General features: G+C 39.1%; 54 protein-coding genes (1 of these 54 running past the window's edge). 37 read left to right on the top strand and 17 right to left on the bottom strand.

Translation table 11 applies throughout. The features are described 5' to 3' along the window. The 5 genes from AC27JP_RS00270 to kdsB all read left to right on the top strand — a co-directional run. On the top strand, nt 1-275 hold the final stretch of the coding sequence (locus AC27JP_RS00270) for a DNA internalization-related competence protein ComEC/Rec2 (protein ID WP_487111415.1). 2,173 nt of this gene lie to the left of the window's left edge; the window shows 275 of its 2,448 coding nt (coding positions 2,174-2,448); its start codon lies beyond the left edge, outside the window; it ends in the stop codon at nt 273-275. 138 nt (nt 276-413) lie between these two features. Beyond that, on the top strand, nt 414-2,174 hold the full coding sequence (gene msbA / locus AC27JP_RS00265; protein ID WP_487111413.1) for a lipid A export permease/ATP-binding protein MsbA: 1,761 nt from the start codon (nt 414-416) through the stop codon (nt 2,172-2,174). A 55-nt stretch (nt 2,175-2,229) separates the two neighbouring features. After that, nucleotides 2,230-3,279, top strand: coding sequence for a tetraacyldisaccharide 4'-kinase (gene lpxK / locus AC27JP_RS00260; RefSeq protein WP_487111411.1), 1,050 nt, complete (start codon nt 2,230-2,232; stop codon nt 3,277-3,279). A 121-nt stretch (nt 3,280-3,400) separates the two neighbouring features. After that, nucleotides 3,401-3,583 (top strand): Trm112 family protein, encoded by a 183-nt coding sequence (locus AC27JP_RS00255; RefSeq protein ID WP_487111410.1) that lies wholly within the window; start codon nt 3,401-3,403, stop codon nt 3,581-3,583. Between the two features lie 40 nt (nt 3,584-3,623). After that, nucleotides 3,624-4,388, top strand: a complete 765-nt coding sequence (gene kdsB / locus AC27JP_RS00250) for a 3-deoxy-manno-octulosonate cytidylyltransferase (protein WP_487111408.1) — start codon at nt 3,624-3,626, stop codon at nt 4,386-4,388. A gap of 179 nt (nt 4,389-4,567) precedes the next feature. On the opposite strand, the gene AC27JP_RS00245 is transcribed toward kdsB, so the two are convergent. Next, a complete protein-coding gene (locus AC27JP_RS00245; protein ID WP_487111407.1) occupies nt 4,568-5,131 on the bottom strand; it encodes a hypothetical protein in 564 nt (187 codons plus the stop codon). Nucleotides 5,132-5,270: 139 nt separating this feature from the next. Here AC27JP_RS00245 and AC27JP_RS00240 point away from each other — a divergent pair, with 139 nt between their 5' ends. From AC27JP_RS00240 to AC27JP_RS00230, 3 genes are all read left to right on the top strand, one after another. Continuing rightward, complete coding sequence (locus AC27JP_RS00240; protein WP_487111405.1) at nt 5,271-6,056, top strand: AzlC family ABC transporter permease; 786 nt, start codon at nt 5,271-5,273, stop codon at nt 6,054-6,056. Then, nucleotides 6,056-6,370 (top strand): AzlD domain-containing protein, encoded by a 315-nt coding sequence (locus AC27JP_RS00235; protein WP_487113389.1) that lies wholly within the window; start codon nt 6,056-6,058, stop codon nt 6,368-6,370. Before AC27JP_RS00240 ends, AC27JP_RS00235 begins: the two co-directional genes overlap by 1 nt. Before the next feature lie 174 nt (nt 6,371-6,544). Beyond that, on the top strand, nt 6,545-7,981 hold the full coding sequence (locus tag AC27JP_RS00230) for a zinc-binding metallopeptidase family protein (protein WP_487111403.1): 1,437 nt from the start codon (nt 6,545-6,547) through the stop codon (nt 7,979-7,981). 77 nt (nt 7,982-8,058) lie between these two features. Here the strand turns inward: AC27JP_RS00230 and AC27JP_RS00225 are convergent, their stop codons facing one another. After that, nucleotides 8,059-9,156, bottom strand: coding sequence for a 1-acyl-sn-glycerol-3-phosphate acyltransferase (locus tag AC27JP_RS00225; RefSeq protein WP_487111401.1), 1,098 nt, complete (start codon nt 9,154-9,156; stop codon nt 8,059-8,061). 519 nt (nt 9,157-9,675) lie between these two features. Here AC27JP_RS00225 and hpf point away from each other — a divergent pair. From hpf to nudC, 4 genes are all read left to right on the top strand, one after another. Continuing rightward, entirely contained in the window at nt 9,676-10,032 is a 357-nt protein-coding gene (gene hpf, locus AC27JP_RS00220) for a ribosome hibernation-promoting factor, HPF/YfiA family (protein ID WP_487111399.1), read from the top strand. A gap of 125 nt (nt 10,033-10,157) precedes the next feature. Beyond that, on the top strand, nt 10,158-10,571 hold the full coding sequence (gene arfB, locus AC27JP_RS00215; protein WP_487111397.1) for an alternative ribosome rescue aminoacyl-tRNA hydrolase ArfB: 414 nt from the start codon (nt 10,158-10,160) through the stop codon (nt 10,569-10,571). Between the two features lie 155 nt (nt 10,572-10,726). Then, the gene (locus tag AC27JP_RS00210) at nt 10,727-11,065 is read left to right on the top strand and encodes a winged helix-turn-helix transcriptional regulator (protein WP_487111395.1); all 339 of its coding nucleotides are present in this window, start codon (nt 10,727-10,729) and stop codon (nt 11,063-11,065) included. A 13-nt stretch (nt 11,066-11,078) separates the two neighbouring features. Beyond that, entirely contained in the window at nt 11,079-12,074 is a 996-nt protein-coding gene (gene nudC, locus AC27JP_RS00205) for an NAD(+) diphosphatase (protein ID WP_487111393.1), read from the top strand. Between the two features lie 77 nt (nt 12,075-12,151). On the opposite strand, the gene AC27JP_RS00200 is transcribed toward nudC, so the two are convergent. Next, nucleotides 12,152-12,931: a peptidylprolyl isomerase gene (locus tag AC27JP_RS00200; RefSeq protein ID WP_487111391.1), complete on the bottom strand. Its 780-nt coding sequence runs from the start codon at nt 12,929-12,931 to the stop codon at nt 12,152-12,154. Between the two features lie 273 nt (nt 12,932-13,204). On the opposite strand from AC27JP_RS00200, the gene AC27JP_RS00195 reads away from it, so the two are divergent. Next, nucleotides 13,205-14,986, top strand: a complete 1,782-nt coding sequence (locus AC27JP_RS00195) for a thiamine pyrophosphate-dependent enzyme (protein WP_487111389.1) — start codon at nt 13,205-13,207, stop codon at nt 14,984-14,986. Between the two features lie 134 nt (nt 14,987-15,120). Here the strand turns inward: AC27JP_RS00195 and lepB are convergent, their stop codons facing one another. Together lepB and AC27JP_RS00185 are read right to left on the bottom strand one after the other, a co-directional pair. Beyond that, nucleotides 15,121-15,786, bottom strand: a complete 666-nt coding sequence (gene lepB, locus AC27JP_RS00190; RefSeq protein ID WP_487111387.1) for a signal peptidase I — start codon at nt 15,784-15,786, stop codon at nt 15,121-15,123. Between the two features lie 164 nt (nt 15,787-15,950). Then, nucleotides 15,951-16,565, bottom strand: coding sequence for a hypothetical protein (locus tag AC27JP_RS00185; protein ID WP_487111385.1), 615 nt, complete (start codon nt 16,563-16,565; stop codon nt 15,951-15,953). A 222-nt stretch (nt 16,566-16,787) separates the two neighbouring features. Between AC27JP_RS00185 and AC27JP_RS00180 the strand changes: the two genes are divergently transcribed. The 6 genes from AC27JP_RS00180 (at nt 16,788) to AC27JP_RS00155 (ending at nt 21,809) form a co-directional block, all read left to right on the top strand. Then, on the top strand, nt 16,788-17,297 hold the full coding sequence (locus tag AC27JP_RS00180; RefSeq protein WP_487111383.1) for an RNA methyltransferase: 510 nt from the start codon (nt 16,788-16,790) through the stop codon (nt 17,295-17,297). Nucleotides 17,298-17,600: 303 nt separating this feature from the next. Next, the gene (locus tag AC27JP_RS00175) at nt 17,601-17,810 is read left to right on the top strand and encodes a cold-shock protein (protein ID WP_077287100.1); all 210 of its coding nucleotides are present in this window, start codon (nt 17,601-17,603) and stop codon (nt 17,808-17,810) included. Nucleotides 17,811-17,906: 96 nt separating this feature from the next. After that, the gene (gene zapE, locus AC27JP_RS00170) at nt 17,907-19,061 is read left to right on the top strand and encodes a cell division protein ZapE (RefSeq protein ID WP_487111381.1); all 1,155 of its coding nucleotides are present in this window, start codon (nt 17,907-17,909) and stop codon (nt 19,059-19,061) included. A 469-nt stretch (nt 19,062-19,530) separates the two neighbouring features. After that, nucleotides 19,531-20,334 carry a DUF2884 family protein gene (locus AC27JP_RS00165; protein ID WP_487111379.1) on the top strand — a complete coding sequence of 268 codons (804 nt, stop codon included), beginning with the start codon at nt 19,531-19,533 and terminating at the stop codon, nt 20,332-20,334. Between the two features lie 159 nt (nt 20,335-20,493). Then, nucleotides 20,494-21,261: a tRNA-uridine aminocarboxypropyltransferase gene (locus AC27JP_RS00160; protein ID WP_487111377.1), complete on the top strand. Its 768-nt coding sequence runs from the start codon at nt 20,494-20,496 to the stop codon at nt 21,259-21,261. Between the two features lie 110 nt (nt 21,262-21,371). Further along, nucleotides 21,372-21,809 carry a DUF3010 family protein gene (locus AC27JP_RS00155; protein WP_487111375.1) on the top strand — a complete coding sequence of 146 codons (438 nt, stop codon included), beginning with the start codon at nt 21,372-21,374 and terminating at the stop codon, nt 21,807-21,809. Between the two features lie 72 nt (nt 21,810-21,881). On the opposite strand, the gene AC27JP_RS00150 is transcribed toward AC27JP_RS00155, so the two are convergent. Beyond that, the gene (locus AC27JP_RS00150) at nt 21,882-24,032 is read right to left on the bottom strand and encodes a M3 family metallopeptidase (RefSeq protein ID WP_487111374.1); all 2,151 of its coding nucleotides are present in this window, start codon (nt 24,030-24,032) and stop codon (nt 21,882-21,884) included. Nucleotides 24,033-24,475: 443 nt separating this feature from the next. Here AC27JP_RS00150 and AC27JP_RS00145 point away from each other — a divergent pair, with 443 nt between their 5' ends. Then, on the top strand, nt 24,476-25,630 hold the full coding sequence (locus AC27JP_RS00145) for a tetratricopeptide repeat protein (RefSeq protein WP_487111373.1): 1,155 nt from the start codon (nt 24,476-24,478) through the stop codon (nt 25,628-25,630). Here the strand turns inward: AC27JP_RS00145 and AC27JP_RS00140 are convergent. The 6 genes from AC27JP_RS00140 to rpsT all read right to left on the bottom strand — a co-directional run bounded on the left by AC27JP_RS00140 (nt 25,623) and on the right by rpsT (nt 32,976). Beyond that, complete coding sequence (locus tag AC27JP_RS00140) at nt 25,623-26,159, bottom strand: TlpA family protein disulfide reductase (protein WP_487111371.1); 537 nt, start codon at nt 26,157-26,159, stop codon at nt 25,623-25,625. The genes AC27JP_RS00145 and AC27JP_RS00140 overlap by 8 nt on opposite strands. Nucleotides 26,160-26,250: 91 nt before the next feature. Further along, complete coding sequence (locus AC27JP_RS00135; protein WP_487111369.1) at nt 26,251-27,858, bottom strand: GMC family oxidoreductase; 1,608 nt, start codon at nt 27,856-27,858, stop codon at nt 26,251-26,253. Nucleotides 27,859-27,951: 93 nt separating this feature from the next. Then, nucleotides 27,952-29,298: a M16 family metallopeptidase gene (locus AC27JP_RS00130; RefSeq protein WP_487111368.1), complete on the bottom strand. Its 1,347-nt coding sequence runs from the start codon at nt 29,296-29,298 to the stop codon at nt 27,952-27,954. A 28-nt stretch (nt 29,299-29,326) separates the two neighbouring features. Further along, nucleotides 29,327-30,667, bottom strand: coding sequence for a M16 family metallopeptidase (locus tag AC27JP_RS00125; RefSeq protein ID WP_487113388.1), 1,341 nt, complete (start codon nt 30,665-30,667; stop codon nt 29,327-29,329). Between the two features lie 248 nt (nt 30,668-30,915). Continuing rightward, a complete protein-coding gene (locus AC27JP_RS00120; protein ID WP_487111367.1) occupies nt 30,916-32,571 on the bottom strand; it encodes a dipeptidyl-peptidase 3 family protein in 1,656 nt (551 codons plus the stop codon). Between the two features lie 144 nt (nt 32,572-32,715). Then, nucleotides 32,716-32,976: a 30S ribosomal protein S20 gene (rpsT, locus tag AC27JP_RS00115; protein WP_487111366.1), complete on the bottom strand. Its 261-nt coding sequence runs from the start codon at nt 32,974-32,976 to the stop codon at nt 32,716-32,718. Nucleotides 32,977-33,315: 339 nt separating this feature from the next. On the opposite strand from rpsT, the gene murJ reads away from it, so the two are divergent. The 12 genes from murJ to AC27JP_RS00055 all read left to right on the top strand — a co-directional run bounded on the left by murJ (nt 33,316) and on the right by AC27JP_RS00055 (nt 47,558). Further along, entirely contained in the window at nt 33,316-34,896 is a 1,581-nt protein-coding gene (gene murJ, locus AC27JP_RS00110; RefSeq protein WP_487111365.1) for a murein biosynthesis integral membrane protein MurJ, read from the top strand. Nucleotides 34,897-34,998: 102 nt separating this feature from the next. After that, nucleotides 34,999-35,940: a bifunctional riboflavin kinase/FAD synthetase gene (gene ribF / locus AC27JP_RS00105; RefSeq protein ID WP_487111364.1), complete on the top strand. Its 942-nt coding sequence runs from the start codon at nt 34,999-35,001 to the stop codon at nt 35,938-35,940. Nucleotides 35,941-36,008: 68 nt separating this feature from the next. Further along, nucleotides 36,009-38,846, top strand: coding sequence for an isoleucine--tRNA ligase (ileS, locus tag AC27JP_RS00100; protein WP_487111362.1), 2,838 nt, complete (start codon nt 36,009-36,011; stop codon nt 38,844-38,846). A gap of 128 nt (nt 38,847-38,974) precedes the next feature. Continuing rightward, complete coding sequence (gene lspA, locus AC27JP_RS00095) at nt 38,975-39,487, top strand: signal peptidase II (RefSeq protein WP_487111360.1); 513 nt, start codon at nt 38,975-38,977, stop codon at nt 39,485-39,487. 10 nt (nt 39,488-39,497) lie between these two features. Then, nucleotides 39,498-39,932, top strand: a complete 435-nt coding sequence (fkpB, locus tag AC27JP_RS00090; protein ID WP_487111358.1) for an FKBP-type peptidyl-prolyl cis-trans isomerase — start codon at nt 39,498-39,500, stop codon at nt 39,930-39,932. A gap of 20 nt (nt 39,933-39,952) precedes the next feature. Continuing rightward, nucleotides 39,953-40,882: a 4-hydroxy-3-methylbut-2-enyl diphosphate reductase gene (ispH, locus tag AC27JP_RS00085; RefSeq protein ID WP_487111356.1), complete on the top strand. Its 930-nt coding sequence runs from the start codon at nt 39,953-39,955 to the stop codon at nt 40,880-40,882. A 326-nt stretch (nt 40,883-41,208) separates the two neighbouring features. Next, complete coding sequence (pilV, locus tag AC27JP_RS00080; RefSeq protein WP_487111354.1) at nt 41,209-41,772, top strand: type IV pilus modification protein PilV; 564 nt, start codon at nt 41,209-41,211, stop codon at nt 41,770-41,772. 1 nt (nt 41,773) lies between these two features. Then, entirely contained in the window at nt 41,774-42,730 is a 957-nt protein-coding gene (locus AC27JP_RS00075; RefSeq protein WP_487111352.1) for a PilW family protein, read from the top strand. Next, the gene (locus AC27JP_RS00070; protein WP_487111350.1) at nt 42,724-43,239 is read left to right on the top strand and encodes a pilus assembly PilX family protein; all 516 of its coding nucleotides are present in this window, start codon (nt 42,724-42,726) and stop codon (nt 43,237-43,239) included. Before AC27JP_RS00075 ends, AC27JP_RS00070 begins: the two co-directional genes overlap by 7 nt. Before the next feature lie 35 nt (nt 43,240-43,274). Next, nucleotides 43,275-46,829 (top strand): pilus assembly protein, encoded by a 3,555-nt coding sequence (locus tag AC27JP_RS00065; protein ID WP_487111349.1) that lies wholly within the window; start codon nt 43,275-43,277, stop codon nt 46,827-46,829. 8 nt (nt 46,830-46,837) lie between these two features. Further along, the gene (locus tag AC27JP_RS00060; RefSeq protein WP_487111347.1) at nt 46,838-47,239 is read left to right on the top strand and encodes a type IV pilin protein; all 402 of its coding nucleotides are present in this window, start codon (nt 46,838-46,840) and stop codon (nt 47,237-47,239) included. A 1-nt stretch (nt 47,240) separates the two neighbouring features. Then, entirely contained in the window at nt 47,241-47,558 is a 318-nt protein-coding gene (locus AC27JP_RS00055; protein WP_487111345.1) for a TapY2 family type IVa secretion system protein, read from the top strand. A gap of 57 nt (nt 47,559-47,615) precedes the next feature. Here AC27JP_RS00055 and AC27JP_RS00050 read toward each other — a convergent pair whose 3' ends face one another. The 3 genes from AC27JP_RS00050 to nadE all read right to left on the bottom strand — a co-directional run bounded on the left by AC27JP_RS00050 (nt 47,616) and on the right by nadE (nt 49,780). Beyond that, the gene (locus tag AC27JP_RS00050; protein ID WP_487111344.1) at nt 47,616-48,206 is read right to left on the bottom strand and encodes a GspH/FimT family pseudopilin; all 591 of its coding nucleotides are present in this window, start codon (nt 48,204-48,206) and stop codon (nt 47,616-47,618) included. A gap of 89 nt (nt 48,207-48,295) precedes the next feature. Beyond that, entirely contained in the window at nt 48,296-48,859 is a 564-nt protein-coding gene (locus AC27JP_RS00045; protein ID WP_487111342.1) for a GspH/FimT family pseudopilin, read from the bottom strand. A gap of 78 nt (nt 48,860-48,937) precedes the next feature. Beyond that, entirely contained in the window at nt 48,938-49,780 is an 843-nt protein-coding gene (gene nadE, locus AC27JP_RS00040; RefSeq protein ID WP_487111340.1) for an ammonia-dependent NAD(+) synthetase, read from the bottom strand. A 212-nt stretch (nt 49,781-49,992) separates the two neighbouring features. Between nadE and glnB the strand changes: the two genes are divergently transcribed. Next, nucleotides 49,993-50,331, top strand: a complete 339-nt coding sequence (gene glnB / locus AC27JP_RS00035; protein ID WP_487111339.1) for a nitrogen regulatory protein P-II — start codon at nt 49,993-49,995, stop codon at nt 50,329-50,331. Between the two features lie 73 nt (nt 50,332-50,404). Here the strand turns inward: glnB and AC27JP_RS00030 are convergent, their stop codons facing one another. After that, entirely contained in the window at nt 50,405-51,169 is a 765-nt protein-coding gene (locus tag AC27JP_RS00030; protein WP_487111338.1) for an outer membrane protein assembly factor BamD, read from the bottom strand. 168 nt (nt 51,170-51,337) lie between these two features. On the opposite strand from AC27JP_RS00030, the gene rluD reads away from it, so the two are divergent. The 3 genes from rluD (at nt 51,338) to clpB (ending at nt 55,897) form a co-directional block, all read left to right on the top strand. After that, on the top strand, nt 51,338-52,315 hold the full coding sequence (gene rluD, locus AC27JP_RS00025; protein ID WP_487111336.1) for a 23S rRNA pseudouridine(1911/1915/1917) synthase RluD: 978 nt from the start codon (nt 51,338-51,340) through the stop codon (nt 52,313-52,315). Then, nucleotides 52,305-53,132: a peptidoglycan editing factor PgeF gene (gene pgeF, locus AC27JP_RS00020; protein WP_487111334.1), complete on the top strand. Its 828-nt coding sequence runs from the start codon at nt 52,305-52,307 to the stop codon at nt 53,130-53,132. Before rluD ends, pgeF begins: the two co-directional genes overlap by 11 nt. A gap of 182 nt (nt 53,133-53,314) precedes the next feature. Then, nucleotides 53,315-55,897 (top strand): ATP-dependent chaperone ClpB, encoded by a 2,583-nt coding sequence (clpB, locus tag AC27JP_RS00015; protein ID WP_487111332.1) that lies wholly within the window; start codon nt 53,315-53,317, stop codon nt 55,895-55,897. Nucleotides 55,898-55,948: 51 nt separating this feature from the next. On the opposite strand, the gene AC27JP_RS00010 is transcribed toward clpB, so the two are convergent. Continuing rightward, nucleotides 55,949-56,383, bottom strand: a complete 435-nt coding sequence (locus AC27JP_RS00010) for a DUF4124 domain-containing protein (RefSeq protein WP_487111331.1) — start codon at nt 56,381-56,383, stop codon at nt 55,949-55,951. A gap of 225 nt (nt 56,384-56,608) precedes the next feature. Here AC27JP_RS00010 and pssA point away from each other — a divergent pair, with 225 nt between their 5' ends. Beyond that, nucleotides 56,609-57,448, top strand: a complete 840-nt coding sequence (pssA, locus tag AC27JP_RS00005; RefSeq protein WP_487111329.1) for a CDP-diacylglycerol--serine O-phosphatidyltransferase — start codon at nt 56,609-56,611, stop codon at nt 57,446-57,448. Nucleotides 57,449-57,671 lie beyond the last annotated feature (223 nt).

Here is a 57,671-nt window from a genome sequence, read left to right as displayed (position 1 = left end):
CTAGTGATATTTTGATTGCACCACATCACGGTTCAAAGTCGTCTTCCAATCAGCATTTTCTTACTGCCGTGGCACCGAAATATGCAGTTTTTAGTGCCGGTTACTTAAATCGTTGGCAAATGCCTTCTGAGCAAATACAGCGGCGTTATCAAAAACAAAACATTGTAACCTATAGCACTGCGGAGCATGGCATGGTGAGCTTTATCTTTACGTCATCGGGTATTGAGCCGCTAAGTTATCGGCAAGATCTTGAACCTTATTGGTTTGTTAATTAACTCACTACGATTGATTTTTGCTTAAATGGCGCCATTTTAATGCTTTATAACCGTTTATAAGTTGGTTGATTGGCAAAATAACGCTAAAATACTTTCGCAATTCATCACCAGACCTTTTGATAAGCATTGAGAGCATAAATGTCGACAACATCATCACAAGCGACAACAGAAGAAAAAACTAAACATAATTTTAGGCGCTTATTAGCTTATGCAAAAGCTTATAAGGCTGCAGCGATAGCATCTATTGTTGGCATGCTTGGCTATGCAGCCATTGATAGTTTTGTTTTCTCACAGCTGCAACCTTTAATTGACCATGGTTTAGATGGCCAAGATCCAACATTTATGAAATGGGCACCATTCTTTATTGTCGTGATGTTTATTCTGCGCGGTATTTGTCACTTTGCCGGCAACTATACCTTGGCTTGGTTGGGTAACAATGTTGTCGCTAACATTCGTCAAGAATTGTTTGAACATGTGATGTCGATGCCTGTCGCTTATCATGATAAAGAATCGACCGGCAGCTTGATATCAAAACTAACTTTTGATACTGAACAAGTGCTAAGCGCGGTTTCTAAAGCCCTGTTAACTTTGGTACAACAAGGGGCATTTGTTATCGGCCTTTTGATCGTTATGTTTTATCACAGCTGGCAATTAGCGTCGATTTTCTTACTGATAACTCCGGTTATCGCGGTTATCGTTACTGTGGTTTCACGTCGTTTTCGTCAAGTGAGCAAAAGCATACAAGGTGCGATGGGGGAGGTAACTACCGCCGCCGAGCAAACTTTTAATGGCCATAAAGTGGTATTAACTTTTGATGGCCAGCAACGTGAATTTGCTAGATTTGAAAAAATTAATAAACACAATCGCCAGCAACGGATGAAACTTGTTGCCGCTAAAGCCGCTAGTGTGCCTATTATTCAAATTATTGCTTCTTTTGCTTTAGCCTTTGTTTTATACGTGGCGAATCTTGATTCAATGCGGGAAGAAATTTCTGCCGGTGTCTTTATGACCGTCTTATTGTGTATGGTGACGCTACTTCGTCCGTTAAAGCTTTTAACCACCGTCAATAGTGAATTTCAAAAAGGTATGGCGGCCAGTGTCAGTATTTTCGAAGTGCTAGATCAAAAAACTGAACCAGACACTGGCACAATTGCCTTAGAACGTGCGAAAGGAACACTGGCGTTTGAGCAAGTAAACTTTTTTTATAGTGATGAAGAAAAACAGGCGCTAACCGATTTAACTTTTTCTGCCAATGTTGGTGAAACGGTAGCATTGGTTGGACGCTCAGGTAGTGGTAAGTCAACAGCAAGTGCTTTGTTGTTAAGATTTTATAATGCCACAACTGGTAAAGTGCTGGTTGATGGGAAAAATATAACTGACTATAAACTTAAAGATTTACGCAAACAGTTTGCTTATGTTTCTCAGCAGGTGGTGTTATTTAATGACTCTATTGCTAATAATATTGCCTACGGCAAACCGGATGCCACACGTGAAGAAATAGAAGAGGCGGCTCGTAAAGCTCATGTGATGGAGTTTGTGATCGGCTTACCGGAAGGTTTAGATACTAATATTGGTGACAATGGTGCCATGCTTTCAGGTGGTCAGCGTCAGCGCGTTGCCATTGCTAGAGCATTATTATGTGATGCGCCATTTTTAATTTTAGATGAAGCCACAAGTGCTTTAGACACTGAGTCTGAACGCCATATTCAAGATGCGTTAAGCGTATTACAAAAAGACCGCACTTGTATTGTTATTGCACATCGCTTGTCGACCATTGAAAGTGCCGATAAAATTATTGTGATGGAGCAAGGAAAGATAAAAGAGCAGGGCGATCACCAATCGTTATTGGCTCAAGATGGTGCATATGCCCAACTGCATAAATTTCAATTTGGTGCCTAGCTGATATGTTAGTTAAGCAAACTATGTATTTTACTCATCAGTGTCTTTATAACTCATGCGCTTAATTGAGAAAGTTTGGTTTCATGGTCATTCGGCAAAGTGGTTAATGGTGCCGCTGTTATTGCCATTAACACTTATTTTTTCAGTCGCCAGTATTTTTCGTCGCCTAGCCTATAAACTTGGCTGGTTTGAATCGTTTGAAATGTCGGTGCCGGTTGTGGTTGTTGGCAATATTGGCATCGGTGGTAATGGCAAAACTCCAGTAACTTTGTCTTTAGTTGAACAGCTACTAGCAAAGGGCTGCACTGTTGGTGTTGTCAGTCGTGGCTATGGCTCAATAGCGCCTTATTATCCCTATCAAGTTAATGAAAATAGCACGGCAGAGCAGGCTGGCGATGAACCTTTGCTCATTTTTCAACGCAGTGGTGTTCCGGTTGTTATTGGCGCCGATAGAATAAAAGCTTGCCAGCAATTAATTGACCAAGGCTGTGACATTATTATTGCTGATGATGGCCTGCAACATTATCGTTTAAAAAGAGCATTTGAGTTTATTGTTGTTGACGGCAAACGTTTATTTGGCAATGGCTTATTAGTACCAGCAGGGCCGTTAAGAGAAACTAAAAGCAGGCTTAAGCAAGCCGATTGCGTTATTATTAACGGCGAAAGTCGATGGTTGACGGACGCTGAAAACTTAAAATCACCTGTGATAAGCATGCAGCTCAGTGCGACAAAAGTTATTAATGTTAAAACTGGTGTTAGTGTGGAATTAGCAACTTTTTTAGCGCAATACTTAGCAAGTGATAAACGTGTCAATGCCTTAGCGGGTATCGGCGATCCCAAACGATTTTTTACCACCCTTGAACACCTTGGTTTTTCCTTAGCAACGGCAAAAGGTTTTATTGATCATCAAGCATTCTCAGTAAACGACTTACAGCAGTTTTCTGATGATTTACCTTTGTTGATGACTGAAAAAGACGCGGTTAAATGTGTAGATTTTGCTAAAGAGCACTATTGGTATTTGCCGGTTGATGCGCAATTTCCAGCAGCGAGTGATGATCAAACAATGACATTGCTAATAGATAAAATTACGTCATTAGTTCACTAACATTATTGTGGCTAGTTTAACTAAAGTGACGCAGGAAATAGATAAAATTTAAACTTGATGCCAATTCATCAAGTAATTAAGTGTAAAATTAACAGATAAAATATATTTAAGAGAGAGTGTTATGGCGTTTGATACTAAGTTGATGGAAATCCTAGCGTGCCCAGTATGTAAAGGGAAGTTGGACTACAATAAAGAACAACAAGAATTAATATGTAAATTTGACCGTTTAGCGTACGCAATAGAAAAAGATATTCCAGTATTGCTTGAAAGTGAAGCGCGTCGTATTACTGAAGATGATGCATAATCCGTAAAGTGATATAGCTAAACAGATTAATGAGGTTTTTATGTCGTTTGTGGTAGTGATCCCGGCACGATTTGAATCGTCGCGTTTACCCGGTAAGGTTTTAGCCGATATTGGCGGTAAACCTATGATCCAATGGGTTGTAGAAAAAGCGTTAGCCAGTGGTGCAGAACAAGTTATTGTCGCAACCGATAATGACGAAGTTGCTAGTGTGGTAAAAAGTTTTGGTGGTGAAGTGTGTAAAACCCGCGCCGATCACCAATCAGGAACGGAACGCCTTGCTGAGGTAATGGAAACGTATCAGTTTTCAGACGAACAAGTTATTGTTAATGTTCAAGGGGATGAACCCTTTATTCCAGTTGAAAATATTGCGCAAGTAGCGGCTAATTTATCGCGTCAGAACCAGGCTCGCATGGCTACGCTGGCTATGAATATTAATGATGTCAAAGAAGCCTTAAATCCAAATGCGGTTAAGGTGCTTTGTGATAAAGATGGTTACGCCTTGTATTTTAGTCGTGCGACTATCCCCTATGATAGAGAGCGTTTTCTCAACAACGATAATATTAGTGAAATTGGTGATTTTTACCTCCGACATATTGGTATTTATGCCTATAGAGCCGGTTTCATTAAAGATTATGTGCAATGGCCTGCAAGCCAGTTAGAGCAAGTAGAGTCGCTAGAGCAACTACGCGTACTTTGGCAAGGGGAAAAAATTCATGTTGCGGTAGCAAAAACACGTTTAGCAGTTGAAGGGGTTGATACCCCTGAAGACCTTGAAAAAGCGAGAACTTACGCGGCATCGTTATAATCTATTGACTATTAAATGTGATTTGATTTTGAAAACAAAAAAGAGGCTTTATGCCTCTTTTTTATCCCAGAAAATTATGATCGTGAAGCCAAGTATAAACTTATATGAGTTTACGTTTTCCGATACCGCGCGAATATATTTACCGCGCTATTGTGCGGTATTTATCCTAGCTTGATGAACTAAATCTCTGACTTACCATTTTTTATTTCTGCATTGTCTATCAAGGTAAAAAATTCTTCTGCGGCATCAAGTTTTAGCTCAATAGTCATAAATAGCTTTTGATCTTTTTGCTCATCAGTTAAGTTTTCTTTTTTCTTAAGTTTCGCGCCGACGGAAAAACCAAAGCTGTTTTCTTGAGAGGTTCTAAGTTGTTTTTGCAGCTTTTTAAAATCAGCTACCGCGACAGGCGATAATTGTAATAAATAGGTTTGACTTGCCGGTGTTGAGGAAAAGAAGCTTTCAGTTGCACTGTTGCCTGTCAATGTTAGCTTTTCTAAAGGAAATTGCAGCGCTAAATTACCCTGTGAGCTTTCCACCGCTAAGCCTAACTTAGTATTTTCTAAATCAATGTCGATGAAATTATTAACAGTTATTTTTGCCCTAATGTTTTCCGGATTAATGCTTAGTACACTTTGCTCATTAAAGCTTGAAAGCTTTAACATTGTTGATAGTGGCACGCTAGAACAGGCAGTGAGCATGTTGGTTATTATTAGCAAAGAAATCATGGCTATTTTTTTAAGCATAAAGTTTCCATGTTGGTTTGTTAAAAAGCTTATGGTTTGTCATGCTAATCACAATGGCTCGATATTAAAATATATATTTAAATTCAATTGTTTGAAAATGTTAACATTGCAGTTCAGTTTATTAAGGTTGTAATAATTCATGGGGTTAACTAAAGGTAAAGCCAAGTGGTTAATGGCGCAAAAGGGCTTTTTAGATATGTTGCCGTTAAATTTAGCGGTATTACCATGGGGAATTCTCTGTGGCTCATTGGCGATACAGCGTGACTTTACTGTGCTTGAAGCATTATTGATGCCTTTGGTTGTTTTTGCTGGCTCTGCTCAGCTTGTAGCGATTGAGCTCATTGCAAATAATGCCTCATTAGCGACGATTTTATTTACCACCTTAGTGATTAGTTCTCGGCATTTTCTTTATGGGTTGGCATTGCGTGATAAGTTGAAGGTGTTATCGACAAAGTGGCGTTATTCTCTTGGTTTTTTGCTAACGGATGAACTATTTGCTTTGTCGGGAAATAGTAAAGCCTTTATAGGAAAGTTAAGGTTAATTTATGCCTTAATAGCGGGCGGAAGTTTCTATTTATTTTGGTTACTGTGGAACGTTATTGGTATTGTCGCTGGAAGCTATTTACCTGATTTAACTCAGTTAGGGTTAGATTTTGCCATTGCCGTGACCTTTATTGCTTTGGTGATCCCAACCATTACTACCTTACCGGTTTTTATCACCGTTGTTGTTGCTGGTTTATTGTCGGTAATATTTAAATTATTACAACTTGAATTAGATTTAGTCGCCGCCGCTCTCATCGCGATGTATTGTGGTTACATGACCGAACGTTGGCAAAGCCGAAACCAGAGTATTGAAGTTAGATCAGAGAAAGACTTAACTGACAAAGCGTCAAATAATAGTAAAGAGCGTGGTGATAAATCATGATTCTACTCACCATTTGTTTAATGGCATTAATTACCTTCGGCACACGGTATTTGTTTATTCACCCGAGTTTGCCGATTCGTTTAGGCGCTAAGTTGGCAAAATTTTTAAGTTATAGTGCGCCGGCGGTATTAACAGCGATTTGGCTGCCGATAATTTTTGTGCAAGCAGGACAATTGAACTTATCTGTGACTAATCCCTATTTTGTTGGCGCTTTTTTTGCGGTGATCACTGCCGCTAAAAGTAAAAGTGTTTATTTAACTATGCTTGCTGGCGGCATCACTTTTGTTCTCTGTCGGTTTATTATTTTGGCCTAGCCTCAATACAACTTCATGGTGCGCGCTCAGGCTATATTCCTACTAGAACCTATTCTTACATGGTATTTACGGCACAAAATAGGCGAGTTATCGAATAATGCTTGTCAGTTGTTCTTATTAACTTTTATGATGAGGCACATATTTTATTTGGGTCTAGTTTTTAAAAATATCGTTATGAATTTTATTAAAACATTAACAAGTCTGGCTGTGGTCAGCGCTTTAACACTTTCTCAGGCTGCTGTAGTACAAGCCGCTGACACTAAAGCTAAACAAGCTTCACCTTCAAGTTGGTTGAATTTAACTGCCAAAGAGTTAAAGGCGGTAGAGCGCTACGCCACTGAATATAAAGACTATATTTATAAGGTGCCGACTGAGCTAACCTTTGTTAGTGAAACCATTAACAGAGTTGAAAAGTTAGGCTTCAAAAAGTTCAGTGAAAAAAGTCATTTACAACCGGGCGCTCGTTTTTATGATGTTAATCGTGATCGCTCAATTACCTTGATGGTTATCGGTAAAAAGCCACTGGAAAAAGGTGCTCGTATTGTTGGTGCACATATTGATGCGCCTCGTTTAGAGTTGAAAGGCAGGCCTCTTTTTGAAAAGCAAAAGTTTGCGATGTTTCAAACGTATATTCATGGTGGCATAAAAACTTATCAGTGGGTTAATATTCCGTTAGCGTTAGTAGGGCGTGTCGATAAAAAAGATGGTAGTACCGTCAATATCTCTGTTGGCTTTGATGACAATGATCCAATTTTTATGGTGACAGATTTAGCCCCTCATGTTGATTCTCCTAATCGAAAACGCACCAGTCGCAATGTTATTGGCAAAGAAGAGCTTGATGTTATTGTTGCCGCTAAACCTGAGCTAGATAAAAAAATAAAGGATCAGGTTAGTGATTATTTGAAAGCCGAATATGATATTTCAGTAGCAGATTTAGTTTCTGCTGAGCTGGCGTTAGTACCCGCGACAAAACCACGGGATGTTGGTTTTGATCGCAGTATGATCGCCGCTTATGGTCAAGATGATAAAGCGTCATCAATTGCTGCGGTAAAAGCACTGACTGAGCAAAAAACACCTGAATATACATCGATAGCGTATTTGGTGGATAACGAAGAAGTTGGCAATATTAATAATACTGGCGCGAGCTCAAGTTATTTAGTCGATCTAATCAGTGGTCTTCTCTATAACCAAATGGGTGACAGCTACAATGATTACCAATTGCGTAAGGTATTACGAAACACTAAAGTCATTTCTGCCGATGTCAACCCCGGCGTTAACCCGACGTGGTCAAGTGTTTGGGAGTTAGGTAATGCGCCTCGCTTAGGTAATGGCGTTAACTTAAAACTTTATGGTGGTGGTTTTAATGCGAATTCTGAGTATATGGCATGGACACGCAACTATTTAGATAATGCCGATATAAAGTGGCAAACGTCGACGTATAAAGGCAAAGCATCTGGCGGTACTATTGGTAGCGACTTATCAAATGACAATATGGATGTGATTGACTTTGGCATACCTATTTTGTCAATTCACTCGCCATATGCGGTAGGCTCTAAAGTTGACTTATACTCGCTGTACAAAGCAATGTCGGCATTTTATCAAGAAAAATAGCCGGTTATTGTCATAGTTGAAAACAAAAAAGCCGCATTGAAAAATACGGCTTTTTTTGTGCTTATGAATAGCTAATTTTATAATGCTTGCTTAGCTGACACTGGGTTGGCGTACATAGTCAATAACCAATGCTTTTGCTCGTTGGTGAGGTTTTCCATACGCTGGTTTAATTGTGCAAGTACGGAGCTGTCAGCTTGCCCTTTATTCAATGCTGCATGGGCAACTAAGTTACTATCGTAAAGCTTATAATTGGCAATAATTTCCTTATCGATAGTTGCTGCAATCGCTTTACTATCGGCAAATTCTCCTTGAATTGGCTGACAAAATTCTAAGTGAACACGGCCTTTTTGTCCTGTTAAACCTTGCGTGATACTTTTTAGGTCTTCGCCATCTTGCTTAACATAGTTGCCAGTCGCTTCTTTCTCAGCCAATTCAATGGCTTTATCATTATCGCAAGGGTCGAATTCATAAGAAATTGATACCGGGATAATATTAAGCTGCTGTAAATATTCTGCGATTGGCATCTGCTTATCTTTGTTCAGTAAAAGCATTGAAATCAAAGCGGCGTTGGTTTTATCAATACCATCTTTTGCTCTACCTTCACGTTGAGCTATCCAGATATTTTGTTGGCGATTAGCCACGGTATCGTGAATGTAAGCGGATAATTGTTTTGAGGCTTTTAACATTGCTCGTTTGTTTTCCTCGTTACGTTTTACGATAAAACTTTTGTTAATTCGCATTAAATCAGCAACCCAAGGCTGATGTAACAAATTATCGCCAACCGCAGCTTCTACAGTATTTATATCATTTTTGTATAGCGCTAAGTTCACCAGTGCAACGTCTAGAACAATGTCTCTGTGATTACTAATAAACAATGCCGGTTTAGATGGGTCGATATTTTCAATGCCACTAAAGCTAAAGCCGTCAGTGCTTTTTTTGATTAAGTGGTGTAGATATTTTGCTACTTCAATTTGAATTTGTTCAATGTTATGAAACTTTTGAGCCCGAAACTTTAACGACCATTTTACAATTGAACAAGCTAGGCTTGGCAGAATTTTGTATAGTTTTGGTAACTTCAAGCTAGCAATTGATGCCTGTAATCCTCTTTCATTAATTAACTTTTCGATTACGGCAGCCACCTCATCATCACGATAAGGTCGTATATCATCAAACATTGAGGGATCTCTTTAAACGGTAAAAATAAACTATAACTACTTTTTCGATTATAACTGAATCAATTTTAAAAATATGCTTATTGTTTAATACATTTGCGCAAATAAGAAAAAATTTAGTTAAGCTTGGCACTTAGCCAGTTTTTTGCTTAAGTTCCTAAATATTCGAATGTGGTGGTGTGCAAAATGAAAACTAATCGAGGCTGGCAGCACTAAGATTGATTTTGGAACAACTCATGCTCATTTCGTCTCATGCTTAAATGTTCACAACCCTGTCGGTATTAGCTCGACGACAATATTTACTCGAATAAGTTTTAGTTATAGCAAAAACATAGGCTTAGTTTAAAGTAATAAAAAGTGATGTAATTTTCATGTGATGGTGATTGCAGCTAAGTGACTCAAGCAAAACCTCGAACAGATCATTAAGCCAGGAATTAAATAAATTAATTGTCCGGTTTGACTTGCGTTTTTGCTATTTAGACCCAAGTATTGATATGGAGTAACCAATAAAAAGGAATACCTATGAAAATAAATCTTTCAGGTCATCATGTCGACGTTACTGATTCAATCAAAGAACATATCCATGAAAAATTTTCGAAAATAGCGACCCATTTTCCCACCTTAATTTCTTTAGATGTTATTTTATCGCAAGAACACAATAAGCATAATGTTGAGTTACGAACCACCTATGAAGGCGGTCGAATTTCAGCGTCGGCGAACGATGCCGTTATGTATCCAGCGATTGCTGGTGCAGCTAAAAAACTAGACGCAGCATTAAAACATAGAAAAGGTCTATTAAAAGCGAACTTGCATAGTAAACCAGCAGCAACAGCGCCAGAGATTGCTCATGAGCGCGTTCAGGAAATGAATTTAAATTAACTGCACCCCTTTATTTCAAGGAGGCTGAAGCCTCCTTTTTTCTTGCACTATTCCTTTAATATTCACTAATAGTTTATAATCATTAATACCCTATCAAACAACCGTGAGCGACTTATCAGAACATTATGTTAGAGATTTCTAATAGTATTACTCTTGCTGAATGGGAAATAGAGCTTAACGCGATTCGCTCGCAAGGCAATGGTGGTCAGCGTGTTAATAAGGTTGCCACTGCAATACATTTACGCTTTGATATTACTCGGTCATCATTACCTGCGATATACAAAGAACGACTATTAAAACTGCAAGATAGTCGGATCACAGCCGAGGGCATTATTATAATTAAGGCACAATCTTTTAGAACCCAAGACCAAAACAAAGATGACGCACTTAATCGACTTAAAGAGATTATTTTAGCTGCCATGGTTGTCCAGAAAAGGCGTCGAGCAACAAAACCAACTCACAATTCACAAAAGCGACGCGTTGATAATAAAAAGCGTAAAGGGCAAACCAAGTCGCTGCGCGCTAAAGTAAGTTTATAACCCTATAACCCTATAACCCTATAACCCCCTCAACGATTTCTAATACTTTTAATTTTTTGATACTTCTTGCTATCTGACTACATTTTTTGTAGTTTACTACATAATATGTAGTTGGTGGGTTGACTATTTAAGAATGTATTTTTACGAGAGGTTATATGTCTTTACCTATTCCAGGCACTCCGGTTAGGGGATCAAAAACTGGTAAGCCGATTATGGCATCATTAGATTTACTCGGGCGAACTTGGGCGTTGGGGATTGTTTGGCAACTACGACAGGGGCCTTTGAGTTTTAGTGAATTACAGCTGCGTTGTGAGAATATTTCCCCGACCTTATTAACTAACCGCCTAAAAGAGTTACAACAAACAAACTTGGTGGAGAAAAATATTCAAGGTTATCAATTAACGACCATTGGCCTAGAGCTGTTTAAGGTGATTTCGCCATTAAGCGAATGGGCTAAGCAATGGCAAGCAACATTTGCTGATCCGCAAAGTTAGAAAAGGAAGTAATATGAGCATTGATTTAACATTTTGTAAAATGTCGTTGGAGCGGGCCAGTCATTTAAGAAAAAACCAAAGCTGGCTTAGTGATAAAATATCAGCGAAAGACAGTAGCTTTTATTTCTTTTGGCGTAATAAATTTCTCTATATGGATTTAGCTATTTTTACTTATAGCGCTGATGAGCAAACTATGAGTGCTGATGTGCTTTCAACACTTAACCCTGAACAGCGCAATAATGTCATATTTTTGGGATTACAAAATGATATTGCGCATTTTATCTATGATCTTTCAGCAATGAGTGAACAAGAACTTGAACAATGGCTAATGAATACTAGGCAAAGTCTTGTTAACGATAATATCAAGTTTATCGATTTTAGACGTTCTCTTTCGTTGTTAAATTCAGCACAAAGCGCAATGTTAGGTTATGGGAAGTCGTTAATTCATTGGCAGCAAAATTCCTTGTATTGCGGTTGCTGTGGTCATAAAACTCAGTCAATGGACGGCGGTCATCGTCGTTTATGTGGGAATGAGCAATGTCAGGCTGAGCAATTTCCTCGCACCGATCCCGTGGTAATAATGCTAGTTGAATACCAACCAGAAGTTGGCCCGGCTATGTGCTTATTGGCAGAGCACCACCGAACTCCTGAGCAAGTTTACTCAACTTTAGCGGGATTTGTTGATCCAGGCGAATCACTATCTGAGGCGGTAAGCCGAGAAGTGTTTGAGGAAGTTGGCATTAAGGTAAAGGAAGTCAATTATGTTGATTCACAGCCATGGCCGTTCCCTAATTCATTGATGTTAGGGTTTATTGCTCGAGCAGAAAGCATGGAAATTAATCTTGAACAAGAAGAATTAAGAAGTGCAGCATGGTTTACGGCAGAGCAATTGGCAGGTTTTAATGACTGGGGGGATGAAGTTGATGGCCCTAAGCTACCTAGAAAAGAATCGATAGCGAGGTTGCTAATAGATTCTTGGTGTGAAAAACAGCGTCAAACTAAGTTATAAATAAAATAACAGCCCTAATTAGGGCTGTTATTAACTCAAGAGTCTTTGTCTTTTATCTGCGTTTATTGATTTTTACGCTATTTCTTTAAAAAACGTCTCATAGATACTAATGCAGCAAAAGCTAAACCTAACCAAGCGATTGAGCCACCACCACTACTTGATTTAGGTGGTTCAGGTGTCACTGGTGGTGTTACTGGCAATGAAGTGTTTTTTACTGGCGATAAGCTGTCGGCACTATTTACCGATGAGTCAGTTATAACCACAGATACTATGGTCACGAAGTTATCAACACCGGGAACAAAGTTAGTATCAGTGCATTGTTCTGTTGTTAAATCAGGAGTTGGTATGCTGTTACAAAGTGTTAACCCCGATATAATGTCAATATTATCCATTCCTTCAACAACTTCGCCAAATACAGTGAAACCACCATTTTGAGTATCTAATTTAGCGTCTCCTACACTGTTATCAGATAAATTAATAAACCATTGGCTTGTGGCGCTATTTTCATTTCCACTTACTTTAGCCATCGCAATAGTGCCACGAACATTTGAATAAACGGGTTCGTTTATGATCGAGTTATCTGTTGGAATTGCATCTAAAGGAAGGTTACCAGTAAATTCAAAGCCACCTGCTTGCATCACAAAGTCAGGAACAACACGATGTACAACTGTGTTGTTATAATCTCCATCTGTTACATATTTAAGAAAATTACTGACTGTTTCGGGAGTTGTTTCATCGTGTAAATTAACTTTGAAGTTACCATGTGATGTTGTGAACTCCACTACGGTTGCGGAAGCTGAAAGGGTAACGAAAGTGAGTGCCGCGATAGATAGTTTTGAAACGTTAGATAAATTCATAAGATAAATCATGTCATTGTTGGTTTTTGAAAAGAGCACGGATAATAGTTTTTTTTGCACAATGCGACAAGACCTAATATTAGAATAAAGTAATATTAAGATTATTCTTTATTTTTCTGCCGTATTTTACATTCCCTGTAAACTTCTTCTGCCAAGTTGACGAACGTTTGATGTAAATAGCTAGGTAGAAATATGATCTTGATCATCAGTCAGTTTAATTATTCTTAGTAAAGTCCTCAGCCTTTATGAAAATAATGTTTAAGGACTTTTTTAGTGTCAATTTCATATGAAATGAATTTAGGCAAGGCTTATAACGAAAGCTTACCGACATTAGGTGATACCATTACTGATGTTATTAAGTTCTTCGGTGCCGAGCGAATTTACGGTGTCGGTGGCGACTTTGCCGCAAATTTAATTGCGGCCATTGCGCCGAAAATATCAATTTGTCCGTCAAGTAATGAAATGCATGCGGGTTTTTCTGCCTGTGCAAAAGCAGAAGTTGATGGCATTGGCTTTTGTTTATCTACCTATATGGTTGGCAGCATGCCTTGCACATCGGCGGCGGCATTAGCGGTTACCGAAGGCTTGCCAGTCGTTTTTATTTCCGGGGCACCTGCTGAAGCCGAAGTCGATAATCTCGCTATTCATCATACTTTACATCCGAATACAGCCTGGAAAACCGAGTATGACAACGCCTTAAGCGCTTTCGCAGCGTTAGGCGTTAAAGTTGAGCGTCTACAAGGGCAAAGAGCACCAGGTCATCCCAATGTTGCCGGCGAGCGCTTTTATCAATTAGTTGCCCATGCCTATAAAACCAAACAACCAGTATTTATTGAAGTTCCTCGTGATCAAGTTTTTCAAAAAACACAACCCATTCAACTACCTAAAGCGGTCGGAGAAATATGTGGTTGTGAGCACGTACTTACTGGCTCGGAATTAGTTGTTGACGCGATAATTGAAAAGTTAACTAATGCACAGTTTCCATTACTGTATTTAGGCGATAGATTAAAGCACAATAAAATATTGCAAAACTTGCTGTTAGAATTTGCTAACAAATTCAATATTCCTTATGCAACAAGTTGGTTTGCAAAAGGTGTTTTTGATGAATTTCAACCGCTTTGCTTAGGTGCCTATAACGGTGTTTTTACTCAAACATCTGGCCGAAATTATATTGAAAATAAGGTTGATTATGTTATTGATGTTGCCAGCAGTATTTTACCACAAGACAGTAATATCGCCTTTGCTACTGGCACCCATAAAATTGAAACCTTTGACAATAAAACCTTGCTCAAAGGTGGCACACTATTAGAGCAAGATTTAATAGAAATATTTCACTTGTTGCTGCAACGCAATAGCAAAGTGTTCGAGTTTATCGCACCGCCCACTGAGTGCGAAAAGTTAAATATTGATGATGAAGTCGATTTTAATAATTTGGCAAACACGTTAAATCATTTGCAAAGTGAAATAAGCACAGCTTTAGTTTACCTTCCTGAAGTAGGTAATTCATATTTTTCTAGCTACAGTTTGCATGTTAAGCAGTCCTCATTAGGACGAGGTTGGCTGACCAATCCATGGTATGGCGCTATGGGCACCGCATTGCCATATGCGCGCGTAGTTGCGCAGCGTATTCAAGATAACGGCCAAGATGAAAGGGCGGTGGTTATTATTGGTGATGGCGGATTTCACTTCCAATTAAATGAACTGATTCATTTTTTAAAAGATGATAGCGATGTCACCATTGTCTATATGCGTAACAATGTCTTTCACTTAGGCAAAAGTGGTGACGACGCAATATATCATTGTAATGATGAAAGGTTTGATGTTCATCAGGTGATTAAAGGCTATCAGGGAATTTCTTCGACGGTTAAAACGACAGGTGAGTTTATTACTGATTTTAAAGCCAGTTTAAATCGCACTGGGATCTCTTTGATTGAGGTGTTGGCGAAACCCATTGAAGAGCGACAGTGCCATGAAATACGTTTACTAAATCTTTATATCAAAGCTAAAAATGGTCAAACTGATGCACTTAAACAGTGGCAAGCGTTGACTTTATAACTATAAACTCTGAACACAAATAACGAAAGCAAGTGCGATGACTAATTCAGCCGTCGCACTTAAACAGCGTAGAAATACGCTTTAATAGCGCTGCTGTAGCATTTTGCTTATCCTGAGCTCAGGTTAGTTAGTATTTAAATCGCTTTTAGAAAACGTTCACTGCGTGGCATTAAGTATTCGTCATAATTTAAAGAAAAAGCGACTTTGTTAGAACGACCAATAATTTCTTCACGTGGCACTAAGCCAATGACCCGTGAATCTGCGCTATTATCTCGATTATCTCCCATCATTAAATAATAACCTTCAGGAATGGTCACCTCTCTAAAGTTCGCAAGTTGTGAATTACTGGCATTTCCAGGTTGCACTTTCGTACGTATCAAATGGCTGTTTCCAGCAATACTTTCCTCACTTAGTATATAATCACCTTTGTTCGCTATCACTTTATAACTTGCAGCTTCTTGGTTGATTAATAACTGATTTTTATCCATAGACACGGTATCGCCAGGAATACCGATAACTCTTTTTACTAAACGTTTGTCAGCGACTTTTGATTCAAAAATGACGATATCGTTGCGTTCAGGATCAGTAAACGTTATTAATGTCTGCTGGCTAAATGGCAGCTTTAAGTCATATGCCATTTTATTAATCAGAATGCGGTCACCTTCGACAATCGTTGGTTTCATTGAGCCAGTAGGCACGTCATTCCAATCAGCCACGGCGCTGCGAAAAACCAGCATCAAACTGATGAATAATAAAAGTGATTTGTTTTCTTTAAAGAAGTTTGAAGTACTTTTTCTCATGACATTCCTTTTCAGTTGTTCAAATAAAATAACGACTTAGCTTTCGACTCAGTCGTTATTTTAAAGTTCAAGAATTTGAAGGAAAACAGCGATGTGAAATGTAATTATTTATTTCTGTCTCTATAAATTAATATTTAATTTTATAAATTGCCATTCAATATATTTTACTTATCACTATAACCCCAAGGTGCAGCTGGCGGCGTAATAGCTGTTGTTAAATCAAAATCAACACGAAATTCACGCCCTTGTCGAATAAGTCGATAACTAAACTTTTCAGGGTAGATAAACATCTGCCAAGTATTGCCGGCTGATTGCGGAATACCCGTTTTAACAAATAGCTGCTTTGAATATTCATCTGCCGGAAATGACTGCACTTGTGGCCAACCAGCGTCAGTGGTATGTCCGCCATACATGGTTGATTCATCATGACTACCATCTTGATGGCGATGATCGTGCTTTAATGAAAGTCCGGAGCCCGTTTTGCTGATTATCCAAGTTCTTGAAGCATCGTCACCGACATGAAAGGGTATTTCCAATTTATCATTGCTGCACTTTCTAACATGCATAATAAGGAGCTTGTTGCTAAAGCCATCACCTTTGGCATTATCAATCGAAACCTTGCCTTGAAAAGCCTTCCCACAGTGTTTTTTAATACTATTAAAGAAAGTGTCGTGGCTTTCGATAGAAACGAGCGGCGCTTCACTGGCAATGGTTGCACTTGCGTAAGTGCAAAAAATAGCCGAGATTATTTTTTTAAATGTGTTTATTTTGATTACCATTACAGTGACCTACCTTTAATTCGATTAATATAAGCTAAAGCATGATGCTAGCAGAAATACAGCAAAGATATACGAGAAAATCGCGTTCGGTAACCATATGCCTGCAGTTAAAACGCTTGAGACATATTTGAAGAGGTTTTCAATAAAATTTTCTTGTAGTCTTTGCTATTGCAGCGCAAAATTGCCTGGAATTTACCAGTGAAGTTATAAGTATTGTTAGAAATGATAAAAGAAAATGTTGTTATTGGTTTAACAGATCCTAAAAGTCCGACAAACGTTGGTGCGGTAATGCGCGCTGCTGGTTGCTATCAGGCCAATGAAGTGCGCTATACAGGTGTAAGGTATGCGCGAGCGGCAAAGTTTCATACAGATACTAAAGATGTATTACGAAAAATTCCGTTAAATTCGGTTGAATCGCTAATTGACTGTATATTGCCTGAGCAGCGTGTGATTTGTGTTGATTTAGTCGAGGGAGCAACGCCATTACCTGAATTTGAGCATCCTGAAAACGCGCTTTATATTTTTGGACCTGAAGATGGCACTATCGCACAAGAGGTTATTGATAGGGCGGACGCGGTCGTTTATGTGCCGACCATAGGATGTATGAATTTAGCGGCGAGTGTTAATGTGCTACTTTATGATCGTATGGCTAAACGAACGCCAACACATCTAGGTGATGAATTAATAAAAAAAAGCCGTGACACGAACAATAAAGTAAAAGTAAAAAGTTAATTAATGCTCAGTTGATTTTTGTTAAGTAAATTGACTACTAAGTCAGGTATTGACCGTTATAATGGATTGTTAGGGTAATAAAGTGCATTTTTCGAAAAGAAAGTGGTCTTTTCTCCGAAACGACTTGACTCTTTGCTGAAAGTCGCTATTATCCGTCTCAGCTAGAAAGTAAGACCTATATTTATGTACAAAGTTTCGAAGTTATATTAGTAAGTAGCTCGTCCTGTTTAATAAGTAATAGCAACACTTCCTGCAACATCGCCTTATTTTTGAGGCATCAATTACGATAAATAGGATAATACAATGTCTAATACAACTACTGGTACAGTTAAATGGTTCAACGAGTCTAAAGGTTTCGGTTTCATCGAGCAAGAATCTGGTCCAGACGTTTTCGCACATTTCTCTGCAATCTCTGGCGACGGTTTCAAAACTCTTGCTGAAGGCCAAAAAGTACAGTTTACTGTAACTCAAGGTCAAAAAGGTCCTCAAGCTGAGAACATCGTAGCACTTTAATTAATATTTTTAGCTGGCTACGCTAGCTGTTATATTAAATAGTGTTGAAAAAGGGGAGACGAAAGTCTGCCCTTTTTTTATGTCTAAAGAATAACTATGTCTGTCGTTGAGCAATACCAACAATTAATTGAAAGTAATAAATTAAAGCAAGATAGAGCACAGTACCTGGCTGTTGCAGCGTTAGAGGAATTATCTCAACGTCTAAATGAAAAATTCACCCCTCAAAATCTTATCTCTACCCTAAAGCGTATAATTAAGCCACCAGCACCAATTCAGGGCATTTATTTTCATGGCCGGGTTGGTCGCGGAAAAACCATGTTGATGGACCTGTTTTATCAACAGCTTAATATTACTCGTAAAAAACGCATGCACTTTCATCGTTTTATGGAAAGCGTGCACTTAATGTTAAGTGATTTTAGTGGTCATGATAATCCACTAAAGCTGATTGCCAGTCACTGGGCTAAAGAAGTTGATGTGCTTTGTTTTGACGAGTTCTTCGTCAATGATATTGGCGATGCGATGTTACTTGCTGGCTTATTTGAAAGTTTGTTTTCCCTTGGCATTATACTAGTTGCAACATCTAACTGTGCACCGAGACAGCTTTACAAAAATGGCTTGCAGCGAGAACGCTTTTTACCCACTATTGAGCTTATTAACCGCTTCTGTCGCATTATTTCAATTAATGGTCCACAAGACTATAGGTTGAATGAAATAACGGCTGCGGTTGTTAGCTATCGTGATTTTTATATAAAAACTAATACAGAGTCGTTATTTTTAAAGCAACATTTCGCCAACTGCGCTGTTGGCAATATTAACTATCAAAATCACGTTATGATCCACGGTAGACATATCAATACTATCGCTAGTGCTGACAACGCAATTTGGTTCGATTTTATGGCAATTTGTTCAGGTCCGCGCAGCCAACGAGACTATATTGCCCTTGCAGATAGTTATAACGTTGTTTTAATTGCCAATGTACCTCAGTTTCGTGGTGAGCTTGTGCCAGCAGTATTTTCCGGTGTTGAAGATAGCTATCAACGTAGTGGGGTTGTTATGGCAGAGCTTAACGCCTTAGACGATGAAGCAAGACGGTTTATTGCCTTAGTTGATGAATTTTATGACCGAGAAATACGTTTAATTATTGAAGCTGATGTTGATATTGCAGAACTTTACCAAGGCCGCCAATTAGCTTTTGAGTTTGCTCGCTGTCAATCAAGACTTTTTGAGATGCAAAGATTAAATTACTCCTAGGGGCTGTTGATCTTTGTTTATTAATTCAGCTGAGAATTAAAATTGCCTTAATTAAGGCGAAAATGGTGCAATTTAGTCATCTAGATCAGTCATTTTCAACGCAAAGTAAGGCAATTTTAGACTCAGCCCTTTGGGCAATGACTATTTTTAACGCTAGCAGCATTAGAATCTCACTTATTTGGAACAACCAAACATCGTTCATTCTGCTTTGCTAACGTTAAAAAAAACTATTGCTGAAAATATAAACAAAGATCAACAGCCCCTAGTGGTATATCCTATTTTTTAATTTGTTAATTTCGCCAAATGATTTGTTATTTAACGAATTAGTGGCTTTTGTGTTACTTCTGAAATATCTGTTATTCTTAACTTATTAATAAATATAGTTTTTTAATTTTGGCATCAGACTTGTAGACAATAATAACTGAGAAACAGGTCTCTATTTTTGATTGGTTTATAAAGGAAGGTAAATATGAAAACTTTGATTGCTACTGCGTTAATTCTTGCAAGTTCAACAAGCTATGCTCACGATAATTCTTTTTCTAGTAATTCATGTAATGTTGATTTAAACGGTGGAATTAAAATTAATGCCAAAGAAATTACTTTCTCAAAAAATAAATCTACGCTATATACCATAGTTAATAACGATACGCTTATTGTTAACGGCGATGAAGTTGACTTAACCTCAAGCCAGCAATCGTTATTGGCCGAATATTCCACTAGTATTCGTGATGTTGTGCCTGAAGTTAAAAGTATTGCCCTTGATGCCATCGACTTAGCCATTGACGGAGTTAACTTAGCCTTCAATGAATTATTGGGAGAAGGTAATGATGTTAGTGCTGATTTAACCACGCAATTAACCACGATTCGCAGTGAAGTTGATAGTGAGTTTGATGGTTCAAAAGACTTCTATATTGATGAAAATGGTTTTGCTGGGGACGACTTCTTTGGTGAAGAGTTTGAACAACGTATTGAAACGGCTGTTGAAACAACGGTTCAAAATTCAATAGGCAGTTTGATGATTGCAGTTGGTCAAGAAATGCTATTTTCAGGCGGTGATATGGACGCTTTTGAAACCCGTATGGAAAATTTTGGCCAACAAATTGAACACGAAATGGAGTCGCGTGGTGAAGGGTTAGAAAAACGTGGCGAAGCACTTTGTCAATCAGTGATCATGATTGATGAAATGGAAGAACAATTAAAAGGTGAAATTGATGAGTTAGCAGACTTTAATTTCATCACGGCTAGTCACAAGGGCAACCACAATGAAATTTAGATAATTAGCATAGTCCTTTGATAATTTCGTCAAAGTTTATAGCAGCGTTAAGGGAAATTCCTTAGCGCTTTTTTATTTCTGATAAAGCATCATGTTTTTATTGCTAAGCACTAAGCTGCACGTTACAGTAGCGCCCCCAAATTACCTGATAGTTCACTTATGCACGCTGTTCAACGACTTCATCAATACCGTAAAAGCTTAAGCACAACGACCTATAAATCGAGAGGGCAACGAGTTATTCGTTGTGAGCTTTGTCGCTTGGCTAAACAGTTTTGTATTTGTTCATTAGCGCCAGAAGTGCAATCTAACGCCGGCTTTTTATTGCTGATGTACGATACGGAAGTATTAAAGCCAAGTAATACGGGTAAATTAATTGCCGATCTTATTCCTGATACCTTTGCTTTTTTATGGTCGAGAACCGAAGAAAACCCTGACGTTTTAGCCTTATTAGCCGATCCAAGTTGGCAGCCTATGATTGTATTTCCCAAAGCTTATGTCGGTGAAAATCGACAAGTGTTTGATAATGAAATAACACTTGAGTCAGGTAAGAGACCATTGTTTATTATGTTAGATGGTAGTTGGCGCGAAGCGAAAAAAATATTTCGCCGTAGTCCGTATTTGCAAAATCTACCAGTGGTGTCATTCACACCTAAAGCGCCTGAAAGTGAGTCAGAACTAAGTTCACGATATCAAATTCGTTTGGCGGCCAATAATACTGAATTAGCAACAGCAGAAGTTGCCGCACAAATTTTAGCCTTGGCAGGTGAGCAAACCAATGCCAATCTACTCGATTTATGGTTTGATGTTTTTAGTTATCAGTATCAACGTGGTGTTTGCCAAGAAAATAGAGGTAATCCAGGGGCAGTTGCCGATTACAAGGCTTTTACAAAACTTAATGGGATAACTATTGCTAGCGATAAGGTATAACAGCTAGCGGGTAAGAATTGGTTAATAGCTTTACTTTAAATGTATGAAAACACTGCAGCTTAAGTAAAACTAATTTATAATAACGCAGACAATAGCAATGAGGTTAATTTATGAAAATATGTGGTGTTGAGTTAAAAGGTAACGATGCAATAATTTGTATCATGTCAAAAGAAAATGGGTTGTACGACATACCTAAAACGCGCGTACAAAAAATTAGCCTTGTTGATGCTGGCGATGCCGAGCAAGTTCAATACTTCCAAGCAACTTTTGCTAAGCTGATGGAAGACTATAAAGTTGATAAAGTGGTTATTAAAGGGCGAGCTTTAAAAGGTAAGTTTGCTGGTGGCCCGGTCGGCTTTAAGTTAGAAGCAGCCATTCAGTTAATCAAAGATTTACCCGTTGAAATTTTAGCTGGCAGTTTCATTAAGAAAGCTTTAACGCGTAGTCAAATCGATATTGATTTTCGTGATACCGGCTTAAAGCAATATCAACAACAAGCTTTTGAAACCGTATTTGGTTTTTTTGAAGGTAGCTTATACCTTCAATAGGATTTATGTAACATATTAAAAAAGGGTCGCTAAATAGCGACCCTTTTTGTTTCAGTCAAATAGCTACTGCTATTATTTACTGGTTAAACCACGACGCTCAATTAGTGCCTCTACTTTTGGATCTTGGCCGCGAAAACGACGATACATTACGGTTGGATCATCTGTGCCACCACTTTCTAGCACATGCTTACGATAAAGATCAGCGGTTTTTTGATCAAATATGCCATTTTCTTTAAATGCTAACCAAGTGTCAGCATCATAAATATTAGACCAAATATAACCGTAATACCCCGCAGAATAACCGCCCGCGAAGATATGTGAGTAATAGCCGGTTCTGTATCTCGGCGCGATTTGCTCAATCAAGCCTATTTCTTTTACGACATTACTTTCGAATGCATTGGCATCTTGTAAATCTGCTGTTTCTAGTGAATGCCAGCTCATGTCAAGTAATGCGGCAGCAAGATACTCTGTCGTACCAAAGCCTTGGTTAAACTTACCTGATGCTTGAATTTTCTCGACTAACGCTTGAGGAATAACTTCACCTGTTTTGTAGTGCTTAGCAAAGTTTGCTAATACTTCTGGTTCAGTCATCCAGTTTTCCATTACTTGCGAAGGATATTCTACGTAGTCACGTGGTAGCGCAGTTCCCGTTTGTGAGCGATAGTAACCGTCGGACAATAAACCTTGAATCGCATGGCCAAACTCGTGGAATAAGGTTGATGCTTGATCAAAAGTCAGCAAGGTTGGTTGGTCGCCGATTGGGCGTGGGTAGTTCAACACATTGTAGATAATAGGTGTAACGTCTTCACCATTCATACGGTATTGTTTACGGAAACTGCTCATCCAAGCACCACCACGTTTACTTTTACGCACGTAATGATCAACCATGAAAATACCAATGTAGCTGTCGTCACGGTCATAAACTTCAAAAGTACGTACATCTTCATGATACTTAGGTAGATCATTACGCTCTTTAAAAGTAACACCCCAAAGTTTCTCAGCGGTATAGAAAACACCTTGCTGTGTTGCTTCTAATGAAAAGTAAGGTTTAGTTTCAGCGGCGTCAATATCGTAACGTTGTTTACGAATTTTCTCTGAATAGTACCACCAGTCCCAAGCGGCCACTTCAAATTTACCGCCTTCTGCATCGATCATTTTTTGAATGTCTGCTGTTTCTTCTTTAGCACGCTCAAGTGCTGCCGGCCAAACTTTATTTAATAATTCAAAAACATTTTCAGGTGTTTTTGCTGTCGCATTTTCAAGTACGAAGTGAGCGTGAGTTTTATAACCTAACAGCTGTGCTTTTTGGTAGCGTAGACTGGCCATTTCACTGGCAATGGCTTGGTTATTATTAGCATTATCATTGTTACCGCGCATGGTGTAACCCTTGTAAATGGTTTCACGAAGTTTGCGGTTTGTTGAATAGGTTAAGAATGGGTTTTTACTTGGTCTATGAGTGGTGAATACCCATTTGCCTTCATGGCCACGGGCTTTTGCGGTTTCTGCCGCAGCAGCGATAATATCATCAGGTAAACCAGCAAGATCTGCCTTATTATCAATAACCATTTCAAAGCCATTAGTTTCAGCCAATAAGTTTTCACCAAACTTTAGGCTAAGGCCACTAAGCTTTTCATTTAATTCACGCAGTTTTAATTTATCTGCATCATTAAGGTTTGCGCCGCCGCGAACAAAGCTTTTATAGGTTTTATCTAGCAGACGTTTTTGATCTGTGCGAAGTTCTAGCTGCTCTTTTCTATCATAGACTTGTTTAACACGTTGGAATAATGCGTCGTTAAGAGCAATATCATCACCTAAAGCTGAAAGCTTTGGTGATATCTCTTTCGCTATCGCACGCATTTCTTCATCAGACATCGAGCCTGTTAAACCATAAAAGGTATTACTAACTTTATTGAGAAAGTCGCCAGATTTTTCCATGGCGACAATAGTGTTCTCAAACGTTGGGCGAGACCGCACTTTAGTGATCGCGTCTATTTCAAGTTTATTTTGTTCAATGCCATGGTAGAAAGCAGGTAAATAGTCGCTTTTTTTAATTTTATCAAATGGTGGAATACCATAAGGCGTATCGTATTCAGCAAAGAATGGATTATTGGCGGTACTTGCTACTTTTTGTTCAACCTGAGCGACATTCGCTGTGGTGTTATTTTGTTGGCAGCCTGCTAAAGCAATCGCAATTGCAAGTGGCGCTAGATAACGAGTTTTCATTAAATTACCTTTTATTAGTATATCCTGGCGGATGACAAGGTTTATTTAATACGACACCTTAAAAGTATCGCATTAAGCTTGCATTGATTCTATGTTGTGCACGGTTCTGGTACAAGCGCTAAGCTTGGAAATTGGGATGAGCTGCCTAATATTGGCGTTAAGATATCATGACACTGAATTAGTTTGCGTTAAGTCTGATTAAGTTCTGTAAGCTTTATTCAAAGTAAAAATGAAGATTATTAGATTAGAGTTGATATTTGACGTTGGCAAAAATACAACTGTAAATATGAAAAAACTAGACAAAGTGAGTTGTTTTTTTGTACATTGAATTACGACTTTTCTCGTACTTTGTGGGTTTAGTTTTTATTTTCTGAAGTTAGCAGGTAGCTATATTGTAACTATAAATCGTTTTACAATACGTATTCAGGCATAGGGGCGTTGTGATGTTAAAGAGATTATATTGGCTTGTAGTCATATTTATGGCGATGACTATAGGCTGTTCAAGTGTTGAAAAAAATAATATAAAGAATAGTAGGGTTTCCTTAAATACAGCCTTATTCTCTTTAGAACCTGTTGTTTCTGAACAAGAGTTATTTTCTTTATCAAAGTCGCAACAACAAATGTTTCTGAAATTTTATCACTTACAAACAGCACAGGGGTATTTACCTCATGAAGCCGTTGAGCGCTTTTTACAAAGTAATCTTGGTAATTTTACTTATTACGGCAAAACTTATATAGCGAGTAAAGCAATGTCAGACAATAGTGGCAATTGCATGAGCTTAGCAATATTAACTACCGCGTTTTCTCGTTTAGTCGGTGTTGAAATGGATTATCGCAAAATGCACTCACTACCTATGTATGAAAAACATGGCAATGTGATTTTGTCGTCGAGTCATGTACAGTCACTGCTATATGATCCTAGTTTTATTCCAGAAGAAAATTATATTTACCTTAGTCGTCCAGCTATTGTCATTGATTACTTTCCACAAGAAGGCAACATTCGCTCTAAAACTGTCGATTCAATTCGTTTTCTTGCTATGTATTATGTAAACAAGGCGGCTGAATTTTATATTGAAAGTGATTTTAACTCTGCTTTTGCCTATGCTCAGAAGGCATATCAATTGGATGGTGCAAGTGCATCAGCGATGAATTTACTCGCCCTATTACATAAGAAAAAGGGCGATGACGCTACTGCGGAAAGTTTATATCTCGCTGCGATTTCAAGCTCTGATATTAATATTAGTGTTTTGGATAATTATGTTAATTTGCTGAAAAAGCAAAGTCGATTTGATAAGGCGAAAGAGATTAAGCAACGTATAGAGAATATCTACGATCCTAACCCTTATCATTGGTTAGAGAAGGCGCAGTTAGCAAGATATCAAAATGAATTGAAAGATTCAGTACGCTTCTACCGTAAAGCAATTAAACTTGCTCCGTATGTTAAACAGGCTTATCTAGAATTACATGAAGTGTATTTACTACAAGGCAAAAAATCGTTGGCGATAACGACATTACAACAATCTTTGCCTTGGCTACATGAGCCAAAGCAAAAACGTCAGTATAAGAAAAAACTTTATCAGCTAAGTGCCGCTATTTAGCTATTTCTTTTGTGGCAAGTTCTAAGCGTGGGTCAGTAATATCTGAGCTGGTTGATTTAAAGATAACTTGATTATGCTTATTAATAAAAAATGTTGTCGGTGTGCCCTTTACGCCATAGCGCATTGCAACCGCATCACCATTTACTGCTGTGATAAAGTTGTAGCCACGGGATGCTAATTCATCCTGTGGCAGTGCACCTTCATCTTCATTAAAACTTATGGCGACAATTTTAACGCCTTTATCTTTATACTTTTTTTCAAGCTCTACTAACTTTGGCTGTAACTTTTTACAATACGGGCACCATGTTGCCCAAAAATGTAAAATAACGGCTTGTCCTTGAAATTGGGCTAATGAAATATCTTCGCCTGACTGTGTTGTTAATTGCCAAGCGGGAGCAATAGGAGCTACTGCTGATTTATCAGATGTTTCAGCGCTGGCATATAACGATGCCAAGGTGAAGGTGATAAGAAAGATAAAAGTGACAACATTTTTTATTTTTGCAACGTTGCTATTCAAAAAGGTATTCAAAAAATTCACCATAAATAAATGATTGGATTAGTGAACTTGACCTGCCAATCATCTATCTGGTTTCAAATTAATTTTTATTTCTTTATTAAGGTTATTGATGATTGGCATCTGCTAATATTGCTTCTGCAGCTTTTGCGGCAATCATCATAGTCGGTGCATTGGTATTGCCGCTGATGAGTGTTGGCATAATAGAGGCGTCAACGACACGTAATTTATTTATGCCATGCACTTTGAGGTTATCGTCAACTACGGCAAGTTCGTCACTGCCCATTTTACAAGTGCCAACAGGGTGATAAATAGTATTGCATTTTTCTTTTAAAAACTCGTGAATATCTTGCTCTGACTGACAGCTATCATCAGGGAATATGTATTTAATGTGAGTGTTTGATAGCGGTGGTGTCGATAAAATATTTTTGGCGATCTTTACCCCTTTGATCATAGCGTCAATATCATCTTGGTGGTCGAGCATATTTAATTGAATGTGCGGGTGCTGGCTGATGCTATTGCTATTTAAGGTAACACTACCTCGGCTTTTAGGGCGCAGTAAACAAACATGTACCGCAATACCATAACTGCACAGCAGCTTATGATTTCTGCCATGGTCGTCCATAGCGGCAGGCACAAAATGCAACTGTAAATCAGGCTCTGTTAACGCGGGATCTGACTTGATAAAACCACCACTTTCTGCAACCACCGTGGTAAGTAGGCCCTGACGTTTAGTAAAGAATTTAAGTGCCTCTTTGGCTCCCCACCATAACGCCTTAGGTCGGTACGCCAATACTTCTGTACGCTGATGCTGGGCAACATTGAGAATATCAACATGGTCTTGTAAATTTTTGCCAACACCTTCAAGTTCATGAATGAGGGGAATATTGTGTTTATCTAATTCAGATTTTGGACCTACACCTGATAACATTAATATTTGTGGCGAATTAATTGCGCCAGCACTTAAAATAACTTCTTTATTAGCGATAATAGTATTTAATTTACCTTTATGTTTATAACTGACACCTGTAGTAGTTTTATTTTCGATAAGAATTTTTTCAACTTGCACTTGGGTGATAACGGTGAGATTTTCTCGATTTAGGTTAGGCGTTAAGAATGCTTTTGCCGCACTATGTCTTAGGCCATCTTTTTGTGTGACTTGAAAGTAACCAATACCTTCTTGTGTTGCGCCGTTAAAATCATCATTGGCAGGGTAGCCAGCGGTAATTGCTGATTGTATGAAGTCTTCATTAATCTCAGGTTTTGAAACGGAATCAGCAACATTTAATGGTCCATTTATCCCATGATATTCGTTCGCACCACGCTCTTGGTGTTCAAGTGCTTTAAAGTAGGGAAGAACTTCGTCATAACTCCAGCCTTGATTGCCTAAACTATGCCAATGATCATAATCTTGCTTTTGTCCTCGTACATAAAGCATGGCATTGATTGAGCTACTACCACCAAGTGTTTTTCCTCTTGGAGTAAAAATTTCACGATTGTTGAGTGTTTTTTCTTGATGGGAATTAAAATGCCAGTTTAAGGTGCGATCACGCATTAAACCAATAATACCGATGGGTAGGTGTATTAGCCAACTTTTGTCTTCTTTACCTGCTTCCAGTAAACAAACACTATAGTTACCGCAGGCTGATAATTTATCAGCTAATACACAGCCTGCAGAGCCACCACCAACAATTACATAATCAAACGTTTTCACACCAGTACCTTTATATTAACTTTTTATTATTATGGTCTTAACAAGTCAGACCACTATGATATAAAAGTACGCTTTATTCAAGTGTGAAACATATTATTGCGTAGCAGTATCCTTTATGTTTACTTGTTGAATATTACCATATTTGCCAACTATATCTTCTAGCTCGGAAGCTTTTCCTATGATAACCGTTTGTAAGTTTTCTTTAGGGAAGTACTTGCTGATAAGCTGCTGAGTTTTCGCAACCGTTAATGAGTTAACTTGCTGCTCAAAAGTATTAATGTAACTTTCATCAAAATTATAACTATACATTTGCCCTAATAAGTTACTTAAATCTTGTGAGGTTTCAAATTTTGGCGGGAACTTGCCTTTTACATAAGCTTTAGCTGACGCGAGTGTTTTTTCGTCTATGCCTTTTTGCCATAAACGATGATAGGTTTTTAATGCCAAATCAATTGCTTCAATTGTGGTGGCGGTTTTAGTAAAGCTGGAAATCGAAAAACTACCTGATTGACTATAGTTAGTGAAATTGCTTCTTGCGCCATAGGTTAGGCCAGAGTTCACTCGCAACTCATCATTGAGCCAAGACGTGAAACGCCCACCTAAAATAGTGTTAATGACCGAAATACCAACTAAATCAGGCGTGTTACGTGCAATACCGATACCGCTAATAGCAAATGTCGATTCGATAGCATCATCTTTGTTGACCAATAGCACTTTTGCTGAGGTGAGTGGTTTAGGTTGCACAATTTCCGTAGGTGTTAGCTTAGAATGATTTTTCCACGCTGAAAACAGTGATTTTATTTGCTGCAGCATGGCTTTACTTTGAAAATCTCCAACTATGACAATGGCACTATTGGCAGGTTGATACCATTGTTGGTGAAATGCTTTGACGTCATTTAAACTAATTTTTTCTATTGAATTAGTATCACCAGCAGTTATGGCATTATAGCTAGATTGTGCAAATACCATTTCTTTAACATAGTTGTTAATCACAGATTTTGGACTTTCTTGACTTTGCTCTAGCGCTAATAGGTGCTGCTTTTTCTTTTTATTAAATTCATCGTCGGCAAATTTTGGGGTTGTGATGATATCTTTAAGTAGTGCCAACATAACCTTTTGATCTTTCTTGGCAAAAGAACTTTCAAGGTACGACGATTCCGTCCCCGCAGATGCCGAAATAGTTGCACCAATAAAATCGACGGCTGAATTTATTTCAGCCTTTGATTTGTGCTTTGTACCTAATGGTAAACTCTCTGCGGTTAAATAGGCTAAGCCGGCAATTGAATCATTGATAGCTCCTGCTTTTACTACTATGTTGACGTCGATAAGTGGTACTTCATGTTGTTCCATTAAGTACACAGTTAAGCCATTGTCTAAGGTGATTTTTTGATACTCAGGTAAGGTATAGCTAGCACTTGCTTGCGCTGCGAAAAAAGTCATACATAGGCTAAATGTGGTGAATAAAAGGCTATAAATCCGCATCGTTAGAGTCCTTTTCTGAAGATAAAATACCGACGGTGCGGTTTGATTTTATAAGATATTGTTTAGCGACTCGTTGAATGTCTGCAATGGTCACTTTGTTATATTCCTCTGGCGCAGAAAATAATTTATTATAATCTCCAAAATACATTTCATATGAGCCTATGGTATTGGCTTTGCCATTGATGGTTGCCATAGTGCGATAAAAGTTTACCAGTTTTGTGTTCTTTACTTTTTCAAGCTCTTGCTCGGTGACACCATTTTTTATGATGTCATTGACTTCTTTGATCACAGATTTTTTCAATGCTTGAGCGCTAACGTCTTTAGCTGCAACGGCATAAATATAGAATAGGTTAGGATCAATGCTCTCTGGTAGGTATGTAAATAAGTCGCTGGCTATTTGTTGTTCATCTATGAGTGATTTATATAAACGTGAACTTTGGCCCGTCGCTAAAATGTCATTAAGAATATCTAACGCATAATAGTCTTGATGCTGCGTGTTTGGCACATGATAGGCAAACATAATGTTAGGTGTTGTGACTGACGCTTTATGAACGTAAACGGTGCGTTCTCCGTTTTGCTCAGGCTCTACGGTACGAACTTCCTGTGGTGCTGGTTGGGCAGGAATCGGTTCGAAGTATTTTTCAGCCAATTTTTTTACTTGTGCTGTGGTAACGTCACCAGCAATAACAACCACGGCATTGTTTGGCGCATAATAAGTTGCGTGATATTTTTTTAAGTCATCTAAGGTCCAATTTTCAATATCAGAGGCATGGCCAATGACTGACCAGCTGTATGGATGAGCTCTAAATGCCGAACCTTTGACTTCTTGCCAAATCGATCTAAAGTTTGAGTTTTCAAGGCCAGTTGTGCGCTCAGACGTTACTACGCCGCGTTCGCTTTCAACACTTTTTTCTTCAATCGCTAAGTTAGCAATACGATCTGCCTCTAAATCAAAAATAGTTTCTATTGCGTCTGTCGGAAACCAGTTGGTATAGACAGTAAGATTTTCACTGGTATAGGCATTATTTGAACCACCAGCAGCTTCCATGGTGCGATCAAACATTTTTGGACCATACTTTTCTGCGCCATTAAACATCATGTGTTCAAAAAAATGAGAAAGGCCGGTAATGCCGGGAACTTCGTTTCGAGATCCTACTTTCCAAAATAAATACATGTTAGCGTTTGGGATTGATTTATCCTCAAGAACGATAATTTTCATGCCATTTTTAAGGGTGAAGGTATTAACATCATCGGCAGTTGTTATTGCGTAACTTGTACTAGAAAAACACGAAATGAGCAGAGCCAATTGCACGACCGCCAATTTCAACTTAGTAAGATTCATAGGTTAACTCCAATTAGCCTATAGATAATTTTGAGATGTTAATGCTATGTTAATCAGGTGGGGTTATCAAGACGTTTGCCGAAAACGTATGTAAAAATAAGGTTTTATCCTGCAAGTACTATTTTTGGAAGACTTAGCTTGGTTGATAAAAAGGCTAAACTTTCGTTTAGCCTTTGGAAGTTGTTGTTGTGCTTAAGGTAAGCTGATTTTTCAAATTGCTCGTTTAGTTACTCTTACTTTAAACCAAGTACTTTTTTGCCTTGATTGAAAGTAATATCAACTGGAATATTTGCGGTTTCTAAGCTGGCTAAATCATTTGCTAAATCAGCTTTGATCACGCCACTTTCTGCAACAAGTTTATCAACACCGTCGTAATCGCCATTGCCCTGCAAAGTTAATATCAGCTCTGATAATGAGTCGATTGCCGCTGTCATTTTTTCAACATCCACTGTGTACAAGCCTTGCTCATTACGTGTAAAAGCGCCTTGCTCGGCAAAGTAGTTGAATCTGACCATGTTAGCTTTACCGTGTGCAGAGCTTGCGCCAAAACGCACAGAGCGGAATATACCGGTTAAGAACGTGGTGTAGTAGTCTTCTAAGGTCCCTTCAGTAATGACATTTTTAGCCAGTAACTGACGCACCATGTAAAGGCCTAAAATATCTGCTTTACCTTCCTCTAACGCTGAAGCATGTTCTTTTAATGATTGGCGCACGGTGCCTTGGTCATTAATGGTATTTTTAATGCCTAAGCCGTGGGCAACTTCATGGAACATGGTATTGGCGAAGAATGCCGTGAAAGTCACATTTTTACGTTGTTCTGGCACGATCAACGTTTCAGCAATAGGTGTCATAATGGCGTCAAATTTTGCACGCATGGCATTTTTAAGTTGTAAACGACGAGTACCTTTCTTTAATTGCACTTCTTCATCATTTGGCAAGTTAATGGCGATGGTTTTGCCGCCAGCATTTGAATGTCCGGCATAATAAATAACATCATAGGCGTTTAAGTCAGCATCAGAGCCAGGAACTTCTGCTTTATACTTTTTACTAACAGGTAGTCCGCGCTGCAATTCAGGTAAGTATTCTGCATATTTAGCGAGCTTTTCGCTCCAAGACATATCTTTGATCAGGACATAGGACTCAAATGCCGCGCGATAGCCAAATAATTGATCTTCATAGGTTTCAATAGGACCAATAACAATATCAATAGGGTTGTTTTTCATGTCCATCCAGGCGAAATCTGATGCTTGGAAGTCGTCACTACGTAATGCTTTAGCACGCATATCAAGATAAGCCGAAAATTCTTTGTCGTCAGCAAAGGTTGCTGCTTTTTCAAGAATAACCGCAATGCGATTGATTTCATCAGCATAAGCTTCTGAAAACGCAATGGTGCTTAGTTGGCCATTTTCATTACGACGTACGAGCGAATATAAACCATTTTTATCTTCGAATGTCGCTTGCTCAAACTCAGCCTTAGTCATGTCAGCTGGGTAAAATTGTGCGCCGTGGCTTTTTTCTGCGGTATTGCTTAGAAAAGCTTTGTCACCATTTAAACGATCCCAAGGACCATAATTGATACGGGCAAACTCACGGACCTTTTCATCGCTGATAGAAGCTAGAAAACTTGCTTTGTCTTGGCCGAATGCTTGTTGCCAGAAAAGGTTGTCTATGATATCTGATGCTTCAATTAGCAGTGATAACATTTGCTTTTGGTTGTCAGATAAATGGGACAAGTCTGCGCTCAATGTCACCGTTTTATAGATGTCTAAACGATTTTGATATTCGGGAAGTAAGTTAACAGCTGAAGATTTTGTCGGTTTATTATTGTCACCACAAGCTGATAGGGCACCTGCAACGAGTAGCATAGATGCAATTTTTGAAAGTTTCATGTCTAGTCTCTCTTAATAAATACCGGCTAGAGACTAACAAAACCACTGACAAGCGCAAGGTCTTAGATCAATAAAAACGATGGTTGGATGTTTTTTAGATATAAAAAAACCGGCAAAAGCCGGTTTTTTAATTCTTTACAAAAATTAAAGCGCTTTGATAGCAGCGTTTAAACGGCTCTTGCTACGAGCAGCTTTATTTTTGTGAATAAGACCTTTGCTTGCATAACGATCGATAATCGGTGCAGCAGCAGCAAATTCTGTAGATGCTTTTTCTTTGTCACCGGCTTCGATAGCAGCAATTACTTTTTTAAGTAAAGTGCGCATCATTGAGCGACGGCTTGCATTGTGTTGACGGCGCTTTTCAGATTGTAATGCGCGCTTCTTAGCAGACTTTGAGTTAGCCAAGGTGAACTCCTAAAATTGAATAAATATAGCCTAAATTTAAGGCGACGAAATATGCCTGTTTTTAACTGGTTTGTCAAACAATTTACTGCTTTAATTTGACAGTTCGGATAATTACCCGTTGTATAAATAAAACCAATGCGCGCATTCTAAAGTTTTTAATTGGAAGTTGGAAGTAAAACTCTTCTGTTAATGCTATTAAATGCTTGTTTCTCAAATCATATAGGCCGCATAATATAGTGTGGTACTAATAATTCGCTTATATTCAACAGGCCTAACGCTAGTACGCGCTAAAAAATTAAAAATACTACTAAAGATATTGATGAAATAGGGTTGAGTCGTTTGAGTAAAAAACTAATTAAGTCAGGAATTATTGTCAGCGCGATGACCTTAATTTCACGAGTTCTTGGCTTGGTGCGCGATATTATTATTGCCAATGTTATGGGGGCTGGCGCGTCGGCGGATGTGTTTTTCTTTGCCAATAAAATTCCTAATTTTTTCCGTCGTTTATTTGCTGAAGGGGCATTTGCCCAAGCTTTTGTGCCTGTGTTAAGTGAATATCATACCATCGATGAAGAACAGGGACGTAATGACACCCGTAAACTTATTGCCCAAGTATCAGGTACTTTAGGTGTTATTATCACGCTAGTGACTTTATTTGGCATGATTGCCTCGCCACTCTTTGTTGCACTATTTGGTTTTGGCTGGTTTTTAGATTGGATAAATGACGGACCTGACAGTGGAAAGTTTGATCTAGCCAGTACATTGTTAAAAATAACTTTTCCTTACCTTTGGTTTGTCAGTATTACCGCTTTGTCGGGTGCTATTTTAAATACTTATGGCCGTTTTGCAGTTTCAGCGTTTACGCCAGTGTTACTTAATGTCGGTATTATTGCTTGTGCCGTTTATTTAGCGCCCGTGATGGACGACCCTGCTTTTGCCTTAGCTTGGGGGGTCTTTCTAGGTGGCTTTATTCAATTTGCTTTTCAGATCCCATTTCTTTACCGAGCAGGAGCATTAGTCAAGCCAAAGTGGGCGTGGCATGCGCCCGGTGTTACTAAAATTCGTAAGCTAATTATTCCCGCTTTGTTTGGTGTTTCAGTGACGCAAATTAATTTATTACTCGATACCATTATTGCCAGTATGTTGATCACCGGCTCCATCAGTTGGTTGTATTACGCTGACCGATTATTAGAATTCCCGCTAGGGCTATTTGGTATTGGTATTGCAACGGTAATACTACCGAACTTGTCAAAACTGCATACTAAAAAAGATAACCAAGAGTTTGGCGATACCATTGATTGGGGACTGAGAATTGTGTCTTTATTTGGCTGGCCAGCGCTTGCCGGTTTAATGGTACTTGCTCAGCCGATCATTATGGTGTTGTTTATGCGCGGTGAGTTTGATCAAGTTGAGGTGATACAAGTTTCATATGCATTATTTGCCTATCTTACGGGTTTGTTGAGCTTTATGTTTATTAAAGTACTGGCGCCTGCGTACTATTCGCGTCAAGACACTAAAACACCCGTTAAAATAGCCATTAAAGCTATGGTGGCAAATATGGCGTTCAACCTCATGTTGGCGCCATTTTTTGGCTACGTTGGCTTAGCAATTGCAACAACCTTGTCGGCAACATTAAATGCCATGATGCTTTATCATGGCCTAAAAGCCGCCAATGTTTTTCAACTATCGAGGAAAACTTGGTGGTTTATTGCTCGCTTGATTTTTTCCGCGGCTGTTATGGCATTAGTGGTCTACTACTTGTCGCCAACATTTGAAAATTGGCTATCGCTAAGTTTCATTGAGCAAGTAGTGAAACTTATTATTTGTATTACTGCCGGTATGCTTAGCTATTTTGTATGTTTGTTATTACTCGGTATTCGAATTTCTGATATAAAAATCAGGCAAAATAACTCGCACTAAGGGCTGATTCTTGCTGCTGACTGAGATATAATTCGCCAGTTTTTATTCTTTTATGATTTTGTCGATAGCTCGTGAGTGTTGGCAGTAGGGTTTATTAGATTCATGCAATTAACACGTGGCATTCACAATATGCAGATTAATGACGATAAAAGTCGTCAGGGATGTGTATTAACCATAGGCAATTTTGATGGGGTGCATTTAGGGCATCAGCAAGTGGTTTCAGCTCTCGTTAGCAAAGCCAAAGAGCTTAATTGTGAGGCAGCAGTTTTAGTATTTGAACCACAACCGCAAGAGCTGTTTTCACCCGAAACTGCACCAGCAAGACTGTGTCGATTACGCGATAAATATGCATTATTGAAAAACTTAGGTGTTGATCGATTAATTTGTATCAATTTCAATAAAAAATTTGCTAGTCTAAGCGCCGAAATATTTATTGAAGAATTATTGGTAAAACGATTAGCAATAAAGCACTTGATCGTTGGTGATGATTTTCATTTTGGTAAAAACCGCCAAGGCAATTTTTCGATGTTAAAAGTTGCTGGAGAAAAACTTGGCTTTTCAGTAACCGATACCGCTAGCCATAAACTTGCAGGCTGTAGAATAAGCAGCACCGCAATAAGAGAGAGATTAGAGCAAGACGATTTAGCCGCTGCAGAAGTTATGCTAGGGCGTGCTTACTCAATTATTGGCAAAGTATTTCACGGTGATAAACGTGGCCGTGAAATGGGCTTTCCAACCGCGAACATAAGATTAAAGCGTCGTGTATCTCCGGTATCAGGAGTATATGCGGTGCAGGTTAAAAGCCAGTTTGGTCGCCACTTTGGTGTTGCTAATATTGGCTCTAGACCAACCGTTGCAGGAATTAGGCAACAATTAGAAGTACATATTTTTGATTTTGATAACAATTTGTACGGTGAAGTTATTGAGGTAGTGATGTTAAAAAAACTACGTAATGAACAAAAGTTCAACTCATTAGCCGAATTAACCCAACAAATTGCTATAGATACAGAACAAGCCCGCACCTATGTGCAAAAGCTAACTTGAATGATGTTAAGTTAGAAAAATAAGACAAACCGACGCTTTAGTGACTACGACAACGGATATTTATTTTAATGAGTGATTACAAACAAACCCTAAATTTGCCAGCAACTTCTTTTGCGATGAAAGGAAATATGGCGAATCGTGAACCAAATATGCTAAAAGAATGGGCTGAAAAAGATTTATACGGCCAAATTCGTGCGGCTAAAAAAGGTAAGAAATCATTTATTTTGCATGACGGCCCTCCGTATGCAAATGGTAATATTCATATTGGTCACGCGGTTAATAAAATCCTTAAAGACATCATCATTAAAGCGAAAACTTTATCTGACTATAACGCACCTTATGTGCCGGGGTGGGATTGTCACGGCTTACCTATTGAATTAATGGTAGAGAAAAAAGTCGGTAAACCTGGTCATAAAGTTTCTGCTAGTGTCTTTCGTGAAAAATGTCGTGAATACGCGGCTAAACAAGTTGATGGTCAACGTGATGACTTTAAACGCTTGGGGGTTTTTGCGGATTGGGACAAGCCATACCGTACTATGGATTTTGACACCGAAGCTAATATTATCCGCTCACTAAGTAAAATTGCTGAGAATGGTCATTTGCACCAAGGCTTTAAACCTGTGCATTGGTGTACTGATTGTGGCTCATCTTTAGCGGAAGCTGAAGTAGAATATAAAGATAAACAATCACCAGCCATTGATGTGAAGTTTACTGTTGTAGACCAAAGCGTTGCTGATAAATTTGATCACCCAGAAAATCATCAGGGTGAAGGTGATATTTCGGTTGTGATTTGGACAACGACACCATGGACGCTGCCAGCAAACCGTGCGGTTTCATTACATGCTGATGTTGAATATACCTTAGTACAATGTGAAACAGAACAGGGCAAAGAACGCTTGATTTTGGCGTCAGACTTGGTGACTTCATGTATGGATCGCTTTGGTATTACTAAGTATCACGCGTTAGGTTTTTGTAAAGGTGCTGAATTAGATTTAGTACAACTTCAACACCCATTTTATGACTTTACCGTGCCGGTTATTTTAGGTGAGCATGTAACTACTGATTCAGGTACAGGTTGTGTGCATACCGCACCTGGTCACGGTGTAGAAGATTTTGAGGTTGGCAAACTTTACAACTTAGAAGTGGCTAATCCGGTTGGCGCGAATGGTGTTTATTTAGATGATACTGAATTGTTTGCTGGTCAGCATGTATTTAAAGCTAATGCCAATGTTGTTGAAACTTTAAAAGAACACGGCAAGCTCGTGCATCATCATGCCTTAGAACATTCTTACCCACATTGCTGGCGCCATAAAACGCCATTAATTTTCCGTGCAACGCCACAGTGGTTTATTAGCATGGACAACAAAGGCTTGCGTAAAGACTCGCTTAACGAGATTGAAAAAACACAGTGGATCCCTGATTGGGGTCAACGCCGTATTGAGTCTATGGTTGAAGGTCGTCCTGATTGGTGTATTTCACGCCAACGTACCTGGGGCGTGCCAATGGCATTATTTATCCATAAAGATACCGGCGCATTGCACCCGCGTAGCATTGAATTAATTGAAACCGTTGCAAAACGTGTGGAAGCAAAAGGCATTCAAGCATGGTTTGACTTAGAAGCGGCTGAACTAATTGGTGATGACGCGCAAGAATACGTTAAAGTTGCTGATACCTTAGATGTTTGGTTTGACTCTGGTACAACCCATTACTCAGTGATTAATGCCCGTGAAGAATTTGATGGCATTGCTGACTTATACCTAGAAGGTTCAGATCAACATCGTGGTTGGTTCATGTCGTCAATGATTTCTTCAGTGGCAATGACTAGCCAAGCACCATATAAGCAAGTGCTAACTCATGGTTTTGTGGTTGACGCTAAAGGTCACAAAATGTCTAAGTCATTAGGCAATGTTATCACGCCAAAAGAAATTACTAATACTTTAGGTGCTGATATTTTGCGTTTATGGACAGCATCAGTTAACTACACGCAAGAAATTACTGCGGGTGATGAAATATTTAAGCGTCAAGCGGATGCTTATCGTCGTATTCGTAATACTTCACGCTTTTTACTATCAAATCTTAATGGCTTTGATCCGAAAACGGATTCAATTGCTTTTGATGATATGGTGGCACTTGATCGCTGGGCTGTTGATAAAGCCGCGCAGTTACAAGCAGAAATTATTGCCGCATATGATGAATATGAATTTCATGTAGTAGTACACAAGTTAATGAACTTTTGTACTACTGAACTTGGTGGTTTCTACTTAGATATTATTAAAGACCGTCAATATACAGCGAAAGAAGACAGTGTTGCTCGTCGCTCTTGTCAAACGGCAATGTACTTAATTGCAGAGGCAATGACGCGTTGGATGGCACCGATTTTGTCATTTACTGCACAGGAAATTTGGCAAGCGTTGCCAACACTAGCAGGTGAAGCTCGTGAAGAATTTGTTTTCACCGGTGTTTGGTTTGACGGTTTACCAAAGTCTTCGACAACCAGTGTTTTAAATAATGATTACTGGAACGAGATTTTGTTAGTGCGTACCGAAGTAAATAAAGCACTAGAAAATGCTCGTAAAGAGAAGCAAGTGGGTAAAGCACTTGAAGCTGCGGTTACTTTATATGCTACAGCCGATTTAGCTGAGAAAATTCAGCAATTAGGTGAAGAATTACGCTTTGTACTAATTACCTCTAAAGCGACCGTTGAAATAGTTGAAAGTGCGCCAGCAGATACACTAGCAACGGAAGTTGAAGGTTTGTGGTTAACCGTTGCTCCAGCAGAAGGTGCTAAGTGTGATCGCTGTTGGCATGTAACTGAAGATATTGGCCAAAATGAGCAACACCCTGACCTTTGTGGTCGTTGTATTACCAACGTTGATGGTGAAGGTGAAGTACGTCAATTTGCTTAACACTGGTAGTGGCAATATGAAGTAATGATAAAACGTGCAGCACTTTAGTAGAGTCTGCACGTTTTCTAGTATTGGCAGAAGAGAATAAGCGTTAAAAGCGCAGAGAATATAAGAGAAATTATTTATCTATGAAAAGTTTATTTACTGAAACTGGATTACGCTGGCTATGGTTAACGATTATTTGTTTAATTGCCGATCAGGTAACGAAACAGTTGGTTGCTAATAATATGGACTTGTATCAATCAATTGATATATTACCTTTTTTTAACATTACGTATGTTCATAACCCAGGCGCGGCTTTTAGCTTTTTAGCAGATCAAGGTGGCTGGCAACGTTGGTTTTTTACCGCAATTGCCGCCATTGCTAGTATTGTTTTTATTGTTTGGCTGGCGAAAACACCTAAGCAGCAATCATTACTTTCCGTTGCGTTTGCGTTAATGTTAAGTGGTGCGGTTGGTAATTTAATCGATCGCGTATTGTTTGGTTATGTTATCGACTTTCTTGATTTTTATGGCTTTGGTTATCATTTTCCAGCATTTAATATCGCAGATTCTATGATTTTTATCGGTGCGGCATTAATGATCTTAGATTCATTTAAAAATGGTGAACCGAATAACAACGCAAAAAAAATTAATTCTTAAAGAGATTTTTATGACAAATTTAGTAACGGCTGCTTCTGAAATTATCGCCCATATCACCATGAAGTTATCAGATGGCTCTGCGGCAGATAGCACCAAAGTAAATAAAAAACCAGCAAAAATTATCATGGGGGATGCCAGTATTTCTCCAGCATTTGAAGCGCAATTGGTTGGTATGAAAGCTGGTGAAAGCAAAGAATTTACACTGGCGGCAGTTGATGCCTTTGGTGAACCATTGCCTGAAAATATTCACTATATGGATATCAGCAAGTTTAGTGAAGAAGCACCAGCAAAAGTTGGTAATATTATTACCTTTACGCAACCGGGTGGTGTTGAGTTGCCGGGCATGATAAAAGATGTTTCAGGAAGTTCAGTTACAATAGACTTCAATCATCCTTTGGCGGGTCAAGAAGTGACTTTTGTCATTGATGTTGTTGAAATTAAATAGCGAATAGCGGCAGGTATCAGATGGAAATTATTTTAGCTAATCCTCGTGGCTTTTGCGCCGGTGTTGACCGAGCCATTAGTATTGTTGACCGAGCGCTTGATTTATTTGAGGCGCCTATTTATGTGCGTCATGAAGTGGTACATAACAAATTTGTTGTTAATGGTTTAAAAGACCGTGGCGCGGTATTTGTTGATGAACTCGTTGAGGTACCCGATGACAGCACGGTTATATTCAGTGCACATGGCGTTTCAAAAGCAGTGCGTAATGAAGCCAAGTCACGTGGTCTAAAAGTATTTGATGCCACTTGCCCGTTGGTAACAAAAGTGCATATGGAAGTATCACGTACAAGTCGTAAGAATATTGAATGCATTTTAATCGGACATGCTGGTCACCCTGAGGTTGAGGGAACTATGGGCCAATATGAAAGCGAAGAAGGTGGCATTTATTTGGTTGAATCAGCTGAAGATGTTGCCTCATTGGTAATAAAGGATCCAGAGAAACTCTACTATTGTAGCCAAACAACTTTATCGGTTGATGATACTAGTGATGTTATCGATGCTTTGAGAGAAAAATTCCCATTGATCCAAGGACCTCGCAAAGACGATATTTGCTATGCCACTCAAAACCGACAAGATGCCGTTCGCTCGATTGCCGAGCAAGTTGAATTATTATTGGTTGTTGGCGCAAAAAATAGCTCAAACTCAAATCGTTTACGAGAACTGGCAGAAAAAATAGGCACAACATCTTATTTGATTGATACCGCTGCTGATATTGATATCAGTTGGCTTGATAAGGTGGCAAAAGTTGGTGTTACTGCTGGCGCATCGGCACCTGCTATTCTCGTGCAACAGGTTATTAGTGCGTTGAAATCCTTTGGTGGTCAAGAGGTTATCGAGTATCCTGGGCGAGAAGAAAATACCGTATTTGCGGTGCCGATAGAATTACGTTAGTCTTAACTAATAGATTATTTGCAACTATATTTTATTAAAGTATGTTTTTTAGCATGAGTTTTTTGCTAATTTATAGTTGTAAATTTATAACTTTCTACTAATTTATTTGGTTGTATCGGGAAAGTTACTGGTAATATTTTGCTAAAGGTATGGGTTAATGCTGTTCACAAAAGTGATTTTTAACACATATAAAGACTGGGTAAGTAGTGCTGTCTACACTCGCTGTAAGAGTGCCCTTTTCTCCAATATTAGTCGGATGTTTAATCACAACCAATCCCGTTCTATTTTAGCTTTTTTCTTATTCGTATTTAAAGGGAGATTAAATATTGAATAATTCAACTCTGCGCGCTCGTGCCCATAAGCCATCTTTAAATAATGGCCTTACTTTTATCGAAGTACTTGTTGCTGTTTTTATTTTAGTTACTGGCATACTTGGTGCTGTTGCAATGCAGGCTTCAGCTAAAAAAGGCAGCTTTGATGCCATGCAACGTTCTGTTGCTTCCGCGTTGGCACAAGATATCATTGAACGTATGCGCAGTAATGACCCTTCTGCACTTGCCGGATACGCCCGTACAGATTATGGCGAAACCTTAGATGATGTACCCGATGAACGCTGTAATACCTTAGCAGGTATCTGTAGTGCCGCTGAAATGGTGATTAATGACAGATATGAATGGGAATTGTCGCTGATGGGAGCGGATGTAGTAAATGATGGCAATAATCTTGCTGGCTTGGTTGGCGTAAGAGGGTGTATCAGCCAAAATTTAAATGCCGTTACTGTCGTCATCAGCTGGGAAGGGCGAACAGAAATAGCCGATGCAGTAAAGGATGATTGTGGTACCGCAGGCGATAAAAGACGTCAATTAATTGTTGAGGCATTTATAAATTAGTATGAATAATCAACGTGGTTTCACCTTAGTCGAAATATTTATTTCTCTGGCCGTCGGTTTAGCGTTATTTGCTGGCGTACTTAGTGTTTTTGTTGGTATGAAAACAACAACAACAGAAACCGCAACTTATGGTGAATTACAAGAAAATGGTCGTTTTGCCTTAAGTATTTTGACTGAGGATTTACTTAAGCAAGATTTTTGGGGTGACTACAGCGGTAGTTTAGACTTTTCGATGCTGACTTCTGTACCGGGTGCACCGGGCACAGAATGTAATGGCGAGGGGTTAAACAACGGTACATTTCCAATCGCCACAGGTCACTTTAGAACCTTGTGGGGGCAGACGATTGCCGCGGCATCGGTTATGGGGTGTATCGACGATGCTAAAACTACATCAGATATTCTGCAATTAAAGCGTGCTATTTCTCAGCCACTAACAGCGACAACAAATGACAACTATTATATTGTTGCCAATTTAAGTGGAGCTGAAATTTTTACCGGCACCGACATTCCTGAAGTCACGAATAGCCAAGTCTGGGAATATCAACACCATATTTACTATGTTAGGGAAGAAGCACAAGGCACTAATACCGTGCCTGTTTTGATGCAGGGACGGCTAACAACTAATATGACCTTTGATCCTATTATCGATGGTATTGAAATGATTCGCTTTATGTATGGTATTGATAGTGACGCCGAAGGAAGTGCCGGTTACGGGATTGTTGATGCCTTTGTCTCGGCGGCTAATATGACAGATACGCAGTGGGATAATGGTAATAACAATAGAATTATTGCCGTGCGTATTTATGTTTTGGCGCGCAGCATTTTACCTGATAATAAATATACAAACACCAATACCTATCGTTTAGGTGATTTAGATGTGACCTATAATGATAATTACCGCCGTTTATTATTTAACTCAACGGTAACGCTATATAACGCTGGAGTAGACTCATGGTAAGTGAAAATAAACCTTTAAGTCAAAATGTCACGGCTTTTAAAAAGCAACAAGGTGTTGTCTTAATTGTCTCACTGGTTTTTCTTATTTCGTTAACCGCTGTTGCTGCCGCGTTAATGCAAAATACGACATCTGATATTAAAATGTCGGGGGCTAGTGAAGAAAAGGTTGTTGCCACACAAGAGACGATAAGTGCTAGCGATGAAGTCATGTTCAGACAAATTAATGGTGGCACTGGAAATAATGCCTTTGCCTCCGCTTTAGTAAACTTTCCTCTTACGGTAACCGATACCTTAACAAAAACGAATACCCATAGTAATACCACGGCAAATATTGAGATTGCCAATAATGACCTTGAACTCGAGCCTGATTGCCCCCACTCCAGATCAGCCTCTTCAGCTCAAGTTTTTACTTGCAATGTTTTACGTGTGCAAGTAGTTCGTAAGTACGGACGAACAAATGCCAATGAAGTAGAAGTTAATACCGGTGTAGCCCAACAACTTTTACGATAACCCTTGGTGTTTCTGCTAAATACTGGAGTAGCACAATGAAAAAATTATTGGCTTTAAGCCTATTGTTATTAATATCTGCCACATCTTTTAGTGAGGATATTGAACTTTATGTGAGTGAGGCGGTGAAACTTGCCAGTAAGAAGACGCAAGTTCTGATCATATTCGATAATTCAGGGAGTATGGGAACCGAGCTTTCTGTTAATGAAGATTATAACCCTGACACGGTTTATCCTGCGCTTGGTAGCGACAATTCTTTGGATGAACGTTTTATCTATTTTACCAAGGGCGGCTCAGATGGTGTCGGTTTACCTGTGCCTGATAATAATGAATCACGTCGTTTTTTGGATGCCATCAATAGTTGTGAAACTGCGCGAGCTATATTGGCTGAGACCGGTTTTTATAATGGCCATATTAGAGAATATAGCATTAAAGGGAACTCCGGAAGTTGGAATGAAATACCAGACAATAATGGTGCTAATATCGAAATCATCGATTGTGAAGATGATGTGCTTGCCGCCGACCCGACTAATATAGCGTCATTGCCTCCAGGTTATCCGATTAATTACGCTGGAGACAAAAAAAATCCTATTTATCACACAACAGATATCGTTGCCTCAAATGTAGAATGGTCAGGCGAGTTAGTTACTCTTTATACTGATAATTATTTAAGGTGGCATCACGGTGAAGATATCGCCCAAACATTGAAAAGCCGTATGGATATTGCCAAAGACAGTATCACTAAAGTTGTTCAAGCGGCGCCGTCGATTGATTTTGGCCTACAGGTATTTAATTATGATGACGGTGATGCTGCTAATGATCCTAATGGTGGCCGAATAGTTTTTGGCATTCAAGAGATGACAGATGCTAGTGAAACGGTATTTTTGGATATAGTTAACAACCAACTAATAGCCAAAACTTGGACACCTTTATGTGAAACTTTATATGAGGCGCAGCAATACTTTGCCGGGAAAAATGTTGATTTTGGTGATGATGATGAAAGCCAAGGGCAAGGTTATACAAAAAATAAGCCGCCACGTGATACTGATATTGAAAGTGGCGGAAGCTATTTAACGCCTTTTGATTCCTGTAGCAGTAAAGCCTTTGTTATTTTAATTACTGATGGCGTACCTTCATACGATAACGGTGCCGATAGTAAAATATCAGCTTTATCAACAGTTGAAGATGGTACAACGATTAATTTTACTGGCTCAAAGTTTAAAGTTTCAGACCCCGACGCAGATAAACCATGGGAGTCAAATAATAATTACTTAGCTGCTGTTGCTGAGTGGATGTATGAAAATGATATCAATACTAATTTGGAAGGTAAGCAAACGGTAGAAACTTATACCATAGGCTTTAGTGAAGGGGCAGCAGATGCTGCGCCGCTATTAAAAGAAACCGCCAGACTTGGTGGTGGAGCTTATTATAGTGCGGCTGATAGTGTTCAGCTTACCGCCGCCCTTTTAAATGCTTTAGAGAACTTAGAACCCAGCAATGATAGCTTAACATCGGCTTCAGTTGCGGCAAATAACTTTGATCGTACAGAAACATTAAATTCTGTTTATTACGCTATGTTTCAACCCGAAAATGGTCCTCGCTGGCAAGGTAACTTGAAAAAATATAAAGTTGTTAATGGTGAGCAGGTCGGTAAACATACTAAGGCAGCTCTTGATCCAGATACTGGCCACTTCTCTGAAGAGGTAACGAGCTTTTGGTCACCTGATAATGCCAAAGACGGTGATGTGGTAAGTGAAGGCGGCGTGGCAGAAATGCTCAGAAACAAAACAGATAGGGTTATTTATAGTGATATTGGTACCGATAGCGCGCTCGCATTACTAACAGAAACACAAGCTGAAACCTCTTTTGGTGGTAGTGATGTACTTGCCACTGAAATGGATGTTCATGAGGATGATGTTGGGGACTACCTGGACTGGGCGATGGGCAAGAACGTTGATAATGTCAAAATTGAAGACGACTCAATTCCTGAAATGCGCCCAGATGTTTTTGCCGACCCTCTGCACTCTAAGCCGTTAGTGATAAATTATGGTACCAGTATTAGGGTGGTTATTGGCACCAATGCCGGTGCTTTGCATATGTTTGAAGATAACGGCACAACGGTTGATGAAAATTGGGCTTTTATGCCGAAAGAGTTCTTTAAAAATATTAAGCCACTTAGAGAAAACTATTCAACGGCAGAAAAAATATATGGTGTTGATGGCAATATTACGTCCTACGTGCAGGATAAAAATGGTGACGGTGTTATAAGTGGCACCGATAAGGTGTGGGTGTTTTTTGGATTGCGCCGTGGTGGTACATCCTATTATGCGCTTGATATCAGTAACCCAAACTCACCGAGTAAGCTCTGGCATATAAATAATGCTTCAACAGGTTTTAGTGAATTGGGACAGTCTTGGTCTCAGCCTAAGGTCGGCTATTCTAAACTTAATGTTTCAGGATCAGGCGATAGCAAAGTAGCGAATCCGGTGCTGTTTTTTGGTGGTGGTTACGATGAGCTAAAAGATGGTAGCTCACTTAGCGCTCTTGATAGTAGTGGTAGAGCAATCTATATGGTCGATGCCGCTACAGGGACATTAAAATGGAGTCTAGCGCCTGAAAATGCAACGACAACATTTGCCGGCATAGATAGTATTCCATCCAGTATAGCTTTATTAGATAGTGATGGTGATGGTTTAACTGATCGACTATATGCTGGCGATACTGGCGGTAATGTTTGGCGCGTAGATATGCCAAGTGATACTCCAAGTGATACTGATGATCCGTGGACCGTATTTAAGTTAGCAGAATTAGGTGGTAGCACAGACTCAACCGACTTACGCTTTTTTAATGAACCTTCGATTGTACGTACATTTATCAGCGAAACGATTGCCACTGAAGTTGTCGAAGACGGTGAAACAACAATAATTTATAGTCATCAAGAAAAGCCATACGATGCAGTATTATTGGGAAGTGGTGACAGGTCCAACCCTATTGGTACTGACACCAATGATACTTTCTTTATGATTAAAGATGACAATATTAAAACGCAGTCCTTTTACAGCAGTGCTGAGCCGACAATACCAAGTGCGATAACGAAAAGCGGCTTGTATAATTATACCGATAATCCCTTTGAACAAACTATGACGACGCAACAGCGCGATATATTAGCTGCTAACGTTAGTGATAAGTCTGGCTGGTATATTAATCTTGAAGATGCAGGCGAGAAAAGTACCGCAGAAGCCATTGTCATCAATGGCGTGGTCTATTTTACATCATTTGTGCCACCGAATTTAGATCCTGATATTGTTCATTGTGAACAGCCTAATGGTACAGGCTATTTATATGCTGTTGACCTAGCATTGGGTACCAGCGTTTATAACTGGGATGAAGATAATCCTGATGCGGATCTAGAACGTCGAGTAGAAATTAGTGAACAATTTTTAGGTGCGCCTACCTTGATTGTGGTGCCAGAAGATGATGGTGACGACAGCACTGATGATGATGCCACTGGTAATATCATTGTCGGTCGAGAAATTATCCCGGTTGGCTTTACGCTGCAAACCATGCGCACCTATCTTTATATTGCGGAGTAATGATGAAAATGAAATCAAAAATCAAAGGCTTTACGCTTGTTGAGTTACTGATTGCAGTAGCAATAGTTGCCATTTTAGGCGCAGTAGCGTTTCCTGCTTACACTGATTTTGTCGCTCGCTCTAATAGAACTGAAGCACAGCGAGAGCTACTGAGAATAGCAAATCTACAAGAACAACTTTATATCGATACACGAAGTTATACCGCTGATATGGAAAGCTTAGGCTTAGATAGCGACCCTTTCACGACAGAGAACGGTCATTACACTATTGATGCGGCGCTAGCAGATGGTGGTTTTGTCTTAACGGCTACCGCTTCAGCTCAGCAAAAAGCTAACGATAGTAGCTGTCCTACCTTATCAGTAAGTGATACTGGGCAAAAATTGCCAGCAACAAACTGTTGGGAGCAATAACATGAAACGAATATTAGTAGCTATTGCCGTTATCTTTGCGATTAGTTTAAATGCAGAAGCGGTAGGGTATGCCAAGAAAGACAAAAAGGTTGATGCAAAATGCCATGTGGAACTATTTGGCGGTCAGCAAACTATTTATTTAGCGACAGTGAAAGAAAATCATCTAAATAAATTGTCTGATCGCTTGGCTAATCGAAAAATTCGCACTGTTTTCTCTAAAGATAAGCAACAAGTATTTAAAGTATTTGAATGCGTAAAGCTAGAGAATACATTTAGCTCTATTCAGGCAAGAAACTTGTTTGCCAAGTACCCTAGGTAAGTAACCATCTATTTTATTAGGAGTTAGCATTACTTTGCCAGCTCCTAATAAAAACTATTAGCAAGATACATCGGTGCCATTTCTGTTCTCGTCTTTACCATCATCATCAGTATCTGATGATGCATATACTCGACCAGACAAAGATATAACAATACTACGTGACAACGTGCTGTAACCTTTAGGACAATAGCTAAAGTTGCCATTGCCACCTGAGACTAAACGCCCCGTTGGCGCAAATATAATGATGTTTTGACTGAATTTTAATGTATCACCGTTGCTTGCTTGCCCTTTAACCTTAATTAATTCTTCACTGTCACTATCATAACTTTGATTGTTGACCAGCGTATTGGCGTCATTAACAAAAACACTTAGCTCATTCTGCCAATTGGTGCCGCAGGTGGCGCCATTTAACGGACATACCGTGACGTTTCTACCGCTATTTATTGCGGTATTACGAGCACTTAACATTATTCGGTGCAATTCACTTATTTCGTTATCAACACGTGATTGCACCATATACTCACTTAAACTAGGCACGGCAACTGAGAGGAGAATACCTGTGATGGCGATACCAATAAGTAATTCTGTAACGGTAAAACCTTTAGTTCTTTTCTTCGTTAGGTGTGTTTTAGATAAAAGTTTAGGCATAACTTCAGCCTTGATTAATGCATATAAATTTACTTATAGCATTGATATTAGGGCACAGCTAGCAAAAGTTGTAATTCTAATAGTACTGTTCAGCTACAAATAATTTTTTTACCTGAACGTCTAACATTGGCGGTGTAACTTTTATTGGCGGCGCTAACGTAGCTTCTACCAGATACGGCGACAATAATGCCTCTACTTTTATCGCTATGGTTGGCCGGGCAATAACTGAAAGTTGCATTTTGTCCCCAGCCAGATAAGTGGCCTGTTGCTGCATAGGTCAGACCAACGCGAGTAGTTCCGTATTGTAATTTATCGCCTGTTTTAATGGCTGACTTTACAGCGATAATTTTTTCGTTTAATGCCGGCTCATAAATTTTATTATTATTCGCATCAGTGAAAACACTAAGTTCCCTGTGCCACTCACCGGTACAAATGCTTTGAGCATTAATCGGACATAAAGTGACATTACCGTTGCTGGTTAATGCTGTGTTTCTAGTGATAAGTAGCAGGCGATGTAGAGTGAACATTTCATTATCCACTCTTGCCTCAATAAGGTAGTTGTTAAGATTAGGAATGCCGATAGCAAATAAGCTTAATAGAATTGCTAGTGAGACTAAAGCTTCAATAATAGTGAATCCAATATACTTTGACATAACAACCAGTCCTTAGTTGAAAGCATTTTTCACCGCTAGGTATAGTCAAGAATATTGGATTTTTCCAAATAAAATAGCTTAGTTTTCGTAGATTGTTGGAATAGCACAGCGCTTATGTTGAGTTTTCAAATAGATAGCAATAATTTTTTCTTCAACAATTTTATCGGTGTTTTTCCCTTCCAAAAAATCATCAAGTTGGTCGTAACTTAACCCTAGCGCGTCTTCATCTTTTTTACCTGGCGATAGTTCTTCTAAGTCAGCAGTAGGGGCTTTATCTACTAGTTGCTCAGGAGCCCCTAACTCACATGCAAGCTGTTTCACTTGTCTTTTTGATAAGCCAAATAGCGGCGCTAAATCACAGGCACCATCGCCCCATTTGGTAAAGAAGCCAGTAATGTTTTCTGCGGAATGATCGGTACCAAGTACTAAGCCGCCTAATATGCCGGCGATATGATATTGCACGACCATACGAGATCTTGCTTTGACATTACCTTTGGAGAAGTCGATTTGTGTGGCAGTAGCAGAGGCGATATTAGCATTTGCTAAGGCATCTAGGGTTTCATTGTGAATTCCTTCTGCGGCAGCAAAAATATTGGTTGTTAAGCTATGACTCGGCTTGATAAATGTTAATGCTAACTGGGCATCGTCTTCATCTGCTTGCACATCATAAGGTAAACGCACAGCGATAAATTGGTAGCGCTGTTGCTCAATAGACTGTTCACTATTTAAGGAGTCTATTGCCATTTGCGCTAAACGACCACAGGTAGATGAGTCAACTCCGCCGCTAATGCCCAAGACTAATGTTGTTAATCCGGATTGTTTTAGTTTTGTTTTGATAAATTCAATACGACGCTGTATTTCGAACTTAGCATCAATGTTAGGTAATACTCTCATTTCATCGATTATTGCCTGCGGATTCATTATATTTCCTCTTAGTGGTGATCGGCATTTTACAAGTAAACAGAATTAGCGGTTAGCATACAGGTAGTGTAACAAAGTCTTTTCCTGAATAGAATTTTTGCTCTAACACTAACGGATAAATCTCGGCAATATATTGATATTAAGGGGAGATAAAGATGATAATATAGCTCATGTATCATTTGGGATCTCAAATCAACCTATAGGCTGTAAAGATGAAAAAGATAGAAGCGATAATTAAACCTTTTAAAATGGACGATGTTCGTGAAGCACTTGGCGAAATTGGTGTTACCGGAATGACCGTTTCTGAAGTTAAAGGCTTTGGGCGGCAAAAAGGTCATACTGAGTTGTATCGTGGTGCAGAATATATGGTCGATTTTTTACCTAAAGTAAAACTTGAGATTGTGGTTACGAAGGAAAATGTAGAGCGTTGTGTAAATACTATTTTGGAAACCGCACAAACCGGTAAAATTGGTGATGGCAAAATTTTTATTACCGATGTTGAGCGTGTTATTCGTATTCGCACCGGCGAAGAAGACGATGAAGCTATTTAATTAGCACTTTCCATATAAAAAAATACCAGCATTAAGCTGGTATTTTTTTATTAACCATTAATCTACTAAACTATTAATTTGCAATTAAAGGATTGTTTGGATAGTTTGCCGCTAGCACTTGTTTGGCGTTAATGCGTAAATCTTCTAACCCAAGCTTTTCATAGCAGTGGATCATAATCTCTAACGCTTGCTCAGTTTCTGGGCTAGGTGAAAAGTACTCAACAATATACTTGCCTCTGTTGGCTGACGAAACGTAAGCTTCACGTTTTAAATAGTAACGAGCAACCGCCAGTTCATATTTTGCTAAACGAGATTTAATACCTATCATGCGTTGGCGAGCATCAGCTGCATATTTACTTTCAGGGTACTTTTCTAAAATTAATTTTAAATCTTTAAAAGCATCACGAGCAGCGGTCGGATCACGATCTGAACGGTCAATACCGGCTAAATCTTGGAATAGATTTTCTTGCGTTGCAATATTGATTAAAGCGCGCATGTAATAAACATAATCTAAATTTGCATGGGTTGGGTTCAACCGTAAAAAGCGATCCGTTAAGGCAATACCTTGTGCGGCGTCACCACTTTTATAGTAAGCATAAATTAGGTCGAGTTGTACTTGGTGCGAAATAGGGCCGTAAGGATATCGAGAGTCTATCGCAGATAATATTTGAATAGCCTTTTGATATAATCCATTGTCAAGCGACTCTCTTGCATCGGCAAATAATGCTTGAGCTGACTTATCTGGCACCTTTTCAATTTCTTTTTCATTTGTTCCAGAACAGGCTGTTAAACCTAACATTACTGTTAGGCACATTATTTTTATTGTCATTTTTTCCATAGACTTCAATATCACTACTTTGTTTTAGTTAAAATAAATATCTTCTTCGCCGCTATTACTACTTAATGTAATTACTTAATGTAATTGCTTTAGCAAAGAGGTAAAATAAGCACTGGCATTCTAACCTAGCAATCATGCCTTGCACAGTGCTAATTAATAGAGAGTTTAATGGCTGAAATAATTCAACACCGGGATACGGTTCCCGAATCATGCTTAGGTAAACGTTTCGACCAGACTTTGGCCGAGATGTTCCCTGATTATTCACGTTCACGATTAAAAGAGTGGATTTTAGCGGGCCATGTCACGGTTAATGGTCAAGTAATCGATAAAGCACGAGAAAAAATGTTTGGCGGTGAACAAATTGCCATTAACACTGAAATCGAAGCTGAAATTCGCTTTGAAGCACAAGATATTCCGTTAAATATTGTCTATGAAGATGATGATATTTTGGTGATCAACAAACCAGCTGGCTTGGTGGTTCATCCAGGTGCTGGTAATCCTGATGGCACGGTATTAAATGCCTTGTTGCACCATTGCCCACAATTAGATGTTGTGCCACGTGCAGGTATTGTGCATCGTTTAGATAAAGACACCACAGGATTAATGGTGGTTGCTAAAACTATTGCGGCGCAAACAAACTTGGTTGAGTCATTACAAGCACGTGAAATAACACGTGAATATGAAGCCGTAGCCAATGGTATTATGACCGCTGGCGGTATTGTTGATGAGCCTATTGGTCGTCATGCCACTAAACGTACTCATATGGCGGTTACTTTTTCTGGCCGACCTTCTGTGACGCATTACCGTGTAATGGAAAAGTTTCGTCTGCATACACGCTTGCGTTTGCGCTTAGAAACTGGTCGTACACACCAAATTCGTGTTCATATGGCGCATATCACTCATCCATTGGTTGGCGATCCGGTTTATGGTGGCCGTCCTCGTCCGCCGAAAAATGCTTCAGAAGAATTACGTGAAATGTTGCGTCAGTTTAAACGTCAAGCTTTACACGCGGCAATGTTATCTTTGTATCACCCTATTACCGGTGAACAAATGACCTGGCATGCCGATGTGCCAAAAGACATGGTGGCGTTAACGGACATGTTACGTGTTGACTCGAAAGAACATGCCAGTGGTAGTGACTACTAAATCACTTGAAAATTTGCACTTAATTGATTGGCCAACACCTAAAGTGTTGGCCTTTTCTACAACACGTTTACCACCGAAATCTAATAATAACTCTCTTAATATAACTGCTTCTAGCGAGAACATTGCAGTTGCAGGAGTCGTTCCAAGCGCATTTGATTTTTTTAATTTGGGCTCAAATGTTGGAGATAGCACAAGCTCGGTTGTTAATAATCGAAATACCTTACTGCAGTTTCTTCCTAGCGAAACCAAGATACAGTGGCTCGAGCAAGTTCATGGTAGCTATGTTGCCTATATTGATAAACATAATGCGATCCCTATTGTTGCTGACGCCGCTATTACGTGTCAGAAAAAATTAACCCTAGCCATAATGACAGCAGATTGTTTGCCAATTTTACTGGCAGATAAAAATGGTGGTGAAATTGCCGCCATTCATGCTGGTTGGCGACCTTTAGCTGCCAATATTATTAAGAAAACTATTAGCCAAATGAAAACACCAATAGATGATATTGTGGTTTGGCTTGGACCTTGTATTGGCGCACAAGCTTTTGAAGTGGGTGAAGAAGTAAAAAAAGCATTTACCAATATCTCTGCTCAGTTTTCGGTAGCATTTACTCCTTTAGGTAATACACCACAGACTAATTACTCCGATAAATATTTGGCTGATTTAGTCACTATTGCTCAGTTACAACTAAAAGCACTCGGTATTAAAAATTTTTCCAGTGTTAACGCCTGTACCTATACCGAAAGCGATAAGTATTATTCATATCGAAAAGAAGGTAAAACGGGTCGTATGGCCAGCATTATTACGTTAGTTTAATATCGATAATTAAGCTCGGTAGTCAAACACTGTACTGAAGTTATTTAGCTGAAGAATTTGATAATAAGCTCTTGTTCTATGTCAAAAACTTAAGCGATATTCACTTGAAATTAGCCTGTGCTGTCCCTATAACATAAGTAACTAAAATGTAAGCCCAGTAATATGGCAATAGGAGACGATTCATGCGTTTAGATAGATTCACCCAAACTTTCCAGATGGCAATATCAGATGCCCAGTCAATTGCACTGGGTAAAGACCATCAATTTATTGAGCCTGTACACTTAATGTTGGCGCTATTAAATCAAAATGCCAGCAGCATTATTCCATTGCTAAAAAGCGCCGGCATTAATGTTCGTACCTTAAGAACACAAATCGAAACTGCCATAGGTGAACTTGCGCAAATCTCAGGTACTGGTGGTGAAGTTCAATTGTCTTCAGCGATGGGAAATATTCTTAATTTATGTGATAAATTTGCGCAAAAACATGGTGATAAATTTATTTCCTCGGAAATTTTTGTGCTTGCAGCACTGCAAGACAAAGGTAAATTAGGACAAATTCTTAAAGATCTTGGCGCTAGTGAGCAACGCATTCAAGATGCAATAGTGCATGTACGTGGCGGTCAAAGTGTCGACGATGTCAATGCAGAAGAAACCCGACAAGCGTTAGATAAATACACCGTTGATTTAACTGAGCGTGCAGAGCAAGGGAAATTAGACCCAGTAATTGGTCGCGATGATGAAATTCGCCGAACCATTCAAGTACTGCAACGACGCACTAAAAATAATCCAGTATTAATTGGTCAGCCAGGTGTTGGTAAAACCGCTATTGCCGAGGGGTTAGCGCAGCGTATTGTTGACCATGAAGTTCCCGAAGGTATACGAAATAAACGCGTACTTTCGCTTGATATGGGCTCTTTGGTGGCAGGGGCAAAATATCGTGGTGAATTTGAAGAACGCTTAAAAGCTGTGCTGAATGAACTTGCTCAACAAGAAGGGCAAGTTATTCTTTTCATTGATGAATTGCATACTATGGTCGGGGCAGGGAAATCAGATGGTGCGATGGATGCGGGAAATATGTTAAAACCTGCCTTAGCGCGGGGGGATTTGCACTGTGTCGGCGCGACAACGCTAGATGAATATCGTCAATATATTGAAAAAGATGCGGCTTTAGAGCGTCGCTTTCAAAAAGTATTAATAGATGAACCTAGTGTTGAAGATACCATTGCAATATTACGGGGTCTGAAAGAGCGTTATGAATTGCATCATAATGTTGAAATTACCGATCCGGCAATTGTCGCTGCCGCAGCGTTATCACATCGATATATTAGTGATCGACAGTTACCGGATAAAGCCATTGATTTGATTGATGAAGCCGCATCAAGCATTCGCTTGCAAATGGATTCAAAGCCGGAAAATTTAGATAGACTCGAACGTCGTTTGATCCAATTAAAGCTAGAACAACGTGCGTTATCTAAAGACTCTGATCCGGCATCAAAAAAGCGTTTAGATTTAATTTCTGATGATATTGCCACCTGCCAAGCCAGTTATGATGAGTTGGATGAAGTTTGGAAAACAGAAAAAGCGGCGCTACATGGCACGCAGGCAATAAAAACTGACCTAGAGCAGGCGCGTATCGAATTAGAAGCTGCTCGTCGGGCGGGTGATCTCAATGTAATGGCTGAGCTTCAGTACAGTCGAATTCCTGACCTTGAAAAGCAGTTAGACCTTGCTACACAAGCCGAAATGCAAGAGATGACATTACTGCGTAATAAAGTGACTGATGTAGAAATTGCCGATGTCTTGAGCCGAGCGACAGGGATACCTGTGTCTAAAATGCTCGAAGGCGAAAGTGATAAGTTATTGCAGATGGAAGATAAATTGCATAAACGTGTTATAGGTCAATTAGAAGCGGTAACTTCAGTTTCTAATGCTATTCGCCGTTCTCGTTCTGGCTTGGCTGATCCAAACCAACCGATAGGTTCGTTTCTATTTTTAGGGCCAACTGGGGTAGGTAAAACTGAATTGACTAAAGCTTTAGCGCATTTTCTTTTTGATAGTGAGGATGCATTGGTTCGAGTCGATATGTCTGAATTTATGGAAAAGCATTCGGTAGCTCGATTAGTGGGGGCGCCGCCAGGGTATGTTGGCTATGAAGAGGGGGGGTATTTAACCGAGGCAGTCAGACGTAAACCTTATTCTGTAATACTACTTGATGAAATCGAAAAAGCACATCCTGATGTTTTCAATATCTTACTACAAGTATTAGATGATGGCCGGTTAACTGACGGGCAAGGACGTACTGTTGATTTTAAAAATACCGTTATCATTATGACCTCGAATATTGGCTCAGATGTTATCCAAGAGTTTTCACAAGAAAATCAATACCAAGAAATGAAAGCTAAAGTGATGGCAGAGTTAAGCCATCATTTTAAACCAGAGTTTATCAACCGAGTTGATGAGACTGTTGTATTTCACCCGTTAATTGCCAAGCAAATTAAGCATATTGCCGCTATTCAAATATCAGCATTGACTAAGCGGTTAGAAGAGCGTGATATTACCATGACATTGTCAGATGAAGCCTTGTCTTTTGTTGCATCCGTTGGCTTTGATCCTGTATTTGGTGCTCGACCACTAAAACGCTCTATACAGCATGAAGTTGAAAATCCATTAGCACACAAGTTGTTAGCCAATGAATTTTTAGCAGGGGATCATATTGAAGTAGCGTTAGCTGATAATAGCTTACAGTTCACAAAACGTTTGCCATAAAACAAACCGGTTGCATGTAAGAGAGCAAATGAAGTTACTGCCAGTAAAAGGTTATTTATCTGTGCAGTAAACTTCAACCTGTTTAGTGTTCATGGCAAGTTGTTGCTGTTTTTCTATGGCACTTAATACTTTTAGCTCACCATTTTCATCTTTATACTGAATTTTATCAAAACCTTGTAAAGTGGCTACATTTTGGCGAGCACTGTTGCATTTATCATCACTGATGTTATTTGTGGTGTTGTTATTCACAGCTGAACTTTCTGGGGCGGGAGTGTTATTTTCATTATCACTATCGTCCAATGCCGATGACTTTCTATTGTTAGCCATACTAATGACAGTATATTGATCATGGGATGGTTGGTGTTGGCTGAAATGAACAATATTATTTTCATCAACCCAGCGATAAACCGTTAAGTTTTCTGCAGCCAAAATACAAAAAGACGCCAACACTGCTGAAAGAAGAACTAAGCTTTTGATGTTCATCATGCACCTATCCATAAGTTGATAAAATAAGCACTTAAAAGTGCTGCGACTAATTATTAAATTAGTCATTAAAACGTAATTGCTACAACATCTTATAACAATAGAAAGTCAAATTTACAAATTTTTACCACATTTATAGAGCTTTCAGCGTCACTTCAACTACCTTTCATATTTAAACTTATGCTAAATTAGCAGCCTTTATAGCACTTAACGTATTGCGATTTATCTATGCCAGACAAAAATAATAACGACTCTTTGCCGACACGTGGTATTTATCTTTTACCCAATCTTCTGACGACTGCAGGGTTATTCTCTGGATTCTATGCCGTAGTGTCATCGATGAACGGACATTATATCAGCGCAGCAGTTGCGATATTTATTGCGATGATTTTTGATGGGCTTGATGGCCGAGTAGCTCGTATGACTAATACCCAAAGTGAATTTGGTGCTGAATACGATAGCATGGCTGACATGGTTTCGTTTGGTATTGCACCAGGGTTAGTGGTCTATAACTGGGCTTTATCAAGTTTTGGTAAATTTGGCTGGTTGGCAGCGTTCATCTATGTGGCATGTGCTGCATTACGACTTGCCCGGTTCAATACCCAAGTTGGTGTCGCTGATAAACGCTATTTTCAAGGCTTAGCCAGCCCTGCCGCGGCAGGTGTCATTGCTAGTTTGATCTGGGTGGGTAGTGAATATCAAATTGATGGTCAACAATATGGTTTTATTATTGGCCTTATTACGATAACAACGGGCTTATTAATGGTCAGTAACTTTAGATACAATAGCTTTAAGGATGTCGACTGGAAAGGAAAGGTCAATTTTGTTGTTGTTTTACTCATTGTTTTAGGTTTTGTTATTGTGGCATCAAGTCCTGAAAACATTCTGCTTTTTATTTTTGCACTTTATGCTTGTTCAGGGCCGTTCACGACAATTCGTTCAGTTAAGAAGTTAAAGTTAGAGCATGTTGTCGGTGATGATGAAGATGCTGATTTTCGTCTAGACGCAAATAATGATAAACAAGAAACAAATAGTAGTACTGAGTCAGAAAATAAGAGCGATCACTAAATGCTAATATTATTAGCTGTGATGAATAAAGGCGCTACCTAGCGCCTTTTTTGTCTTTTAAGGACGTTAAAACGACAAAGCGCTCAAATAAAAAGCAAACAAACTTGTTTCTGTAAATAAAGTGACATTAGGTGTTGACGTCGCCGCAAAAATCCCTAAAATGCGCTCCACTTCTTCGGGGCAACCTAAGAAGCTTGTTTTAAAAGGTTATCTAACAAGGTTC

Source organism: Colwellia sp. SU-HH01172, assembly GCF_057553355.1.
Note: the sequence above shows the minus strand (reverse complement) of the source record. Positions and strands in the feature narration are given on the sequence as shown.

Excerpts from the sequence above, each read along its gene's own strand:
- pssA (WP_487111329.1), top strand. The coding sequence starts at position 56,609 with ATGCCAGACAAAAATAATAACGACTCTTTGCCGACACGTGGTATTTAT.
- fkpB (WP_487111358.1), top strand. The coding sequence starts at position 39,498 with ATGACAAATTTAGTAACGGCTGCTTCTGAAATTATCGCCCATATCACC.
- AC27JP_RS00050 (WP_487111344.1), bottom strand. The coding sequence starts at position 48,206 with ATGCCTAAACTTTTATCTAAAACACACCTAACGAAGAAAAGAACTAAA.
- AC27JP_RS00160 (WP_487111377.1), top strand. The coding sequence starts at position 20,494 with ATGCACGCTGTTCAACGACTTCATCAATACCGTAAAAGCTTAAGCACA.
- AC27JP_RS00030 (WP_487111338.1), bottom strand. The coding sequence starts at position 51,169 with ATGGAAAAAATGACAATAAAAATAATGTGCCTAACAGTAATGTTAGGT.
- AC27JP_RS00180 (WP_487111383.1), top strand. The coding sequence starts at position 16,788 with ATGATAAAAGAAAATGTTGTTATTGGTTTAACAGATCCTAAAAGTCCG.
- lspA (WP_487111360.1), top strand. The coding sequence starts at position 38,975 with ATGAAAAGTTTATTTACTGAAACTGGATTACGCTGGCTATGGTTAACG.
- AC27JP_RS00130 (WP_487111368.1), bottom strand. The coding sequence starts at position 29,298 with ATGACTTTTTTCGCAGCGCAAGCAAGTGCTAGCTATACCTTACCTGAG.
- AC27JP_RS00145 (WP_487111373.1), top strand. The coding sequence starts at position 24,476 with ATGTTAAAGAGATTATATTGGCTTGTAGTCATATTTATGGCGATGACT.
- AC27JP_RS00225 (WP_487111401.1), bottom strand. The coding sequence starts at position 9,156 with ATGTTTGATGATATACGACCTTATCGTGATGATGAGGTGGCTGCCGTA.
- AC27JP_RS00155 (WP_487111375.1), top strand. The coding sequence starts at position 21,372 with ATGAAAATATGTGGTGTTGAGTTAAAAGGTAACGATGCAATAATTTGT.
- AC27JP_RS00245 (WP_487111407.1), bottom strand. The coding sequence starts at position 5,131 with ATGCTTAAAAAAATAGCCATGATTTCTTTGCTAATAATAACCAACATG.
- ribF (WP_487111364.1), top strand. The coding sequence starts at position 34,999 with ATGCAATTAACACGTGGCATTCACAATATGCAGATTAATGACGATAAA.
- rluD (WP_487111336.1), top strand. The coding sequence starts at position 51,338 with ATGGCTGAAATAATTCAACACCGGGATACGGTTCCCGAATCATGCTTA.
- hpf (WP_487111399.1), top strand. The coding sequence starts at position 9,676 with ATGAAAATAAATCTTTCAGGTCATCATGTCGACGTTACTGATTCAATC.
- AC27JP_RS00055 (WP_487111345.1), top strand. The coding sequence starts at position 47,241 with ATGAAACGAATATTAGTAGCTATTGCCGTTATCTTTGCGATTAGTTTA.
- AC27JP_RS00175 (WP_077287100.1), top strand. The coding sequence starts at position 17,601 with ATGTCTAATACAACTACTGGTACAGTTAAATGGTTCAACGAGTCTAAA.
- AC27JP_RS00210 (WP_487111395.1), top strand. The coding sequence starts at position 10,727 with ATGTCTTTACCTATTCCAGGCACTCCGGTTAGGGGATCAAAAACTGGT.
- AC27JP_RS00240 (WP_487111405.1), top strand. The coding sequence starts at position 5,271 with ATGGGGTTAACTAAAGGTAAAGCCAAGTGGTTAATGGCGCAAAAGGGC.
- AC27JP_RS00165 (WP_487111379.1), top strand. The coding sequence starts at position 19,531 with ATGAAAACTTTGATTGCTACTGCGTTAATTCTTGCAAGTTCAACAAGC.
- AC27JP_RS00255 (WP_487111410.1), top strand. The coding sequence starts at position 3,401 with ATGGCGTTTGATACTAAGTTGATGGAAATCCTAGCGTGCCCAGTATGT.
- AC27JP_RS00230 (WP_487111403.1), top strand. The coding sequence starts at position 6,545 with ATGAATTTTATTAAAACATTAACAAGTCTGGCTGTGGTCAGCGCTTTA.
- lepB (WP_487111387.1), bottom strand. The coding sequence starts at position 15,786 with ATGAGAAAAAGTACTTCAAACTTCTTTAAAGAAAACAAATCACTTTTA.
- kdsB (WP_487111408.1), top strand. The coding sequence starts at position 3,624 with ATGTCGTTTGTGGTAGTGATCCCGGCACGATTTGAATCGTCGCGTTTA.
- AC27JP_RS00060 (WP_487111347.1), top strand. The coding sequence starts at position 46,838 with ATGAAATCAAAAATCAAAGGCTTTACGCTTGTTGAGTTACTGATTGCA.
- ileS (WP_487111362.1), top strand. The coding sequence starts at position 36,009 with ATGAGTGATTACAAACAAACCCTAAATTTGCCAGCAACTTCTTTTGCG.
- glnB (WP_487111339.1), top strand. The coding sequence starts at position 49,993 with ATGAAAAAGATAGAAGCGATAATTAAACCTTTTAAAATGGACGATGTT.
- nudC (WP_487111393.1), top strand. The coding sequence starts at position 11,079 with ATGAGCATTGATTTAACATTTTGTAAAATGTCGTTGGAGCGGGCCAGT.
- zapE (WP_487111381.1), top strand. The coding sequence starts at position 17,907 with ATGTCTGTCGTTGAGCAATACCAACAATTAATTGAAAGTAATAAATTA.
- AC27JP_RS00010 (WP_487111331.1), bottom strand. The coding sequence starts at position 56,383 with ATGATGAACATCAAAAGCTTAGTTCTTCTTTCAGCAGTGTTGGCGTCT.
- AC27JP_RS00200 (WP_487111391.1), bottom strand. The coding sequence starts at position 12,931 with ATGAATTTATCTAACGTTTCAAAACTATCTATCGCGGCACTCACTTTC.
- AC27JP_RS00065 (WP_487111349.1), top strand. The coding sequence starts at position 43,275 with ATGAAAAAATTATTGGCTTTAAGCCTATTGTTATTAATATCTGCCACA.
- AC27JP_RS00185 (WP_487111385.1), bottom strand. The coding sequence starts at position 16,565 with ATGGTAATCAAAATAAACACATTTAAAAAAATAATCTCGGCTATTTTT.
- AC27JP_RS00045 (WP_487111342.1), bottom strand. The coding sequence starts at position 48,859 with ATGTCAAAGTATATTGGATTCACTATTATTGAAGCTTTAGTCTCACTA.
- AC27JP_RS00120 (WP_487111367.1), bottom strand. The coding sequence starts at position 32,571 with ATGAAACTTTCAAAAATTGCATCTATGCTACTCGTTGCAGGTGCCCTA.
- arfB (WP_487111397.1), top strand. The coding sequence starts at position 10,158 with ATGTTAGAGATTTCTAATAGTATTACTCTTGCTGAATGGGAAATAGAG.
- lpxK (WP_487111411.1), top strand. The coding sequence starts at position 2,230 with ATGCGCTTAATTGAGAAAGTTTGGTTTCATGGTCATTCGGCAAAGTGG.
- AC27JP_RS00070 (WP_487111350.1), top strand. The coding sequence starts at position 42,724 with ATGGTAAGTGAAAATAAACCTTTAAGTCAAAATGTCACGGCTTTTAAA.
- clpB (WP_487111332.1), top strand. The coding sequence starts at position 53,315 with ATGCGTTTAGATAGATTCACCCAAACTTTCCAGATGGCAATATCAGAT.
- nadE (WP_487111340.1), bottom strand. The coding sequence starts at position 49,780 with ATGAATCCGCAGGCAATAATCGATGAAATGAGAGTATTACCTAACATT.
- AC27JP_RS00075 (WP_487111352.1), top strand. The coding sequence starts at position 41,774 with ATGAATAATCAACGTGGTTTCACCTTAGTCGAAATATTTATTTCTCTG.
- msbA (WP_487111413.1), top strand. The coding sequence starts at position 414 with ATGTCGACAACATCATCACAAGCGACAACAGAAGAAAAAACTAAACAT.
- ispH (WP_487111356.1), top strand. The coding sequence starts at position 39,953 with ATGGAAATTATTTTAGCTAATCCTCGTGGCTTTTGCGCCGGTGTTGAC.
- AC27JP_RS00150 (WP_487111374.1), bottom strand. The coding sequence starts at position 24,032 with ATGAAAACTCGTTATCTAGCGCCACTTGCAATTGCGATTGCTTTAGCA.